61 protein-coding genes, 1 tRNA gene, 4 pseudogenes and 1 riboswitch (2 of these 67 cut by a window edge) are annotated in these 56,194 nt (G+C 44.8%); of the genes and pseudogenes, 53 read left to right on the plus strand and 13 right to left on the minus strand.

The genetic code is table 11. From position 1 onward, the window contains the following. The 13 genes from ONZ52_RS22205 to ONZ52_RS22265 all read left to right on the plus strand — a co-directional run. A protein-coding gene (locus tag ONZ52_RS22205; RefSeq protein ID WP_265220804.1) for a sugar ABC transporter permease crosses the window boundary here: on the plus strand, positions 1-726 show its 3' portion. It extends 405 nt beyond the left edge of the window; the window shows 726 of its 1,131 coding nt (coding positions 406-1,131); the start codon falls outside the window, past its left edge; its stop codon occupies positions 724-726. Between the two features lie 343 nt (positions 727-1,069). Further along, positions 1,070-2,425, plus strand: a complete 1,356-nt coding sequence (xylB, locus tag ONZ52_RS22210) for a xylulokinase (RefSeq protein ID WP_346433254.1) — start codon at positions 1,070-1,072, stop codon at positions 2,423-2,425. A 252-nt stretch (positions 2,426-2,677) separates the two neighbouring features. Further along, entirely contained in the window at positions 2,678-3,877 is a 1,200-nt protein-coding gene (locus tag ONZ52_RS22215; protein WP_265220805.1) for a XylR family transcriptional regulator, read from the plus strand. Between the two features lie 180 nt (positions 3,878-4,057). Beyond that, positions 4,058-4,393: a LacI family DNA-binding transcriptional regulator gene (locus ONZ52_RS22220; protein ID WP_265220806.1), complete on the plus strand. Its 336-nt coding sequence runs from the start codon at positions 4,058-4,060 to the stop codon at positions 4,391-4,393. Between the two features lie 165 nt (positions 4,394-4,558). Continuing rightward, a complete protein-coding gene (locus tag ONZ52_RS22225) occupies positions 4,559-5,140 on the plus strand; it encodes a substrate-binding domain-containing protein (protein ID WP_265220807.1) in 582 nt (193 codons plus the stop codon). Positions 5,141-5,413: 273 nt separating this feature from the next. Beyond that, positions 5,414-6,355, plus strand: a complete 942-nt coding sequence (locus tag ONZ52_RS22230; RefSeq protein ID WP_111606098.1) for a D-ribose ABC transporter substrate-binding protein — start codon at positions 5,414-5,416, stop codon at positions 6,353-6,355. A gap of 56 nt (positions 6,356-6,411) precedes the next feature. Next, positions 6,412-7,026 (plus strand): DUF2291 family protein, encoded by a 615-nt coding sequence (locus ONZ52_RS22235; RefSeq protein ID WP_265220808.1) that lies wholly within the window; start codon positions 6,412-6,414, stop codon positions 7,024-7,026. Continuing rightward, complete coding sequence (locus tag ONZ52_RS22240) at positions 7,023-7,430, plus strand: ATP-binding cassette domain-containing protein (RefSeq protein ID WP_265220809.1); 408 nt, start codon at positions 7,023-7,025, stop codon at positions 7,428-7,430. Before ONZ52_RS22235 ends, ONZ52_RS22240 begins: the two co-directional genes overlap by 4 nt. Then, on the plus strand, positions 7,417-7,563 hold the full coding sequence (locus ONZ52_RS22245; RefSeq protein WP_265220810.1) for a hypothetical protein: 147 nt from the start codon (positions 7,417-7,419) through the stop codon (positions 7,561-7,563). Before ONZ52_RS22240 ends, ONZ52_RS22245 begins: the two co-directional genes overlap by 14 nt. Continuing rightward, the gene (locus ONZ52_RS22250; protein ID WP_265220811.1) at positions 7,556-7,939 is read left to right on the plus strand and encodes a sugar ABC transporter ATP-binding protein; all 384 of its coding nucleotides are present in this window, start codon (positions 7,556-7,558) and stop codon (positions 7,937-7,939) included. The genes ONZ52_RS22245 and ONZ52_RS22250 overlap by 8 nt, the downstream gene beginning before the upstream one ends. Beyond that, a complete protein-coding gene (locus ONZ52_RS22255; protein WP_265220812.1) occupies positions 7,920-8,549 on the plus strand; it encodes an ATP-binding cassette domain-containing protein in 630 nt (209 codons plus the stop codon). The genes ONZ52_RS22250 and ONZ52_RS22255 overlap by 20 nt, the downstream gene beginning before the upstream one ends. Before the next feature lies 1 nt (position 8,550). Beyond that, complete coding sequence (locus ONZ52_RS22260; protein WP_111606095.1) at positions 8,551-9,615, plus strand: ABC transporter permease; 1,065 nt, start codon at positions 8,551-8,553, stop codon at positions 9,613-9,615. 45 nt (positions 9,616-9,660) lie between these two features. Continuing rightward, positions 9,661-10,101 (plus strand): RbsD/FucU family protein, encoded by a 441-nt coding sequence (locus ONZ52_RS22265; protein WP_123096770.1) that lies wholly within the window; start codon positions 9,661-9,663, stop codon positions 10,099-10,101. 91 nt (positions 10,102-10,192) lie between these two features. On the opposite strand, the gene xylA is transcribed toward ONZ52_RS22265, so the two are convergent. Beyond that, entirely contained in the window at positions 10,193-11,512 is a 1,320-nt protein-coding gene (gene xylA, locus ONZ52_RS22270) for a xylose isomerase (protein WP_111606093.1), read from the minus strand. A gap of 199 nt (positions 11,513-11,711) precedes the next feature. On the opposite strand from xylA, the gene ONZ52_RS22275 reads away from it, so the two are divergent. From ONZ52_RS22275 to pssA, 23 genes are all read left to right on the plus strand, one after another. Continuing rightward, positions 11,712-11,969: a DUF4160 domain-containing protein gene (locus tag ONZ52_RS22275; protein WP_265220813.1), complete on the plus strand. Its 258-nt coding sequence runs from the start codon at positions 11,712-11,714 to the stop codon at positions 11,967-11,969. 3 nt (positions 11,970-11,972) lie between these two features. Next, positions 11,973-12,143: a DUF2442 domain-containing protein gene (locus tag ONZ52_RS25520; protein WP_428981199.1), complete on the plus strand. Its 171-nt coding sequence runs from the start codon at positions 11,973-11,975 to the stop codon at positions 12,141-12,143. Further along, complete coding sequence (locus ONZ52_RS22280) at positions 12,083-12,226, plus strand: DUF2442 domain-containing protein (RefSeq protein WP_265220814.1); 144 nt, start codon at positions 12,083-12,085, stop codon at positions 12,224-12,226. The genes ONZ52_RS25520 and ONZ52_RS22280 overlap by 61 nt, the downstream gene beginning before the upstream one ends. Positions 12,227-12,658: 432 nt before the next feature. After that, a complete protein-coding gene (locus tag ONZ52_RS22285; protein ID WP_265220815.1) occupies positions 12,659-14,320 on the plus strand; it encodes a 3'-5' exonuclease in 1,662 nt (553 codons plus the stop codon). Between the two features lie 169 nt (positions 14,321-14,489). Continuing rightward, positions 14,490-14,978 (plus strand): GNAT family N-acetyltransferase, encoded by a 489-nt coding sequence (locus ONZ52_RS22290; RefSeq protein WP_265220816.1) that lies wholly within the window; start codon positions 14,490-14,492, stop codon positions 14,976-14,978. 264 nt (positions 14,979-15,242) lie between these two features. Further along, positions 15,243-15,845 (plus strand): superoxide dismutase, encoded by a 603-nt coding sequence (locus ONZ52_RS22295; RefSeq protein WP_265220817.1) that lies wholly within the window; start codon positions 15,243-15,245, stop codon positions 15,843-15,845. 2 nt (positions 15,846-15,847) lie between these two features. Then, positions 15,848-16,738 (plus strand): ZIP family metal transporter, encoded by an 891-nt coding sequence (locus tag ONZ52_RS22300; RefSeq protein WP_265220818.1) that lies wholly within the window; start codon positions 15,848-15,850, stop codon positions 16,736-16,738. 189 nt (positions 16,739-16,927) lie between these two features. Then, a riboswitch (guanidine-I (ykkC/yxkD leader) is annotated at positions 16,928-17,035 on the plus strand. 62 nt (positions 17,036-17,097) lie between these two features. Then, on the plus strand, positions 17,098-18,150 hold the full coding sequence (locus ONZ52_RS22305; protein WP_265220819.1) for a putative urea ABC transporter substrate-binding protein: 1,053 nt from the start codon (positions 17,098-17,100) through the stop codon (positions 18,148-18,150). 63 nt (positions 18,151-18,213) lie between these two features. Further along, positions 18,214-19,032, plus strand: coding sequence for an ABC transporter permease (locus ONZ52_RS22310; RefSeq protein ID WP_265220820.1), 819 nt, complete (start codon positions 18,214-18,216; stop codon positions 19,030-19,032). After that, positions 19,029-19,385: an ATP-binding cassette domain-containing protein gene (locus ONZ52_RS22315; RefSeq protein ID WP_265220821.1), complete on the plus strand. Its 357-nt coding sequence runs from the start codon at positions 19,029-19,031 to the stop codon at positions 19,383-19,385. Before ONZ52_RS22310 ends, ONZ52_RS22315 begins: the two co-directional genes overlap by 4 nt. Then, positions 19,327-19,566 carry an ATP-binding cassette domain-containing protein gene (locus tag ONZ52_RS22320; RefSeq protein WP_265220822.1) on the plus strand — a complete coding sequence of 80 codons (240 nt, stop codon included), beginning with the start codon at positions 19,327-19,329 and terminating at the stop codon, positions 19,564-19,566. The genes ONZ52_RS22315 and ONZ52_RS22320 overlap by 59 nt, the downstream gene beginning before the upstream one ends. 20 nt (positions 19,567-19,586) lie before the next feature. Continuing rightward, complete coding sequence (locus tag ONZ52_RS22325; RefSeq protein ID WP_265220823.1) at positions 19,587-19,856, plus strand: P-loop NTPase family protein; 270 nt, start codon at positions 19,587-19,589, stop codon at positions 19,854-19,856. Continuing rightward, positions 19,853-20,569: an urea amidolyase associated protein UAAP1 gene (locus tag ONZ52_RS22330; RefSeq protein ID WP_265220824.1), complete on the plus strand. Its 717-nt coding sequence runs from the start codon at positions 19,853-19,855 to the stop codon at positions 20,567-20,569. The genes ONZ52_RS22325 and ONZ52_RS22330 overlap by 4 nt, the downstream gene beginning before the upstream one ends. 2 nt (positions 20,570-20,571) lie before the next feature. Beyond that, on the plus strand, positions 20,572-21,213 hold the full coding sequence (locus tag ONZ52_RS22335; RefSeq protein ID WP_265220825.1) for an urea amidolyase associated protein UAAP2: 642 nt from the start codon (positions 20,572-20,574) through the stop codon (positions 21,211-21,213). A gap of 107 nt (positions 21,214-21,320) precedes the next feature. Beyond that, complete coding sequence (locus tag ONZ52_RS24925) at positions 21,321-21,719, plus strand: biotin carboxylase N-terminal domain-containing protein (protein ID WP_321160396.1); 399 nt, start codon at positions 21,321-21,323, stop codon at positions 21,717-21,719. 50 nt (positions 21,720-21,769) lie between these two features. Continuing rightward, positions 21,770-22,129: an ATP-binding protein gene (locus ONZ52_RS24930; RefSeq protein WP_321160412.1), complete on the plus strand. Its 360-nt coding sequence runs from the start codon at positions 21,770-21,772 to the stop codon at positions 22,127-22,129. Continuing rightward, the gene (locus ONZ52_RS22340; protein WP_321160397.1) at positions 22,107-24,584 is read left to right on the plus strand and encodes a 5-oxoprolinase/urea amidolyase family protein; all 2,478 of its coding nucleotides are present in this window, start codon (positions 22,107-22,109) and stop codon (positions 24,582-24,584) included. The genes ONZ52_RS24930 and ONZ52_RS22340 overlap by 23 nt, the downstream gene beginning before the upstream one ends. Next, a complete protein-coding gene (locus ONZ52_RS24935) occupies positions 24,532-24,996 on the plus strand; it encodes an acyl-CoA carboxylase biotin carboxyl carrier protein subunit (protein ID WP_321160398.1) in 465 nt (154 codons plus the stop codon). Before ONZ52_RS22340 ends, ONZ52_RS24935 begins: the two co-directional genes overlap by 53 nt. Then, positions 24,993-25,346, plus strand: a complete 354-nt coding sequence (locus tag ONZ52_RS22345; protein WP_265220826.1) for a hypothetical protein — start codon at positions 24,993-24,995, stop codon at positions 25,344-25,346. The genes ONZ52_RS24935 and ONZ52_RS22345 overlap by 4 nt, the downstream gene beginning before the upstream one ends. After that, on the plus strand, positions 25,229-26,077 hold the full coding sequence (locus ONZ52_RS22350; protein WP_265220827.1) for an amidase family protein: 849 nt from the start codon (positions 25,229-25,231) through the stop codon (positions 26,075-26,077). Before ONZ52_RS22345 ends, ONZ52_RS22350 begins: the two co-directional genes overlap by 118 nt. Next, positions 26,070-26,834 carry an allophanate hydrolase-related protein gene (locus ONZ52_RS22355; RefSeq protein ID WP_265220828.1) on the plus strand — a complete coding sequence of 255 codons (765 nt, stop codon included), beginning with the start codon at positions 26,070-26,072 and terminating at the stop codon, positions 26,832-26,834. The genes ONZ52_RS22350 and ONZ52_RS22355 overlap by 8 nt, the downstream gene beginning before the upstream one ends. Before the next feature lie 124 nt (positions 26,835-26,958). Continuing rightward, on the plus strand, positions 26,959-27,927 hold the full coding sequence (locus ONZ52_RS22360) for a transposase (RefSeq protein ID WP_265220829.1): 969 nt from the start codon (positions 26,959-26,961) through the stop codon (positions 27,925-27,927). A gap of 413 nt (positions 27,928-28,340) precedes the next feature. Continuing rightward, positions 28,341-29,678 (plus strand): CDP-diacylglycerol--serine O-phosphatidyltransferase, encoded by a 1,338-nt coding sequence (gene pssA / locus ONZ52_RS22365; RefSeq protein ID WP_265220830.1) that lies wholly within the window; start codon positions 28,341-28,343, stop codon positions 29,676-29,678. A gap of 107 nt (positions 29,679-29,785) precedes the next feature. On the opposite strand, the pseudogene ONZ52_RS22370 reads toward pssA, so the two are convergent. Beyond that, positions 29,786-31,001 (minus strand): annotated as a pseudogene (locus ONZ52_RS22370) (aromatic ring-hydroxylating oxygenase subunit alpha). Between the two features lie 342 nt (positions 31,002-31,343). On the opposite strand from ONZ52_RS22370, the gene ONZ52_RS22375 reads away from it, so the two are divergent. Together ONZ52_RS22375 and gbdR are read left to right on the plus strand one after the other, a co-directional pair. Beyond that, on the plus strand, positions 31,344-32,468 hold the full coding sequence (locus ONZ52_RS22375; protein ID WP_321160399.1) for an FAD-binding oxidoreductase: 1,125 nt from the start codon (positions 31,344-31,346) through the stop codon (positions 32,466-32,468). 268 nt (positions 32,469-32,736) lie between these two features. Next, positions 32,737-33,843, plus strand: a complete 1,107-nt coding sequence (gene gbdR / locus ONZ52_RS22380; RefSeq protein WP_265220831.1) for a choline metabolism transcriptional regulator GbdR — start codon at positions 32,737-32,739, stop codon at positions 33,841-33,843. A 66-nt stretch (positions 33,844-33,909) separates the two neighbouring features. On the opposite strand, the gene ONZ52_RS22385 is transcribed toward gbdR, so the two are convergent. Genes ONZ52_RS22385 through ONZ52_RS22395 form a run of 3 tightly spaced genes read right to left on the minus strand, consistent with a single transcriptional unit; the run spans position 33,910 to position 36,364 of the window. Next, a complete protein-coding gene (locus tag ONZ52_RS22385) occupies positions 33,910-35,340 on the minus strand; it encodes an ArnT family glycosyltransferase (RefSeq protein WP_265220832.1) in 1,431 nt (476 codons plus the stop codon). Then, on the minus strand, positions 35,340-35,747 hold the full coding sequence (locus tag ONZ52_RS22390; protein WP_265220833.1) for a hypothetical protein: 408 nt from the start codon (positions 35,745-35,747) through the stop codon (positions 35,340-35,342). Before ONZ52_RS22390 ends, ONZ52_RS22385 begins: the two co-directional genes overlap by 1 nt. Then, positions 35,696-36,364, minus strand: a complete 669-nt coding sequence (locus tag ONZ52_RS22395) for a glycosyltransferase family 2 protein (RefSeq protein ID WP_265220834.1) — start codon at positions 36,362-36,364, stop codon at positions 35,696-35,698. The genes ONZ52_RS22390 and ONZ52_RS22395 overlap by 52 nt, the downstream gene beginning before the upstream one ends. Before the next feature lie 155 nt (positions 36,365-36,519). On the opposite strand from ONZ52_RS22395, the gene ONZ52_RS22400 reads away from it, so the two are divergent. The 3 genes from ONZ52_RS22400 (at position 36,520) to ONZ52_RS22410 (ending at position 39,602) form a co-directional block, all read left to right on the plus strand. After that, positions 36,520-37,200, plus strand: coding sequence for a response regulator transcription factor (locus ONZ52_RS22400; protein ID WP_265220835.1), 681 nt, complete (start codon positions 36,520-36,522; stop codon positions 37,198-37,200). Beyond that, positions 37,197-38,462 carry a sensor histidine kinase gene (locus tag ONZ52_RS22405; protein ID WP_265220836.1) on the plus strand — a complete coding sequence of 422 codons (1,266 nt, stop codon included), beginning with the start codon at positions 37,197-37,199 and terminating at the stop codon, positions 38,460-38,462. The genes ONZ52_RS22400 and ONZ52_RS22405 overlap by 4 nt, the downstream gene beginning before the upstream one ends. Positions 38,463-38,591: 129 nt before the next feature. Further along, complete coding sequence (locus ONZ52_RS22410; RefSeq protein ID WP_265220837.1) at positions 38,592-39,602, plus strand: pirin family protein; 1,011 nt, start codon at positions 38,592-38,594, stop codon at positions 39,600-39,602. 20 nt (positions 39,603-39,622) lie between these two features. Here ONZ52_RS22410 and ONZ52_RS22415 read toward each other — a convergent pair whose 3' ends face one another. Beyond that, positions 39,623-40,051, minus strand: a complete 429-nt coding sequence (locus tag ONZ52_RS22415; RefSeq protein WP_265220838.1) for a GtrA family protein — start codon at positions 40,049-40,051, stop codon at positions 39,623-39,625. A gap of 86 nt (positions 40,052-40,137) precedes the next feature. On the opposite strand from ONZ52_RS22415, the gene ONZ52_RS22420 reads away from it, so the two are divergent. The 4 genes and pseudogenes from ONZ52_RS22420 to ONZ52_RS22435 all read left to right on the plus strand — a co-directional run bounded on the left by ONZ52_RS22420 (position 40,138) and on the right by ONZ52_RS22435 (position 42,226). Continuing rightward, entirely contained in the window at positions 40,138-40,653 is a 516-nt protein-coding gene (locus ONZ52_RS22420) for an NADPH-dependent FMN reductase (RefSeq protein WP_265220839.1), read from the plus strand. A gap of 10 nt (positions 40,654-40,663) precedes the next feature. Further along, a complete protein-coding gene (locus tag ONZ52_RS22425; protein WP_265220840.1) occupies positions 40,664-40,861 on the plus strand; it encodes a 4-oxalocrotonate tautomerase family protein in 198 nt (65 codons plus the stop codon). A 115-nt stretch (positions 40,862-40,976) separates the two neighbouring features. Continuing rightward, positions 40,977-41,864, plus strand: coding sequence for an EamA family transporter (locus tag ONZ52_RS22430; protein WP_265220841.1), 888 nt, complete (start codon positions 40,977-40,979; stop codon positions 41,862-41,864). 7 nt (positions 41,865-41,871) lie between these two features. Next, positions 41,872-42,226: pseudogene (locus ONZ52_RS22435) on the plus strand (VOC family protein). Positions 42,227-42,274: 48 nt separating this feature from the next. Here the strand turns inward: ONZ52_RS22435 and ONZ52_RS22440 are convergent. The 3 genes from ONZ52_RS22440 to ONZ52_RS22450 are packed head-to-tail and all read right to left on the minus strand — an operon-like array spanning position 42,275 to position 46,205. After that, positions 42,275-43,312, minus strand: coding sequence for an asparaginase (locus tag ONZ52_RS22440; RefSeq protein ID WP_265220842.1), 1,038 nt, complete (start codon positions 43,310-43,312; stop codon positions 42,275-42,277). Then, complete coding sequence (locus ONZ52_RS22445; protein ID WP_265220843.1) at positions 43,309-44,712, minus strand: aspartate ammonia-lyase; 1,404 nt, start codon at positions 44,710-44,712, stop codon at positions 43,309-43,311. The genes ONZ52_RS22440 and ONZ52_RS22445 overlap by 4 nt, the downstream gene beginning before the upstream one ends. A gap of 53 nt (positions 44,713-44,765) precedes the next feature. After that, entirely contained in the window at positions 44,766-46,205 is a 1,440-nt protein-coding gene (locus tag ONZ52_RS22450) for an alanine/glycine:cation symporter family protein (protein WP_265220844.1), read from the minus strand. 215 nt (positions 46,206-46,420) lie between these two features. Between ONZ52_RS22450 and ONZ52_RS22455 the strand changes: the two genes are divergently transcribed. Beyond that, positions 46,421-47,236, plus strand: coding sequence for an XRE family transcriptional regulator (locus ONZ52_RS22455; protein ID WP_265220845.1), 816 nt, complete (start codon positions 46,421-46,423; stop codon positions 47,234-47,236). Here ONZ52_RS22455 and ONZ52_RS25100 read toward each other — a convergent pair. Both ONZ52_RS25100 and ONZ52_RS22465 read right to left on the minus strand, forming a co-directional pair. Further along, complete coding sequence (locus ONZ52_RS25100) at positions 47,233-47,337, minus strand: hypothetical protein (protein WP_265221149.1); 105 nt, start codon at positions 47,335-47,337, stop codon at positions 47,233-47,235. The genes ONZ52_RS22455 and ONZ52_RS25100 overlap by 4 nt on opposite strands. Before the next feature lie 194 nt (positions 47,338-47,531). After that, positions 47,532-47,616: transfer RNA gene (locus ONZ52_RS22465), tRNA-Leu, on the minus strand. A 158-nt stretch (positions 47,617-47,774) separates the two neighbouring features. On the opposite strand from ONZ52_RS22465, the gene queA reads away from it, so the two are divergent. The 7 genes and pseudogenes from queA (at position 47,775) to ONZ52_RS22500 (ending at position 54,395) form a co-directional block, all read left to right on the plus strand. Continuing rightward, positions 47,775-48,836 carry a tRNA preQ1(34) S-adenosylmethionine ribosyltransferase-isomerase QueA gene (gene queA, locus ONZ52_RS22470; protein ID WP_265220846.1) on the plus strand — a complete coding sequence of 354 codons (1,062 nt, stop codon included), beginning with the start codon at positions 47,775-47,777 and terminating at the stop codon, positions 48,834-48,836. A 32-nt stretch (positions 48,837-48,868) separates the two neighbouring features. After that, positions 48,869-49,989: pseudogene (gene tgt / locus ONZ52_RS22475) on the plus strand (tRNA guanosine(34) transglycosylase Tgt). Between the two features lie 72 nt (positions 49,990-50,061). Continuing rightward, on the plus strand, positions 50,062-50,388 hold the full coding sequence (yajC, locus tag ONZ52_RS22480) for a preprotein translocase subunit YajC (protein ID WP_012070335.1): 327 nt from the start codon (positions 50,062-50,064) through the stop codon (positions 50,386-50,388). A 114-nt stretch (positions 50,389-50,502) separates the two neighbouring features. Continuing rightward, positions 50,503-52,353, plus strand: a pseudogene (secD, locus tag ONZ52_RS22485) (protein translocase subunit SecD). A gap of 9 nt (positions 52,354-52,362) precedes the next feature. Next, positions 52,363-53,277 (plus strand): protein translocase subunit SecF, encoded by a 915-nt coding sequence (secF, locus tag ONZ52_RS22490; RefSeq protein ID WP_265216698.1) that lies wholly within the window; start codon positions 52,363-52,365, stop codon positions 53,275-53,277. Between the two features lie 129 nt (positions 53,278-53,406). Further along, entirely contained in the window at positions 53,407-54,042 is a 636-nt protein-coding gene (locus ONZ52_RS22495; protein ID WP_265216699.1) for a serine hydrolase domain-containing protein, read from the plus strand. Next, complete coding sequence (locus tag ONZ52_RS22500; protein ID WP_265216700.1) at positions 54,039-54,395, plus strand: serine hydrolase domain-containing protein; 357 nt, start codon at positions 54,039-54,041, stop codon at positions 54,393-54,395. The genes ONZ52_RS22495 and ONZ52_RS22500 overlap by 4 nt, the downstream gene beginning before the upstream one ends. Before the next feature lie 54 nt (positions 54,396-54,449). Here the strand turns inward: ONZ52_RS22500 and asd are convergent, their stop codons facing one another. Together asd and ONZ52_RS22510 are read right to left on the minus strand one after the other, a co-directional pair. Beyond that, positions 54,450-55,310, minus strand: a complete 861-nt coding sequence (gene asd, locus ONZ52_RS22505; protein ID WP_265220847.1) for an archaetidylserine decarboxylase — start codon at positions 55,308-55,310, stop codon at positions 54,450-54,452. Between the two features lie 23 nt (positions 55,311-55,333). Beyond that, positions 55,334-56,194, minus strand: the 3' portion of a protein-coding gene (locus tag ONZ52_RS22510) for an HDOD domain-containing protein (protein ID WP_265220848.1). Its footprint extends 624 nt past the window's final position; 861 of the gene's 1,485 nt are visible here — the last part of the coding sequence; its start codon lies off the right edge, out of view; its stop codon occupies positions 55,334-55,336.

The raw sequence follows: 56,194 nt of genomic DNA on the forward strand, positions 1-56,194 counted from the left end.
TTGGTGGGTTTGACCGATGGTGCCACCGTTGCACCAACGTCGAGTTCACTGGCCGTTATTGGTCAAAGTTATGTTCCTTCTGGTTGGGGCATCAGTGTGGTGGGCTTATTGTGTTTAGGTCTAATCGCAAAAGTCTATGCTCGACGCAAGGCAAGAAAGCAACATGGCGTTGAAAACAAGGCGGCGAAGTTTGAATACGCAAAAGCCTTAGTTGCTGTGGTGGTGTTGTTGGTCTTGTTGTATGCCTTGGAAAGTTATCGAGGTATTCCAACGCCGATTTTGATCATGGGCGGATTGATCCTTATTGCCACTTATGTTGCCAAACGCACTGCCTTTGGTCGTCGAGTCTATGCTATTGGTGGCAACATTGAAGCCACTCGTATGTCTGGGGTGAACGTTGAGCGCACCAAAATGCTGGTGTTTGGCTTTAACGGCATGATGGTGGCAGTGGCCGCTTTGATTCTGACTTCTCGGCTTGGTGCGGGTTCTCCAGCGGCCGGAAACATGGCGGAACTGGATGCCATTGCGGCCTGTGTGATTGGCGGAACCAGTTTGGCTGGCGGTGTTGGTGCGGTATTTGGTGCCATCATGGGGGCGTTGATTATGGCAAGTTTAGACAACGGCATGAGCATGCTGGATGTACCAACTTTTTGGCAATTAATCGTCAAAGGCATGATTTTATTGCTGGCTGTCTGGCTGGATGTGAAAACCAAAAAAGCACAGTAAAGGTTAGCGCGCGAAGGTTGGATAGGTTTTGTAGGTCGTGGCTTTAGCCCGACGAGACGTGATTTGTTGCGGTCATGTTTTTTGTCGGCATATTTTCTAAAGGGTAAATCACGACCTACCAGATCGGCGTAAACCAAAAAAAGCGCAGTAAAACTTCGTGCGCGAAGGTTGGATAGGTTTTGTAGGCCTGATGAGGGAGGTACGACCGTGATCAGGCGTGAGACGTTACGTATACCGTTAACCGTCAGATCACGCCTTCGTTCCTCGGCTCATCTGACCTACAAGATCCACAGAAGTCGTTTAGCAATAATCATGACGATTAACAAAATGAAGGATATGTTTTATGTATATCGGAATTGATCTCGGCACTTCTGGTGTCAAAGTAATTTTAATGGCAGAAGACGGTAATGTCGTGGCAAGCTGCTCTTCGCCTTTGTCAGTGTCTCGGCCGTTTGATCTTTGGTCCGAGCAGAACCCAGAAGACTGGTGGCAAGCGACGGATTTGGCCATGTTACAGTTGGCTGCAGAGAATGATTTGCAGGGTGTTAACGCCATTGGTTTATCGGGTCAGATGCATGGCGCAACCTTATTGAATAAAAAGGGTGACGTACTACGGCCTGCAATCTTATGGAATGACGGCCGTTCCCACGAAGAATGTTTGCTATTGCAAAGGCGCTGCCCAGAAGTGCAAGCAATTACGGGTAATTTGGTGATGCCCGGTTTTACCGCGCCTAAGTTGCTGTGGGTAAAACAGCATGAACCAGAAATTTTTGGGCAAATTGCGAAAGTGTTGTTACCAAAAGATTACCTACGTTTTCGGATGACGGGCGAGTTTGCTACTGACGTTTCTGATGCGTCTGGCACACTGTGGTTAAACATGGAACAACGCGTTTGGAGTGACACCATGTTGAGCGCCACAGGATTGACGGCTGAGCAAATGCCTTGTGTGTTCGAAGGAACCCAAATCACTGGTGTGATTTATGACGATTTAGCAAAACGCTGGTCTATGCCCATTGTGCCTGTCGTAGCGGGGGGTGATAATGCCGCTGGTGCCGTGGGAATGGGCATTATTTCACCTCAGCAAAGCATGTTGTCATTGGGTACATCTGGGGTGATTTTTGCAGTAAGTGATGGCTTTACCGCCAATCCTGCGGCGGCTTTGCACAGCTTTGGTCATGCTATTCCAAACACTTGGCACACCATGTCAGTGATGTTGAGCGCGGCAAGTTGTCTTCATTGGGTGACGAAATTAGCTCAGTTTAGCAGCGTGGAAGCAGCGCTTTTAGCCGCGGAAAATCGCATAGATCACGATACTAACCTCACCTTTTTGCCGTATTTAAGTGGCGAAAGAACGCCGCATAATGATCCTAATGCAAAAGGTGTTTTTTGGGGAATGACCCATGAAACCACCGCAGCGGATCTTGTTCAGGCGGTGCTTGAGGGCGTGACCTTCGCTTTGTTGGATGGGTTAGATGCTGTACGTTCTGCGCAAACCATCAACGACAGTATTGATGTGATTGGCGGCGGCGCTAAAAGCGCGTATTGGCTACAAATGTTAGCCGATGTCTTTAATGTGCCAATGGATTCCCGAGAAGGTGGTGAGGTTGGTCCCGCTTTGGGAGCCGCACGATTGGCGGCAATAGGTTATCAAGGCCAAGAAGCGTTAAAGACCATTTGTACCAAACCCGAGCCTCATTAAACAGTATTTGCCTAATCAAGCAAACGCCACTCGATATACTGAAAAGCGCGAGCGCTTTCAGGCGTTATATCAAAGAGTAAAAGGATTTTGATGCGCGAGAGCGGTGCCTTATGACACCGCTCTTTTTATGACAAACTTTCTCTCATTACGATTTCTGTTATTCCCTTTCTGATTTTTATCATTCTCTAGAACTAATGGACTCTCAGAGAGTATTATCGAGCCAGCTAGAATAAAAATTAGAGACGCTTTTGTATGTTTGAAAAACGCTACCGACTCAATCTCGTGTTCAATGCCAACAAGGTCTACGATCGACAAGTGATCGAAGGAATTGGTGAATATTTGCAAGCCGCGCAATGTGACTGGGACGTTTACTTTGAAGATGATTTTCGCTCTCGCCTTGATGCGCTAAAGCATTGGAAAGGGGACGGCATTATTGCCGACTTTGATAACCCAGAAGTGGAAGAGATTCTTAAAAACACAGATATTCCCACCGTGGCAGTGGGAGGGTCTTATCACCATAAAAAAGACTACCCTAGATTGCCTTATGTGGCGACGGACAATGCGGCCTTAGTGCGCTGTGCGTACCAGCATTTAAAGCGTAAAGGCTTGCCGCAGTTTGCTTTTTACGGTGTCCCCAGTACAGATTACAGTCGTTGGGCCAGTGAGCGGGAGCATGCGTTTGTTGAGCAAGTCCGTTCTGACGGCTTTGAACCCCATGTGCATCAAGGTTTTTGTACGTCGGCGGAAATTTGGGAAACGGCACAGCATGCGCTTGAAGCTTGGCTGAATAATCTGCCTAACCCCATTGGCATTATTGCCGTTACCGATTCCCGCGCGCGCCATTTGTTGCAGGTCTGTGATCATTTGAATATCTTGGTGCCGGAGCAAGTTGCCATTGTTGGGATTGATAATGAGAGCATGGCAAGGTATTTAAATCGCACCGCCTTGTCTTCCGTTGAACAGGGTAGTAAGCAAATGGGCTATGAAGCGGCAAAAATGCTGCATAGAATGTTGTTAGGTTATCCTGTTGAAAATTCGTTGGTGGTGGTCGATCCCATCGGTATTGCGGAAAGACAGTCATCGGATTATCGCGCGTTGCACGACCCATATGTCATCCAAGCCATGCACTTTATTCGTCATAATGCTTGTCGCGGGGTAAAAGTCGCACAAGTTGTGGACTACATTGGTATATCAAGAACTAATCTAGAAACCCGCTTTATCGACGAAATTGGCTGCTCAATGCACGAACAACTTCACATGACCAAGTTTTATCGCGCTTGTGAATTGATCACCTCAACTGATTTACCGTTTGATGAAATTGCCCGAACTTGTGGCTATCCTTCCGTGCAATACATGTACACGGTATCACGTAAAAACCTAGGCATGACGCCGGGGAATATCGCGTGTCGTCGCGGCTTGGTAAAGACAATAAGCTGTGATTTGAATATTTAAAAAAACTCTTGCTGCATTTTGGCAGTGCCGTTAAGTATACTTCCCTAAAAGCTATTGGGTTCTGGATGATTGTTTGACGAATAAAATGGGCTGGTAAGCGCTTGATCTATTTGTCTTTATTTGGAAAACTTGGCGAGCTTTACATCTAATTAAGATCGTTCATGAAAGGGGAGTATAAGTTTGTCTGCGACCATCAAAGACGTTGCGTTACGGGCTGGTGTATCGACCACGACAGTCTCTCATGTTTTGAATAAAACGCGCTTTGTGGCGAAAGCGACACAAGAACGGGTTCTCCAAGCCGCTGAAGAACTCAACTATGCGCCCAGTGCCGTGGCACGCAGCTTAAAGGTAAAAAATACCAAAAGCCTTGGCATGTTAGTCACCACCACCTTGAATCCCTTTTTCGCCGAATTGGTCAACGAAGTAGAGAAGTGTTGTTACCGAGAAGGTTACAACCTTGTGCTTTGTAATACCGATGGCGAGCTAGAAAAACCAATTCTTATCTACGCATGCTAACGCAAAAACGTGTTGATGGTATTTTGGTCATGTGTTCCGCCTATGACGATTCGCTGTTTAGCTCTTTGATTGGCCAGCGTAATTTGCCTATGGTGGTAATGGATTGGGTACTCCTCTGATGACTATGTTGATCGCATTCAAGACAACTCAGTAAAAGGCGCGCATTTGGCTATTCAGCACCTTATTGAGCAAGGTCATAAACGCATTGCCTACATTGGTGGCCCGTTAGAAAAGTTGCCCGCGAAGCAGCGTTTAGACGGTTTCATTGAAGCCATGGAGCAAGCAAATCTGGTCGTTCAAGACGACTGGGTGATTGAATCTGACTTCGAATTTGAAGGCGGTAAATTAGGGATGCGCCAATTGTTATCTTGTGCGAGTTTGCCAAGTGCGGTGTTTATCGGTAACGATGCCATGGCAATGGGGGCCATGAGCGAAGCGCAATTGTCTGGTATTAAGATCCCGCAGCAATTGTCTGTCATTGGTTATGATAACTGCCTGTATTCTGCCTATTTTAGCCCGCCGTTAACCACCATTAATCAACCTAAAGAGCGATTAGCCGAGTTGGCAATCAGTACCATGATTGAGCGGATTGAGAATCCGCGCCAAGAAGGCAAGATGATCATGTTGGAGTCCCAACCTAGTGGTTCGTTCGTCGGTCGCTGCTGTATCGACAATATAGCGCCAATGTCTTGTTATTTTCTGTGTATTTTCCTTTCAGATTGTTGGGGACTCTCTGCTCGATTCTAGATGAAAAACGCGTTTTAAGATTGAGAATAGGGCTTGTTGGAAGTCTTTTTATAGAGAAAAGTCCTTATAATTCAGTCGCTTGATTGTTTGTCGTTAAATTACACCAGATATTCATGTTTTAGTGTCTTAACTGTTTGATAAATAGGGTTTTTTTCTTATCGGTCAAGAATTCATTGACAAGCTCCATATGCTTAAGATAAAAATAGCAAACGATTACGCAATCGTTTGCTATTCGATATATTTTAATAAAAATAAGCATACCGGAGACATACAATGAAAAAGAAAACCTTCTTGAAATCTTGCCTTGCTGCGACATTACTGACCTTGGCTAGCACCAGCGTTTTAGCTAGCAATGGTTTGATCGCCATTATTACCCCATCCCACGACAATCCATTTTTTAAAGCCGGTGCCGAAGGCGCTGATGCGAAAGCCAAAGAATTGGGTTATGACACCTTGGTGGCGTCTCATGACGGTGATGTAAACAAACAAAACCAATTGATTGAAACAGCCATTGCTCGTCAAGCCAAAGCGGTGATTTTGGATAATGCGGACGCAGACGCCAGTATTGGATCGCTAGAGCGTTTGAAAAAAGCCGGCATTCCAGCTTTCCTATACGACCGTGAAATCAATAAAACCGGTATCGCTGTCACGCAAATCGTATCGAATAACTTCCAAGGCGCTCAGCTTGCTGGTGAGAAGTTTGTCGAATTAATGGGCGAAGGCGGTGAATACGTTGAGCTAGTAGGGCCAGAGTCCGATACTAACGCGCAAGTACGTAGTGAAGGTTTCCACGATATCGTTGATAACTTCCCTGAGTTCAAAATGGCGGCTCGTCAGTCTGCCAACTGGAGCCAAACTGAAGCGTTTAGTCGTATGGAATCGATTTTACAAGCGAACCCAAACATTAAAGGTGTGTTCACTGGGAATGATTCTATGGCCTTGGGTGCCGAAGCAGCACTTCAAGCTGCGGGCCGTAAGGATGTTTTCATCGTGGGTTTTGATGGTCTAGATTACGCACGTGATTCGATTCTAAAAGGCTCCAACATCAAAGCAACCGTTATGCAACCAGCCTACGCTCAAGCACAGCGCGTTGCGGAACAAGCCGATCTTTACATTCGTACAGGCTCAACAGGATTGCCAGAAAAACAACTCATGGATTGTGTATTGATTGATGGTTCTAATGCGAAAAACCTAAGTAACTTCGCGCTCAAATAATAACAACCTGACTCGGAGTCCTCGCCTATGAGGGCTCCGGCTCTTTGGGTATCATTATGTCTTATAAAAAACTCTTTCAATGTATCGGGCTTATTGCCTGCCTTAATCTGCTGACAGCCTGTACTGTTACGGACTTAGATGCTGAAGGCAATCCTATTATCCCTAAAGATCCAAATGCCGTGGTTAGCTTTGCAGACTTTACTTTGTCGGAAGTAGCCGATCAGCTTTGGCAGCCAAAAGTCTTGCCTGAAGCAACACAAGCATTCACCCCGTGGGAAAGCATTAAGTCCCAGTTGGATGCGCAGCAAATTAACACCAAGCAAAGCTTTTTTGTGCGTTTAGATGGCACCATCGAAAGCGTGGATTTAGGCAAAATGAAAGGCGTGGTTAAGCTTAAAGTAGGCGATACCAATATCGATCTGCAAGTTGGTCGCATCATCAAAGGTAATGCGATTCGTGATGCCTCTCAATATGTGTTGTTTGATGATTTTAAAAACCAAATTCGTTTCGCTCAAATCTCCCGAGAGTTGAACAATCGCGCTATGGCGGCTATTGGTGAACCAGATGCTAGCTGGGTCGGTGAAACAGCTTCTGTTATTGCTGCGATTACCATAGATCAAAACGTCATCAGTGATGCTGTGCCAATACAGATTACTCGTGGAGGCAAATGATGAGCCAAGCTAACGCAGACATCGTCATTCGCGCTGAAAAAATCTCCATGATTTACCCAGGCACTATCGCGTTAAACGAAGTGGATTACCGAGTTTATCGTGGCAAGGTGAACGTCATCATAGGCGAAAATGGCGCGGGTAAATCCACCTTGATGAAAATTCTGGCGGGTGTTCAGCAGCCAAGCAAGGGTACTATTTATCTCAACGATGAAGCCGTGTCTTTTCAGCACACACGGGACGCTGCTGCCAAAGGCATTGGCATGGTGCATCAAGAGTTGAATCTGTTTGGCAACCTCACGGTGGCGGAAAATATTTTCTTGGGACGGGAAAAACAGCGAGGCCTGCTGCCGCTAGACACAGCGGAGCAACATCGAGTGACTGCTGAGACTCATGGCGCGTCTTGATCAAGACATTGCGCCATCTGAATTACTGTCTAACTTGAAAGTTGGTCAGCAGCAGTTGATTGAAATCGCCAAAGCCTTGGCCGATGAAGCCGATGTGCTGATTTTGGATGGAGCCCACTTCGGCGTTGAGTAAAACCGAAGTCGAGCTGCTTTTCAAAGTGATTCGAGATTTAACCGCTCAAGGTGTTTCTATCATCTATATCTCCCATCGCTTAGAAGAGCTGATGGCGATTGGTGATTACATTACGATTTTACGCGATGGGTATTTCCAATCTGAAGCGCAGGTCAAAGACATCGATGTGCCGTGGATCGTCAGAGAAATGCTGGGTAGCGATCCGGTGTCTACTTTCTTAAAACCAGGTCGTGAATTTGGCGAACCGGTGCTCAATGTCAAAAACATTAAGCTGATCAACGAAATGGGTCATACCTTGGTTGATGACGTGTCGATGAATGTGAAATCCGGTGAAATTGTGGGCGTGTATGGAGCTCATGGGAGCGGGTCGAACTGAGCTAATGGAATGTCTGCTTGGTTTGCAAGAATACTCAGGTGACGTGAAGATTGCGGGGCATAAAGTGCCTGCGAAAATGGACACCAGCGAACGCATTAAATTGGGCATTTGTTTGGTACCAGAAGATCGAAAAAAGAACGGTATTTTTCCCATTTCGTCAGTGAGCAATAACATGACGATTTCGAGCTTGTGGCGTCGACTTAAGCATCGTTTTTCCATCGATGAAAAAGCCGAAGCCGAGGCGGTGACGTCCGCTATTGGCGATTTATCCATCAAGGTATCGTCTCCTGATATTGAAATACGCGCATTGAGCGGTGGTAACCAACAAAAAGTGGTGATTGGTCGAACCTTGTTAACCAGTCCGAAAGTGTTGTTATTGGATGAGCCAACGCGTGGCATTGATATCGGTGCCAAGGGCGACGTGTTTAACATGATGGTGACACTTTCAGAGCAGGGAATCGGCGTGTTGTTCTCAACCTCTGACCTGAAAGAAATCATGGCGGTTTCTGATCGCATTCTGGTGATGTCCGGAGGCAAACTAACCGCCAATATACTTCGATCTGAAGCCACAGAATCTGCACTTGTGTCAGCAAGCGCGCAAGGACTTTAATATGAAAATTTCTCAAAATATGGCGTCTCAACCATCGTCGGTTTTCTCTGGCGAAAGTCTGTTATTACTGGCGTTAAAAATGCGCACCTTTATTGCGTTGTTTTTAATCCTCGCTTTCTTCACCTTTATGGTACCGGGTTTCTTGGCGGCGAGTAGCGTGATCATCATGGTGAAGCACATTGCCATCAACGCCTTTTTGGCACTTGGTATCACCTTCGTTATTATCACCGCAGGTATCGACCTTTCTATTGGTGCGATTCTGGGATTTTGTGGCATGGTTGCGGGTTGGCTGATTACTAAGGGAATCGTCTTGCCGATGTTTGGCATCGCCATTTTTCCTAGCGTTTGGCTGATTGTTCCTATCGTTTTGGTTATCGGTGGTTTGATAGGCGCTGTTAACGGTATTTTGATCACCCGTTATAACGTCGCGCCTTTTATTTGTACCTTGGGCACCATGTATGTTGTGCGTGGCGCGTCCATGTTGTTGTCTGGTGGTGAAACCTTTACGGGTTTATCCGGTAATGAACAGCTGGGCAATACGGGGTTTGAGTTAATTGGTTCTGCGAAACTCTTGGGTTTACCTTACGCCATTTGGATGATGTTTATCCTTGCCGGCGTGATTGCCTACATCGCCAAAAGAACGCAATTTGGTCGTCACGTGTTTGCCATTGGGGATAACGAACATTCTGCCGAATTGTCTGGTGTGAAAGTGCGCAGTGTCAAAGTTTGGGTTTACACCATTTCTGGTTTTTGTGCGGCGATTGCGGGCATTGTGGTGTCTTCACAGTTGGTGGCTAGTCATCCAGCAACGGGTGTCTCTTTTGAAATGAACGCCATTGCCGCCGTGGTATTAGGTGGAACCTCATTGGCTGGTGGTCGCGGCACCATTATGGGTACGCTGATTGGCGCTTTCGTGATTGGTATTTTAGCCGATGGTTTGGTGATGATGGGCGTGAGCGAATTTTGGCAAATGGTGATTAAAGGTGTGGTGATTATTCTTGCTGTCATCATCGACCAAAAACAAAGCCGCTTACAGCATAAAGCCGCCATCGTGCAGCAAAAATAGATTATCAATATTTGCTTTCAGCCTATCTGTGATTAGGGAAAAAACATGCTAAAAAATATAGATCCTTTGCTAAGTGGTGAATTACTGAACGTGTTACGTACTATGGGTCACGGTGATGACATCGTTTTGGTTGATCGTAATTTTCCAGCGGCTTCGATGGCGGCTGGAAAACCAGTTATTCGTTTAGATGGTGTGAACGTCATTCAAGCCGCTAAGGCAATTTTATCGGTACTGCCGTTGGATACCTTTGTTGAGCAGCCTGTGACTCGTATGCAAGTGGTGGGCGAAGACGAATCTGTGATGCCAGAAGTGCAGCAAGAATTCGCCGCTGTTTTAAAAGCGGCTGACAGTGACAATGCGGAAATGGGGTCGTTAGAGCGTTTTGCTTTTTATGACGCAGCAAAAAAAGCCTACGCTTTTGTTGTGACTGGCGAAGGGCGAGGTTACGGCTGCTTTCTATTGAAAAAAGGCGTGATCTTTTCTTAATTTTTCGTAAAACCAAGTCATAAAAAACACAGGCCAGCTTTCGTTGGCCTGTGTTTTTTTGTCTTTATTGGTTCAGCTCTTACGAATGAACCTATTTAAAAATATAGCCATTCACCATGTTTTCTAGCATCTCTTGACGACCAGACACTGGCTTAGGATCGATGTTGTTTTTCTCGGCGTATTCCGCAAGATCTTGCAATGTGTGTTTGCCCGCTAGAATATCGGCACCCAAGGTGTCATTCCATTTCGCATAGCGTTGATCTACAAAGTTCGCCAATTTCTCATCTTCGATCATTTTCACCGCCCGTTCTAATGACAGGGCCAAGGTGTCCATGGCGCCAATGTGACCGTGGAATAAATCTTCCAGATCCATCGATTGACGACGTAACTTGGTGTCGAACATGTAGCCGCCCGTTTTGAAACCGCCCGATTTTAGAATTTCATAAGTAACCAGCGTGTATTCTTCCACACTAGTTGGGAATTGGTCTGTATCCCAGCCTAATTGCGCGTCGCCTTGGTTGGCGTCGACAGAGCCAAGAATACCCAATGAGCAAGCCGTGGCAATTTCATGGTGGAAACTGTGACCTGCCAAGGTCGCGTGGTTGGCCTCGATGTTGACCTTGATCTCTTTTTCAAGACCAAACTCTTTTAAGAAGCCATACACCGTCGCCGTATCGTAATCGTACTGATGCTTGGTTGGCTCCGCGGGTTTTGGTTCGATCAACAAGGTGCCTTCAAAACCGATTTTGTATTTGTGCTCAACCACCATTTGCATGAAGCGGCCAAGCTGAGCGCGTTCGCGTTTTAGATCGGTATTCAATAGGGTTTCATAACCTTCACGGCCGCCCCACAGAACGTAGTTTTCGCCTTTAAGGGCTTTGGTGGCGTTCATCGCATGAAATACCTGAGTCGCTGCGTAAGCAAAGATTTCAGGGTTCGGATTGGACGCTGCGCCAGACATGTATCTTGGATTGGAAAAAGCATTCGCCGTGCCCCACAATAGCTTGATGCCAGTGGCTTCTTGCTTGGCCTGAAGAACCTCAACCATTTGCGCGAAGTTATTAATGTACTCTTTGATCGTGCGGCCTTCTGGGCTGACGTCCACATCGTGAAAGCTGTAATAGGGCACACCCAGTTTAGTGAAAAACTCAAAGGCAGCATCGGTTTTTAGCTTTGCTGCTGCCATTTCTGAATCCGCTTTAAACCAAGGACGATCAAAGGTATTTGCGCCAAATACATCGCTGCCTTGCCAACAGAACGTGTGCCAATAACATACCGCCACGCGTAAATGCTCCGCCATGGTTTTCCCCATCAACACCTTGTTCGCATCGTAATGTTTGAACGCAAATGGGTTGTTTGAACTCGCGCCTTCGTACTTGATAAATGGCACGGTTTTGAAAAATTCGCTCATTTTAAAAACTCCTGACTATTGTTATTTTTTGTCCCTACGAATCATTGATTTTTTAGACTGGAGCATCAATTACGAAATTTTCTGAGCGCGTTATTGAATTTGTTGGGCATTTTGTGTGGAGTTGTATGGGTTAATGGCTTTGCTCCGATCGGGGAAGTTGTAATAAGATTAGGGAACAATTATTACGGAGGGCAAAGGAATGCCAGTTATTAGTCGTTTTTACGGTATATTGATTGCTATGTATTTTAATGATCATAATCCACCACACTTCCATGCGAAGTATTCAGGGTATGAAGCGTTATTCGCATTTGATGGGAGGATACTTGAAGGGAGTCTACCGAAACGTGCATCTGCTTTTGTTCAAGAATGGATTGCAATGCATCAAGCAGAACTAGAAGAGAATTGGTCTCGCGCGAAAGCGGGTGAACCTCTAAATGACATTGCCCCATTGGAGTAAACAATGCTGCATATTACGTCCGCTAAATATTTATCAGGCTATAAGTTGTGGATTGCCTTTGATGATGGAACCTCAGGAGAAGTGGATTTGGCCAATGAGTTCTCAAAGGCTCGATGTTCGAACCTCTTAAAGATTTGGCCGAGTTTCAGAATGTCTCTGTCGATCCAGAGCTAGAGACTATTGTTTGGCCTAACGGCGCAGATTTAGCACCAGAGTTTTTAAAGGTATTGCAGAAAAAGCAGAGTAGTGCGTTTTAATATAAATTTGAGTTTAAACAGTCACATTTTAAATTTTTTGTTCAGTCTTAATCCTATTCTTAAAAATAGGAAGCAGAGGAAAAAGAGATTAATTTGAGTGACTGAAATAGTTGTGAAGTTATTTTTTCAGTCATCGGGTCAATTGGTTTCGTTAGTAGGTGTAATCTTGGCTTATATTGAATCTAAAAATCTGCTAGCTCTGTTGCTAAGGTTGAGGGTGTGAGGTATGAAATTATCAGTCAGTGTGAATTAATTAAAGTATCAAGAGTTCACCTCGAAACTGTATGAACTCTTTAAGTAACTTTTATTAAAATTGATGACTTTTAGTTGTTTAAACCGAATAGTTGGTTTTAATTTATAGGAAGTTTCCATCGAGATTGAAGCGTGTGCGATTTTTAAAAGAGAAGAATCCAAAAAAATTGAAGGACGATTATGGATGGAAATGAAGTTATCATTATTTTTATGGCAATTATATGGATCCCTCTATGTTTATGGTTGTTAATTAAAATGCCTAACGCAAGAAAGTGTGGTTCATGCGGCCAACCTTTAAATATTCAACGTCAAAAAACGTATCATTTTTTTATAGATAAAAAAAATATTGAGATATGTAGAAATTGTTCCAAAAAAATAACTCCATTCATTCCTGGAGAAATTAATTTTAAGAAAAATAGTCCAGTTAGTATCAGTGTTGAAAACAATTCAATTAGTGAAATTATTGAAGAAATAAATCCAAAAAATAGAAGTGGCATAAAGCAAAAAGTTGGCCTTGTCAGTGCTCTTGATAAAAGTATTTCAACTAGTGAAGTGTTTGAAGAGATAAATCCAAAAACTAGAAATAGCATGCCGCAACAAGTTTGCCAAATTAGTGCTCTTGGTGAAAATATTTCAATTAGTGAAGTGCTTGAAGAAATAAAGGCTAAAAATTGTCTTTGGCTGGATACCGAAACTACAGGCCTTTCTAGTAATGATGAAATTATTGAAATATCAATATGCACGCATGATAAACAAGTTGTTTTTGACTCAATACTAAGCTCAAAAGTTACCTGTAATGCACAAGCTAGGGCTGTACACGGTATAACTGATGAACAAATTTCTAATGGAATGCCGATAGAGTCAGCGAAAGCGATCTTACTTAAATTGTTGGAAGGGAAAACGATAATATCGTTTAATGTAGACTTTGATTGTCAAATGCTATTTCAAACCATTGGGCTGAAAACTAACAAAAGATTCTGTGTAATGAAGTGGAGTCAATCTGTTCTTGATTACGAAAGATGGCCTCGACTTGAAAAAGTTTGCGAACGGCTTAACATTAAACAGCTAGAAACACATCGTTCTTTTTCTGATACTATTACTACCATTGATGTATTCAATAAGCTGCTTGATCTTACAAGTAATCATAAATCTCTTCTACGTGACTTTGCATCGATTGATCTAAACACTATAGATCGACTGGACGATGGTGATACTCTATTTTTATCGCCTAATTCAAATATCTTTGCTTTTGATCGTCTCATAGACCGATATGGGAACGATATTATTGGCATCCGTTCAAAGGCTCTAAAGAGGATGCTTAAAAAAGAAGGAACAAGGGTTTTTGTAAAAAATACTCGTAAAGGAAAGACGTTAAAAGTTCAATATATTGGTGAACCTGATATGCGGCTGCCAATATCCATGGGAGAGTTGAGCAATAGATTGGGTATGTTGAAATTAAAGAAAACCAATCCAAATAAATACTTAAAATTAAATGCAACGATTGCTCTATCAAGTATAAATAAAGCTACAAATAATGTTGTAGATGGCATGTGCTATTTTCCTTCAATTGCTATTAACGCAAAGATATATGAAGACTTAGAGTGTTTGCCAATTTTTCATAACAGCGACAGAGATAGCATTGCTTTTATAATCACCCACCCAAAAAGCACACTGAAAAGGTTATTTGCTCTGGGATTACAAGGATACTCATCAATTCTAACAGTGGTTGAGCATGATAAAAAAATCACCATTACTGCTTATCATCTTCTGGATGCACAAAACATAACTATTTTAAATAGTTGGAGCCTTGATGGAGAGAAGGCATGGTCAGGTGATTACTAATCAACAACAAATTAAAGAATACCAAGCCACCCACCTTTAGAAGCCAGTCATAGCAAGGGATTGGGTTTTACTTGGTGATTAAATGCTGCAAATAATGCTTCTGTTTTTGTGAAAATGATGAATACTGAACAGGCAAGTTTGTTTTCGTCTAGTATGAATCGGAGTGGTTATGTCTTTTTTAGTGTCTATGTCAAAAGCCTTTTTTGCTTCTTATATTGAAGAGTTGATTGTGCAGTATGCGCGAGAAAATGTAGAGTCTGGTCGTTGGCAGAAAACAGGATCATTGTCCCGAGCCAGACGAGATATAGAAAGATTGTTACCGCGTGGAATCGACACGGACAACAATCATTTTTTTGAAATGAGAGTACCAGAAGAGAGCGAAACAGTCGGTATGATATGGCTGTCGTTAGAGAACAGTAGTACTACGAGTACGGTGTTTATTTACGATTTAGAAATCAAGGCAGAACATCGCCGCAAGGGCTATGCCAAGCTTGCTCTCAAGGAAATCGAAGACTTCGCCGCAACGCACAATATCGTCAATATTGGCTTGCATGTGTTTTCTCATAATGACGCGGCCCAAAAGTTGTACGCTAAAATGGGTTATGAAACGGTCAGTGTGAATATGGTCAAGAGAATAGATCAAGCGACAATGCCATAGCGCTGGTTTTGTATCTGCGTTCAACTCTGATTGCTTCAAGCGCTGCGTTGCTCAGCGCTGATCCTTGTATCCTCAACGTTATTTTTCCCTATAAATCATTGTCTGTTTAGACTTGAATTTCCTTGGCCTTTATTTCTGAGGCGGTGGCATAAAAATCCGTAAAGAGTCGAGCTCTCGCCGCGAGCGTAAAAAAATAGGATTTGCATTTTCTATTAATAGAAATAATAATGATTCTTCTTATCGTTATCTATTTTGGAGAATAAGATGCCTTTTACCTTACCCGAATTGCCTTACGCTTATACCGCTTTAGAGCCGCACATTGATGCGTTGACGATGGAGATTCATCACAGTCGTCACCATCAGACTTATGTGAATGGATTAAATGCTGCTCTAGAAGGAACAGCTTATGCGGATTGGTCTCTTGAGCGTTTGTTGCGCGAGATTGCGTCATTGCCAGAAAACGTTCAGGGGGCGGTGCGCAATCATGGTGGTGGTCATGCGAATCACAGTTTGTTTTGGTTGGTGATGTCACCAGAAGGGGGTGGGGAGCCACAAGGACCATTAGCAGACGCGATTCAGCAAAGCTTTGGTAGTTTTGAAGAATTTAAACAACTGTTTATTAAGGCGGCATTGAGCCGATTTGGCAGTGGTTGGGCTTGGTTGGTGAAAGATCAGCAAGGTAAATTGCAGGTGACCAGCAGCGCCAATCAAGACAGCCCATTGATTGATGGATTGACACCGATTTTAGGCTTGGATGTTTGGGAACACGCTTATTATTTGCAGTATCAAAATAAACGTCCTGACTACGTTGCGGCATTTTTTAATGTCATCAACTGGTCGCAAGTCGCTGTGTGGTTTCAGGAGTAAGCATGAAGTTGACTCTGTTGTCGTTACCTAAGATCCGCGTGAGAAAGTGGATCGGAAGCATCATTTTAGTACTAGGTGCTTACACCGCCATCGATCAGTTTGTGGTGTTGTTACAACAACATTCTCAGGTGCGTTATGCTTTTTATGCGGGTGTTGTGGCGGCAGCGGCGACGGCTATGGGCGCATTGCCTGCTTTGTTTCTGCATCGCTTATCGCAAAAATTGCATGACGTTATGCTGGGGTTTGGTGCTGGGGTAATGTTGGCGGCTTGTATGTTCTCTCTGATTATCCCTGCTTTGGCGTTGTTGGAAGGCAGTGGTGCTTCGCCATGGTATAGCTCCAGCTCTGTTGGGGTGGCAATTCTGCTTGGTGGCGCATTTATGTTGGTGTTGGAACGGCTTGTACCACACCAACATTTTATTAAAGAGGAAGACAGGTTACGTGGTCAGACTTTGCGGCGCAGCTGGTTATTTGTTTTTGCCATTGCTCTGCATAATATCCCGGAAGGTTTGGCGATAGGTGCGTCTTTTGCCAGTGGTAATGTGTCGGCGGCTACAGCGTTGACAACAGGTATCTCGATTCAGGATATTCCTGAAGGATTAGTGGTTGCCATGGCGTTGTTAGCCGTGGGCTACAGCCGTTTATTGGCGGTGGGTATTGCTGTGCTGTCAGGTTTGACGGAGCCTGTTATGGCCGTTATTGGTTCGGTGGTGTTGGGGGAATCTAGCGTATTGTTGCCTTTAGGGTTGGCTTTAGCGGCTGGTGCTATGTTGTTTGTGATCAGTCATGAAATGATTCCTGAATCTCATCGTCAAGGTCATGAGTTGGCGGCAACAAAAGGCTTAATGTTGGGTTTTGTGCTTATGATGCTGTTAGATACGGCGTTGGCTTGATTGCATAAAAGTGGTGCACTAATGACGAAATGGGCTTTTTTGGCCCATTTTTTGTTGTTTGTTAGTGACTGGTGGTGTCAAAAAAATGCCTTGGGCCTTTAAAATAAAGCGTTCTGTATAACTGGCACACAATCTGCTACATCAAAAATGTTCGTACCCTTGGAAAGTCGAACATTACAATTTAGATTATCAATAGAGAGCTAGGGTTCCGATTTCGATCTTATCGAAATGACTGGTCCGAGAGCTTTCGACCTTGACAGTTTCAAGGTTACACGGCGGGACAAAAGCCCGGGAGACCACATGGCGATATGGCCAAGGGTACTCCGTGTGTAATTAAACAAACTGAAAAGGTAGCTTCCATGAAAAATTCCGCAAAAAAAGTAACCGTTCTACTGTTTACGCTTCTCCTGTCTGCAAACACCTTTGCTGCTGATAAATTTAAAGTGTGTTGGTCTATTTATGTCGGTTGGATGCCTTGGGCCTATGCGGCGCAAGAAGGTATTGTGAAAAAATGGGGCGACAAATATGGTATCGACATCGATGTGGTGCAAATCAATGATTATGTCGAATCCATCAACCAATATACCGCAGGCCAATTTGATGCCTGTGCGATGACGAACATGGACGCGCTGACCATTCCGGCGGCGGGTGGCATCGATAGTACGGCATTAATTGTTGGGGATTTTTCTAACGGTAATGATGCGGTTATCTTAAAAGATAAAAACCAGTTGGCGGATATTAAAGGGCAGAATGTCAATTTGGTCGAATTGAGTGTGTCTCATTATTTGCTAGCTCGTGCCTTGGACTCTGTGGGTCTTAGTGAGTCCGATGTGAAGGTAATTAACACATCTGATGCTGACATGGTGTCTATTTATGGAACCCGTGATGTGACGTCCGTGGTGACTTGGAATCCTTTGCTAAGCGAAATCACGTCCATGCCTAATTCAAACAATGTGTTTGACTCTTCACAAATCCCTGGTGAAATCATCGATATGCTGGTCGTTAATACCGATACGCTTAAAACGAATCCTAATTTAGGTAAAGCCTTGGTGGGTGCGTGGTATGAAGTCATGGCGTTAATGAGTGGTACGGATCAAGCAGCGATTGATGCGCGTACTGCCATGGCGGAAGCCTCTGAAACGGATTTAGAAGGCTACGATGCACAACTTGCCAGCACGAAAATGTTTTACACCCCACAATCCGCGTTGGCTTTAACAAACAGCAAAGAATTGATGGCAACCATGCAACATGTTGCGGAATTCTCTTTTGACCATGGTTTATTAGGTGATGGCGCGCCAGATGCCGGTGCCATTGGTATTGAAACATCAGCAGGTGTGTTTGGTAACGCCGACAATATCAAACTTCGCTTTGACCCCACTTACATGCAAATGGCTGCTGACGGCCAACTCTAATCATCCAAAGTAAACGCTCTGCTTAATTAACGATGTTTAAGTGGAGCGTCATGGGATAAAAGCATGAAAAAACTCATAAATTATAAGCCGAATCGAACGAACGTCATCTTACTGGGATTATTGCCATTCGCCTTGCTCATCCTCGTGTATATGGTGAACTCAGATGCCCGGCTGGCTATTAATCCAGACGACAAACTGTTACCAGCGTTTAGCCAAATGGGAGAGTCCATGTATCGCATGGCATTTGAACCCAGTAAGCGTTCTGGTGAGTTGTTGTTTTGGCAAGACACGGCAAGCAGCTTGACGCGTTTGGCTTTGGGGGTCGTGATTGCCGCCATTGTTGGCTTGTTTGTTGGGGTATTAACGGGTGCCTTGCCTATTTTTGCAGCGGGCTTTTCGCCTTTGCTTACGGTTGTGTCACTGGTGCCACCACTGGCCTTGTTACCGATTTTATTTATTGTCGTTGGCCTTGGTGAAGTGTCAAAAATCACCTTGATTGCAATAGGGATAACGCCCTTTATTGCCCGAGATATCCAGCGACGTACTCAGGAGATTCCAGCTGAGCAACTGGTGAAAGCACAAACCTTGGGGGCCAGTACCAGCCAGATTCTAATCCGTGTGGTATTGCCGCAAATTATGCCGAAGCTGATTGATGCCATTCGTTTGTCTTTAGGGGCGGGGTGGTTGTTTTTAATCGCGGCGGAAGCCATAGCGTCAACAGATGGGCTGGGTTATCGAATATTTTTGGTGCGTCGTTATTTGTCTATGGATGTGATTTTGCCTTATGTGGCGTGGATTACACTGCTGGCATTTCTGGTGGATTACCTGCTCAGTAAATTAAACCGTCGACTCTTTCCTTGGAGTGTGGAGGCGCAATCATGAGCGAGAAAAAAGTAGCAAGAACCATGATTCAAGCGAACAACATCGGCAAGCGTTATGGTCAAGATATTATTCTTGAGCGTGTCAATGTCAGGGTGCAAGAAGGAGAGTTTGTCACTTTAGTTGGCGCGTCTGGCTGTGGCAAAAGTACTTTTTTGAAAATGATCTTAGGTATTGAATCGGCCACTGAAGGCGAGTTGCTTTTGGATGGTAAGCCGATACCCAATGAGCCAGGTTCAGATCGCGGCATTGTATTTCAGCAATATTCGGTTTTCCCGCACATGACGGTGTTGGAAAATGTCAATCGCGGCAAAAGGTTTTCAAAAGTCGTCTATTACTGGTTACTTGTTTGGTAAAGAGAAAAAAATCGCCAAGCAAGAAGCCAGTGAAATGCTAGCGCAAGTGGGTCTTGGTCATGCTTTAAATCGCTATCCCCATGAGTTGTCTGGCGGTATGAAGCAGCGTCTTGCTATTGCCCAAGCGGTGATATGTAAACCGCGTATTTTGCTTCTAGATGAGTCCCCTTTGGTGCGTTAGACCCTGGCATTCGAGCGGATATGCATACCTTGGTATTGGATCTTTGGCGCAAGCATAAGCTGACTATTTTTATGGTCACTCATGATCTGAAAGAAGGCTTTTACCTCGGAACGCGTTTATGGGTGTTTGACAAACTACGCCATGACCCTCATGCACCAAATGCTTATGGTGCTTCTATTACCTATGACTTACCAGTCGGCCATATGGCTGAGCCACTTTTTGACGAAATTGATCAACGTATTCGGCCGCTCTCCAATGTTGACCAGAATACGGAGGACACTGCATTATGAAGAAATACAAAACCCTTATCCCCGCTGCCAGTCATTGGTCGCTTCGTGTGCGTCGAGGAATGCAAATGACTCTGACGGATATGGAAGGTGAGGCCAATGTGGGCATGGTGTTTTACAACCCAGAAAACGTACTGGAGCGTTACAACGCACCTGACACCTTAAAAGGTCAACATACTTTTAAACTCACTAAAGGTGATTGTTTATATTCCGATATGGGGCGTATTTTTGCTTCCATCATTGAAGACACTGTTGGCTGGCACGAGACGGTCAGTGGTAACTGTCATGCTTCACACATCGAATCGAAGTGGGGTAAACGTGACTATCAAAATGATCGTAATGATTGGATGCAAAATGGCCACGATGCCATGTTGGTAGAAATGGCTAAATACGGTTTAAGCAAAGCCGACATTGTGGCGAATTTGAACTTATTTAGCCGAGTGGGTACCGACGCCGAGGGCAATATGTCCTTGGTAGAGGGCAATAGCCCAGCGGGTTCCAGTGTCACCTTACGTTTTGAAATGGACACCTTGGTAATACTGCATACTTGTCCGCATCCATTGAGCAAAGCAACAGACTACCCAAGAAAGCCGATTTTTGTCTTGTTGGAAAAAGCCGCGCCTGTGGCAGAAGATGACTTTTGCAAAATATCTCGCCCTGAAAATCAACGGGGTTTTGCCAATAACGAACTTTATTACTTTGGTGCGGGGGCCTAATCATGATCAAAGAAAGCCTATTAAAAGCAGAAAGCGCCAATGCGATTTACCACGTGGATGCCGGTGATTATTTTATCGGCGTCGTGAAAGCAGGTTCTACGTTTCGAATTGTTGACTTAGAAGGCAACCAAGCCGCGGATACTTTGTTTTACAACGCTAATGATCCGGCTGAACGCTACAGCGCCACCGATACGATTCGTGAACAAGGTAATGTGTATTTAACCGCTGGGTCGGCAATCCGCTCCAATCAAAACAATGTCATGTTGGAAATCGTCGCTGATACCTGTGGTCGCCATGACACCTTGGGCGGCGCTTGTGCTACCGAGAGCAATACTGTGCGTTATGACTTAGAAAAACGCTGCATGCACGCCTGTCGAGACAGCTGGATGTTGGCGATTGCCGAAAACCCAGAATTTGGTTTATCGAAGCGCGACATCAGCCACAACATCAACTTCTTTATGAATGTGCCTGTTACGGAAGCGGGTGGTTTGACCTTTGAAGACGGTATTTCTGCACCAGGTAAATACGTGGAAATGATCGCTAAAATGGATGTCATTGTGTTGATTTCCAATTGCCCACAGTTAAATAACCCTTGTAACGGCTATAACCCAACGCCAGTGGATATGTTGGTTTGGAATGCTTAAGGGATCTGTTCAGACGGTAATTGTCGTTATTTCAATAGTCTATATCAACTCAGTGGACGGCCACTGATGTTTATCTCGCTCCTAGACGGCCCCGCCAAGGTTGAACCATGTTTAACAAGGTTTTAATTGCTAACCGTGGCGCTATCGCGACACGTATTATTCGTACTCTCAACAACATGGGTATAGGCTCGGTGGCGGTATACGCTGAATCTGATGCGAAGAGCTTACATGTCAAACGCGCAGATGAAGCGTTTTCTTTAGGCGAAGGTGGTGCCAGTGATACCTATTTGGATATGGAGAAAATCCTGCGCATCGCCAAACAGTCTGGTGTTCAAGCGATTCATCCAGGGTATGGTTTTTTGAGCGAGAATGCGTCCTTTGTGCGACGTTGTGAAGAAGAAGGTGTCGCGTTTATTGGCCCCACCGCTGAACAAATGATTGAATTTGGCCTAAAGCATCGAGCACGTGAATTAGCCGAAAAAGCCAAGGTGCCATTATCGCCGTAGGTTCTGAACTGCTCACTGATTTAGAAAGTGCTTGCCAAACAGCCAGTCAGATTGGCTATCCAGTGATGCTGAAAAGTACGGCGGGTGGTGGTGGCATTGGTATGCATTTATGCCACGATGAGAAAGGCCTGAGAGACAGCTTCGATTCCGTACGTCGTTTAGGTGCTAATAACTTTGCCGACGATGGTGTTTTTTTAGAGAAGTTCATTGCTCGCGCTCGTCACATCGAAGTACAGATTTTTGCCGATGGTAAAGGCGGTGCATTGGCTCTGGGCGAGCGAGATTGTTCCAGCCAACGTCGTAACCAAAAAGTCGTCGAAGAGTGTCCCGCGCCAAATTTAACCGACGACGTGCGTAAACAGCTTCATCAAAACCGCAGAACTATTATTGTCATCTGTTCAGTACCGTAATGCTGGAACGGTCGAATTTATCTATGATATGGACACTGATAAATTCTATTTCCTTGAAGTAAATACGCGTTTGCAGGTTGAACACGGCGTGACGGAAATGGTTTACGGCGTAGACTTGGTGGAATGGATGATACGCCTTGCCGCTGGCGAAGACCTTGCGCCAGAAGAGAAACGTGTTTCGCTTAAAGCACATGGACATGCGGTACAAGTACGTTTGTATGCGGAAGATCCTTATAAAGATTTTCAGCCTTGTGCTGGCTTATTGAGTCAGGTTCAGTGGCCGCTTGCTAACACTAATTCTGATGCTGTCGCGGGTGTTCGCATCGACTCTTGGATCGAAACCGGCATTGAAGTGTCGCCTTACTTTGATCCTATGCTCGCCAAAGTCATCGTTCATCAAGAAGATCGCGATGCCGCCTTTGCTAAACTCAAAACGACGCTGGAAAACTGCGTTTTATATGGCACAGAAACCAATCTAGATTATCTCAAGCAATTGGTTGTTGATTCTCTGTTGTTACGTGGTGAAGTGAGCACTCGTTATCTTAATGCATTTGTCTATCAACCTAAACGCATTGATGTGTTAAGTGGAGGAACTCAAACCACGTTGCAAGATTTTCCTGGCCGTCAACATCATTGGAATGTTGGCGTACCGCCTTCAGGCCCATTCGATAATTATCATTTCCGTTTAGCGAATCGCTTGCTTAATAATCTGGATTCGGCCGCGGCCATGGAAATTACTCTACAAGGCCCAAGCTTAAAATTCAGCTTTGAAACCTGTCTTGTGGTTTGTGGGGCAGTGATTGACGCGAAAATTGATGGACAAGCCATCGAGCAAAATACTGTGGTCACCATACAAGCGGGTGAAACGTTAACCTTGGGGCGAATCAAAGAGCAGGGTGCGCGGGCGTATTTAGCCGTGGCGGGTGGTTTTGATTGCCCAGATTATTTAGGCTCAAAGTCGACCTTCACCTTAGGGCAATTTGGTGGTCACAACGGTCGTGCTATTCAAACGGGTGACGTGTTGCATGTGCTTGAATCTCAGGGATCACTAGCTTCTAGTGCTTTGCCTGCTGAGTTGATGCCAGTACTTGGCAATCAGCATGAATTGCGGGTAATTTACGGCCCTCATGGCTCGCCCGATTTCTTCACCCCTGAAGACATCGAGATGTTCTTCGGTACAGACTGGGAAATTCACTACAACTCCAGCCGCACGGGCGTTCGTTTGATTGGCCCGAAACCCAAATGGGCACGTAACAACGGCGGTGAGGCAGGGCTTCATCCATCGAATATTCACGATAATGCTTATGCGTTCGGTAGCGTCGATTTTACGGGCGACATGCCAGTGATTCTCGGGCCAGATGGTCCATCTCTTGGTGGTTTTGTCTGCCCTGCGACTGTTATTACGGCGGATTTGTGGAAGCTTGGTCAGTTACGTGCAGGCGATAAAATCCGTTTTATTCCTGTGACCTTGGAAGACGCCGTGGTGTTAGAAGCCTCGCAAAATGAAGGCTTAGCTAATCTATCGGCGTTTGAACAAGCTGTTTCACCTTGTGAGTTTTCTTGTGAAGTGCAGACGCCGATTCTGAAAACCTTATCGGCGGACCGTTTCGGTGATGAAATTGTCTACCGTGCGGCGGGCGATCATTTCTTGCTGGTGGAATATGGCGAGCAAATGCTCGATATTCGTCTGCGCTTTCGTGCTCATGCCTTGATGCAATGGTTAGAGCAGAACCCGTTAAACGGCATGCGAGAGCTTACGCCTGGAATTCGCTCCTTGCAGATTCATTACGACAGCCAACAGCTGAGTTACACCGATTTATTAGCCCATTTAGAAGCGGCGGAGCAAGCATTAAGCACACAGCTTGATGAACTCACCGTGCCGTCAAGAACTGTCTATTTGCCACTGTCTTGGGATGATAAAGCCTGCCAAGAAGCCATCGATAAATACGCCCAATCCGTGCGCTCTAACGCGCCTTGGTGCCCAAGTAACCTAGAGTTCATTCGTCGTATTAACGGCTTAGACAGCATTAACGATGTGAAAGATATCTTGTTCAGCGCGAGCTATTTAGTCATGGGCTTGGGGGATGTGTATCTCGGTGCGCCAGTGGCCACGCCGGTGGATCCTCGTCATCGTCTCGTGACCACTAAATATAATCCAGCGCGTACATGGACGGCAGAAAACTCGGTTGGTATCGGTGGTTCTTATTTGTGTGTGTATGGCATGGAAGGGCCGGGCGGTTATCAATTTGTCGGCCGTACGCTACAAATGTGGAATCGCTACCGTTTGACCAGCGCCTTTAGTAAACCTTGGTTATTGCGATTTTTCGACCAGATTCGCTTTTACGAAGTGAGTCACGAAGAACTTGATCAGATCCGTAAAGATTTTCCGCACGATACTTTTCATGGAAATAAGAGCCTCAATACGAATCGAAGAAAGCACCTTTTCCCTTTCTGACTATCAGGCGTTTATCGATGACAACAGCGACAGCATTGATGACTTTAAAAAAATTCGTAATCAGGCGTTTGAAGACGAGCTAGCGCGCTGGCACGCCAATGGACAATTCCATTTTGATACGGACGAAGGTGAAGCCGTCGCCACAGACATCACTTGGAGTGAAGACGCTACCGTCGTTGATAGCCCAGTCTCCGGCAGCGTATGGCAAACCCAAGTGAAAGTAGGTGATCAAGTGAAAGCGGGGCAACTTCTGGTGGTTTTAGAATCCATGAAAATGGAGATTCCTATTTATGCGACATCGTCTGGCGTGGTGTCCGATTTGCTATTAAAAGACGGTAGTCGCGTCAACGCCGGCCAGGCCATCGTTGTGCTAGAAGAATTAGTGACGGAATTAGTGGAGGGAAAAGCATGAGCATCAGTATGACGACTAACAATACAAGTGAGAACACATTAGACATGGGGTTCAGCGCCTTGCGTGAGTCTTATAAAACAGGTATAGCAACACCAACCAGCGTGATGGCCGACATTCGTCAGCGCGCGGCTGATTATAAAGATCACAATATTTGGATTCATCTATTAACCGAATCGGAACAAGCGGTTTGGCTGGATGCTTTAAAAGACAAAGACATGGACACACACCCTTTATGGGGATTCCCTTTGCCATTAAAGACAATATTGATCTGGCGGGTATTCCCACTACTGCGGGTTGTGAAATCTTTGCTTACACGCCAAAAAAATCATCTCAAGTGGTACAGCAGTTGATCGATGCTGGGGCGATTCCAGTAGGTAAAACTAATCTAGACCAATTTGCCACAGGCTTGAATGGTACACGTTCACCTTATGGAGCTTGCCATAACGCTTTTAATTACGATTATATCAGTGGTGGCTCCAGCTCGGGATCCGCTGTTGCTGTTGCTCTTGGGTTAGCGAGTTTCAGTTTGGGAACAGATACGGCTGGTTCCGGTCGTATTCCAGCTTGCTTCAATAACTTGGTTGGCGTGAAGCCGAGCATCGGTTTGTTATCGGCTACAGGTATGTTGCCGGCTTGTCGTAGTTTGGATTGTATGACGATTTTTGCCTACAACACGGACGATGCCAATATTGCTTTGGGGGCGGCAGAAGGTTTTGATGAGAGAGACGGCTATAGCCGTCAGAACCCATTTGATAACCAAGCACGTCATTATGGTTTACGTACTGGCCCTTTGAAAGTAGGCGTGATTCCAGCTCATCAATTGAAATTCTTCGGTGACAAGAGCTACGAAAAAGCCTACTTGCAAACCTTGGCGTTATTGAAAGAACAGGGCTTTGCTTTCCAAGAAATTGACTACGCGCCGTTCGATGAAATCGCCCAACTTTTGTACGAAGGTCCTTGGGTGTCCGAGCGTTATATTGCTACTCAGCCATTAATCGATGAGAACCCAGACGTGATTTTCCCTGTGGTACGCGAGATCATCTCACCAGGGCGGCAAACCGCCAGCAACATCATTGTTTAAAGCACAATATCGCATTAATGATTTGAAGCAAATTTGCCTAGCGCAAATGGCACAGGTCGATTGTTTGCTGACACCTACAGCAGGTCGTCACTTTACCGTGGCAGAAATGCTAGTGGAGCCGATTAAACGAAATAGTGAGTTGGGTTATTACACCAACTTTATGAACTTGATTGACTTGGCTTCCATCGCCGTACCTACAGTGATGACAGAGAACGACATGCCATTTGGTATCACGCTCGTTGGGCCAACTTTTAGTGATCGTATGTTGATGTCCATTGCTAACCGCATTCAGCAAGCGCTTCCACTTAAAAAAGGGGCTTTAGAAGTAATGGCGACGCCAAGCAACACGACACCAGTGGGTAATAATCAAACCATCGATGTGATGGTTTGCGGTGCCCACTTAGAAGGCCAACCGCTCAACTGGCAATTAACCGAACGCGGCGCTAAGCTGAAAAGCAAAACCACCACAGCGCCGGTTTATCGTATGTATGCTTTGGCAGGCGGCCCACCGCTGCGTCCTGGATTGCTATTGGACGAATCGAATGGGGCGGCGATCGATGTCGAAGTTTGGTCTGTACCGACGACAAACTTCGGCAGCTTCGTCGCTGGTATTCCAGCTCCCCTTGGTATCGGTAAAGTCAGATTGGCAGACGGCAGTCAGGTGGCAGGTTTTATTTGTGAACCTTATGGCATGGAAAACGCGAAAGACATTACGCACTTAAATAGTTGGCGAGCGTATTTAGCTACATTGGAATAGTCTTTTTTTTCAAAGCCACCCACCTTTGCAAGTCAGTTAAATCAAGGGGTTGAGTTTTGACTTGCTGAATCATAAATATACTGTATATAATTACAGTATATTTTCTCAGGAAGAGGGAGCCATTATGCCGCAGCCAAGAAGTCAGCAAATCAACGTTAGTGATACGCCATACTACCATTGTGTTTCTCGTTGTGTGCGACGGGCCTTTTTGTGTGGTGAAGATCCGTTTTCAGGTGACAGTTTCGAGCACCGTCGTGGCTGGGTTGAAAACAGGTTGCTGTTTTTAGCCGGCCTCTTTTCTATCGATATATGCGCTTATGCTGTGATGAGCAATCACCTTCATGTGGTACTGCATGTCAATGTTGAAAAAGCGGCGAAATGGTCGACACTAGAGGTGTTAGAGCGTTGGCATAAGCTTCATAAAGGCACTGTATTTACGCAACAATATGTAAAAGGTGAGGTGTTGCCTGAGTTTGCGTTAAGCCTAGTCGAGGCTTCAGCAGAGACATTTCGCAATCGGCTGATGGACATCAGTTGGTTTATGAAAGAGCTTAATGAGCCAATTGCACGACAAGCTAACGCCGAAGACAACTGTACAGGAAGATTCTGGGAGGGCCGTTTTAAATCTCAAGCGTTACTGGATGAAGCGGCATTGATTGCCTGTATGGCTTACGTGGACCTCAACCCAATACGAGCCAAGGTAAGCGATGCGCCAGAAGAGGCCGACTTTACCAGTCTTAAAAAACGTGTGGACTCAGCTAAGATGCAAAGGCAGCCAAAGCGATTGTTGCCTTTTATTGGTAATCCGAGAGAAAACATGCCTAATGGCTTGCCATTTTTCTTATCTGATTACCTAGAATTGGTCGATACGACGGGACGTATTATTCGAGATGATAAACGAGGTGTAATAGATGGGTCATTACTGCCCATTCTTCAACGGCTTAATATATCATCAGAGAATTGGCTGAGCATTACGACACAGTTTGGTGAAAAAACAGGTCATGTCGTCGGTAAGGAGCATTCAATCGCCTATTATTGTGAAGCGCATCAGCGACAGCGTAAACCTCGAGGCAGCGCTAAGCTCCTTGCTTAAATAAAATCTTAAACTGCCAATCATGTATTAGGGTTGTTTTCAAAACCGCCTTGTCTTGCCTTGTCTGAAATCCTATTAAATGCACTTTTTCTAGAGTTGAAGATTGTCATCCCACGTTTCGCTTACTTATATCGTCAATTGTCGCTATTTTATCTGTGTGCTCTGGTAGTAATCTTTGATTATTAGAGTGTGTGTCTTAGTTAATAGTTAAAATGTGTGTCCTAATTGTTGGTAGACAAGCTTTGATTATTAGAGTGTGTGTCCTGGTTGTTGTTTGAGTATTAGAATGTGTGTCCTAGTTGTTGATGTATTTGGAGTGGAGGAGGTTGGGGTTAGATTCTTTTTTAGGATATTTACGGTGAATTTGTTACAGTTTGCCGTTAGTTAAAAAAATAAGGTAGCACTTCTTTATTATGCCCATTAGAAATTTATTCGCTTCACTGCCTATGTTTGCGGTTGAGCCTGACCAGTTCCATGTTCTGCAATCTGCCCTTAGTTTTCGAGAGTATTTATTAAAAGCGATTCATAATGCGACCTCTAGGATTTATTTGGTGGCTCTTTATCTTGAAAATGATGAAGCGGGCAGGGAGGTATTGACAGCGGCTTATGAAGCCAAGCAGCGTAATCCTAAGTTAGACATTGTTATTTGTGTGGATTGGCATCGTGCGCAGCGTGGTTTGATTGGCGCGGAAAAAGCTGCAGGTAACGCGGCTATGTATCAAGAGTTTGCAGCGAAATATGAATACGATATTCCTGTGTATGGTGTGCCAGTTCGTAATCGTGAAGTGTTTGGCGTATTGCATCTAAAAGGTTTTGTTGTCGATGATACGGTGATTTACAGTGGCGCGAGTTTGAATAATGTGTATCTGCATTATCAAGAGCGTTATCGATTTGATCGTTATCATGTTATTCAGAATGCGGCATTGGCAGACAGTATGGTGGGATTCATTCGCAATGAGATGATCCGTCATCCCGCGGTGAATAATCTTGCAGACGCCGGATTGCCGTCGACGAAAGAGTTAAAGTCAGTGATTCGACAGTTTCGAGTTTCACTGGGCAAATCTGCTTATGCTGGCGAAAAGCAATTTGTCGGTGATCAGCATGTAGCGGTAACGCCTATGGTGGGTGTCGGTAAACGTTTTAATGCTTTGAACCAAAAAATTACAACATTGCTGGCGGAGGCGAAACAAGAGATTGTTCTTTGTACACCGTATTTTAATTTACCGAAAGTCGTGTTGAGGGAAGTGAAGCGCGCTATTAAGCGCGGTGTGAAAGTGCATGTTGTGGTGGGAGACAAAACTGCCAACGATTTTTATATCGCGCCAGATCAGCCTTTTAAAGCCATTGGTGGTTTGCCGTATTTGTACGAGATGAATTTACGTAAGTTTGCCCGTGCAAATGAAAGCCATATTGCGTCGGGTGGTTTGTCGATTCATTTATGGAAACACGAGTCTCATAGTTATCACCTAAAAGGGCTTTGGGTAGATCGTCGTATCATGTTGTTAACAGGCAATAACGTTAACCCAAGGGCTTGGGCGTTGGATTTAGAAAATGGTTTATTGGTGGACGATCCGCAGCAGCATTTGCTGGCAAAGTTTACGGCTGAGTTTGATAATATTCATCAGCATACCCAACGGATTACGTCCTATAGTGAGTTGGAAACCATCCATGATTACCCTGACAAGATTCAAAGGCTGTTGAAGAAAGTCATTCGGACTCGGGCGGATAGACTGCTAAAACGGATTTTGTAATAACAATTTTATAACCCACCAAAACTAAAAAAGCGAATCAAACGATTCGCTTTTTTAGTTTTGGTGGGTGTTTTTTGTGTGGTAAAGCTGAGCAGTATCATGCTGTTTTATTTATCATTAAGGTTTTTTTGAACCGTATTGGAGTACCAGTTCAAAAAGTTGATCACACCGAATTCGTAGGTTTCGGAATACGGTCCAGGTTGGTAACCAATGGAGTTGATGCCTAGCTGGTTGCGTTCACCTAATACTTTGTCCTGTTCATTGGTGGCATCCCACACTTTTCGTAGCGTGTCTGTGTTGTAGTCTACGCCTTCTACGGCGTCTTTGTGGACGAACCATTTCGTGGTGACTATGCTCTCTTGGGCGGAAATAGGTAGCACACGGAAGACGATGAAATGGTCAGATTGCATGTGGTTCCATGAGTTGGGTAAGTGCAATATGCGCATGGAGCTCCAGTTCGCGGTTTTTGATTCGCCCCAAGGTTTTCGTGCAAGCAGCGGCTCCATCTATGGTCATCACCTTAGTGCCTTTTTTAAGTGGCATGCGCACAATTCGGTTGCGCTGTATTTCACCAAAGCTTTGATGTTTGTGAGGAATGCCTTCTGCATCCCATTGCGCGGCTTGGGCGTTGTAGTGGTCGAGGAAGTCTTGTGGTGCCCGCGGGTCCTCGGTGTCGTCCCATTCTAATAAGGTATTCAGCAGTTCAGGGTGACTACCGGCACAGTGGTAGCATTCACGGTTGTTTTCTAATACCAGTTTCCAGTTGGCGCGTTCGTACATGGTCGATTCGACGGCCAGTTTGGTATTTTCTACATCGTAGGGTTCCATGTATTCGTCAAGTGTTGTTAGGAAGTCATCAAATCCATCATCTGGGGCAGTTTTGCCTAGGCAGACAAAGATAAAGCCTCCGCCAGTTCTGCAAAACGCCGATTTTAGGCCGTGTTGTTTCATGTCGAAGTTTTTATTCATTTCTGTGCCAGCAAACAATAGGTTGCCTTTTAGATCGTAAGTCCACTGGTGATAAGGGCAAACCAAGTTGGCGACTTTGCCACGGTGCTCTGTGCAAATAACAGAACCGCGGTGACGACAGGTGTTATGAAATGCATTCACCTTGCCTTCGGCGTCACGTACGATCAGAACGGGGTTTTGTCCAATTTCGACGGTAAAATAGTCGCCTTTTTTCGGAATTTCGCTGGTCATGCCAACAAATAGCCATTCTTTTTGAAAGACCTCTTCCATATCAATTCGAAACATATGTGGATCATTGTAGAGCTGTGCGTCCAATGAGTAGTTGCTAGAACGTTTTTCCAGCAATGTTGACATGGCAGTTTTTGCTTCATCTAGAGAAGCGTGGCGTACATTCAGCAGGTCGTGTTGTTGATTCATCTTTCTGGGCCTTACATGACAAAAAGAGTGATGGACTGTTTAACAGTGTCGTTTGTTGTGAGGCTATATTGGCGTAATCGAGAGCGAAAGAAATGACTATTCACGACACGATAAGATACCTAAATCGACTGGCAATCTCTTGTCTCTTCTGACGTTGGCTGCCATGAGCAACTTATTGTCGCAGAGAGTTAACTTGCATGGCTCAACAGGATCCAAAATGGCTCGAAAAGGTGCGGTTCAATTATTTTAGATACGCTACATTTATTAAGAGACTTCCATATGACTAACTCTACAAAGACGGTGAACGCTGATTATTTGGCACCAGTACATACTCAGACTTGGGTAAATGGACGACATAATGTTCGTTGTGTGAAGGTAATTCATGAAACTTGGGACGTAAAAACCTTTTGTTTTATGGCACAGCAGCCCGTTATGTTCTTTTTTAAGCCTGGACAATTTGTCACGTTAGAGTTGGAAATCGAAGGTAAGCAGGTGATGCGCTCTTATACCATTTCGAGCGCACCATCTGTGCCTTATAGCTTTTCGATTACGGTAAAGCGGGTACCTGGTGGTGAAGTATCGAATTGGTTGCATGACAATATGACAGTGGGTTCTGAGCTAGCGGTTCATGGTCCGGTGGGGCAGTTTAACTGTATCGATTTTCCAGCAGAGAAAGTATTACTGCTTTCTGGTGGTGTTGGAATTACCCCTGTTATGTCGATGGCGCGTTGGTGGTTTGATACGAATGCGGATGTAGACATCACTTTTATTCATAGCGCGCGTTCACCTCGGGATGTGATTTATTCTCGTGAGTTGGACCACATGGCGGCTCGCTTGGATAATTTTGGTTTGTACTTAATTGTTGAGCGTATGGAAAATGGTTTGCCGTGGCAAGGCTACCGAGGGTATTTGGACGCGGCGAAGCTGGATATGATTTCACCCGATTTTATGGAACGTGAGATTTTTTGCTGTGGTCCTGCGCCCTATATGAAGGCAGTGAAAAACCTGCTTCAAGCAAGAGGCTTTGATATGAGCCGTTACCACGAAGAATCCTTTGGTGCAACGCCAGCAGAGGTAGTGGAAGACGCTATTGAGCAAGCCGAAGTCGCGCAGGCAGAAGCCGAAGCGATGAATCAAGCGGATTTATTGCGTGTTGAGTTTTCTGGTAGTGGTAAAAGTATTCAAGTGATTGCGGGGGAGACCTTGCATAATGCTGCGGCAAGGCTTGATCTTATGATACCCAAAGCTTGCGGGATGGGGATCTGTGGTACCTGTAAGGTATTTGTCAAAGAGGGCGAGACTCAAATGGATCACAATGGTGGTATTACCGATGATGATGTTGAGGCCGGTTATGTGTTGTCTTGCTGTACTGTACCTAAATCGAATGTGGTTATTGAATATTGATTTTTATTAAATAAGCGTTCAACAAAAGCGCAATGCTGGTCTATTTTAGTGCGTGATGCTATGTTCTACTGGTTGGTCTTTGTAGAACAGGGGAGAGGTGATTTTGCTTCATTAAATTGCTATTGCTCTTTAAGCCTTGTGATACTTTGACTTTGTATCTCCTTAAAAATAATAAAAGCGCTTCTTGTCGTTATTTAGGAATGCTATCTAGAAAGTGGTCTGGATTTTGCCTAAGAGAGAAAGGAAGCACACATATGAGGACATTGATATGGCAAATAACTCGACCCTAGCTTTTAGTGCAAGGGGCACAACAAGAGTAGGATTTTTACTGCTTGACCATTTTACTATGATTGCGCTTGCTTCGTCGATTGAGCCTTTACGAATGGCGAATCAGTTGTCAGCGGAAGAACTGTATAGTTGGAGTTTGATCTCTGAAAATGGGCAATCCGTAACGGCCAGTGACGGTTTGAGTTTGACGCCAGATCTGTCCATGGAGGATAACGCTGAGTTCGATTTGATTATTGTGGCGGGTGGTATTGATATTACTCGTACTTTTACTGCGAAACAGGTTTCTTGGCTGGTAAAGCAATCTCGTAAAGGTGTTCAATTAGGCGGGATTTGTACTGGTGCTTATGTTCTAGCCTATGCCGGCTTGCTCAATGGTTATCAATGTAGTGTGCATTGGGAATGTTTGACCGCCCTGCAAGAAACGTTTCCTAAAGTGAACTGCAATAATAAGTTGTTCTCCATCGATAAAGATCGCCTGACGTCTTCTGGTGGCAGTGCGCCGATGGACATGTTTTTGAACATGATGACTAAGCAGCATGGTCCTAAATTATCGAATGCCATCTCTGATATGTTTATTTGCGATCGTATTCGCAGTGAATCTGACCAGCAACGTATGCCAATGCGTCAGTTTAATAGTGTGGGTATGTGTACGCCTAAGTTGGTGGATGTGATTGAGTTGATGGAAAACAACTTAGAAGAACCCATTGAGCTAGATGAATTAGCCACTTTTGTGGATGTGTCCCGCCGTCAAATTGAGCGAATGTTTCATCGTCATTTGGATTGTTCTCCTTCCCGCTATTATCTGCGTTTACGGCTTGAAAGAGCGCGCAAACTATTGAAACAATCGAACATGTCGATTGTGGAAATTTCCATGGCGTGTGGCTTTATCTCGACACCGCATTTTAGCCGCTGCTATCGCAAACACATTGGCGTGTCACCTCGTGATGAGCGAAAAATTGCTTGGAAAGGAGAAGTGGCGGAGTCGCTACTTGAAGAAAAAGGGGCGGCTATTATGTACATTGCCCATGCGCAAGATGCGTTAAATCATTCACACAGTGAGCCCAGTTATGGGTCGGTTGCGGTGTAGTTTGTTGGTTTAGTATGTCAATAAGGAGCCATGCAAAAGGCTCCTTATTTTGAGGAAAACGGATGTCTATGGATTGTGTTCACAATACATAAGACTTTCTTTTCCTATCACGCTTCTCTCTTCACATAGCCAGTTTGCATAGACAGTATGCTCTTTGTTGCCTTGTACGATGAAAAATGGCTTGCGCTGTGATAGTAGCCAAGAATCTAAGTCTGTCGAGCGTTGTTTGGCCTTACCGGCTGAATAGTATTGCGCCGAGAAAGGGCGTTTATGCAGGTAGAATAAATCGCTTTGTGTGGCTTCAGATTGTTGTTTCCAGTTTGCCATTATTTTGTCTTCGGAACGTTTTTCTACCCAATCAAAATGCAGCGCACTGATGAGAATAACCAGTAAAATAGGGGTTATAAATCCTACTTTGTAAAGCCAGTTTGCGAGCGGCTTCTGGTGGTGCAAATGCACAACTAATAGCGCAGTTGCTGGCAGGGCTGGCATCACGTAGCTGGCTAAGATGTTGCCCGAGAAACTGAATAGAATCATTGGTGATAGCATCCATAACAGTAAGAAGCTACCAAAGCCATCAGGGCTTTCTTCCACGTCTTTGGCGTCTTTTATCGAGCGAATCCACTGCCAAATAACCAATGGGCTCCATGGCAGCATGGAAATAAAAGCGTATACCCAAATCGTACCGCGTGTTCTTTCGTGTGCGCTGCCATAAAGGTCGCCTTGCCAGCCGCTGACGATGAAACGTTTAACATGCTCGCCAATGATGAAATAGTCTAAAAAGCCCGGTGTTTTGTATTCTGCAATAAGGTACCAAGGCACGGAAATGAGCAAAAAGAGCAGTGTGCCAACGCCCCAAGGCAAGGTGCGCCATAGTTTTTTCCAACGTGCATTGGGAAACAGCCACACGCTTAGGCTGATGCCAATTAATACCAGCGCCAATGGGCCTTTTGATAGCATGCCTAAGGCCAGACCGATAAAGAATAAATAACCCCAGACCTTGCCTCTGTTGTTCCATGCTTGCCAGAAGCTGACCATGCTAAGGGCGATCGAAAAAGTCAGAGCGGTATCTGTCATGACCGCGCCACTTAAGACAATGAATGAGATGGTTGAGGCTAAGATACTCGCACAAAAAATACCCATGACGGTGGATTGAAAATGGTCTTTGCCAAGTTTGTAAATTAAGCCAATAACTCCCATTCCAACAAGTAGGTGTGGTACGCGTGCCGCAAATTCATTAATGCCAAATAGACTGAAACCTAGGCTGCTGAGCCAAGTGAAAAGAGGCGGTTTTCCCCAAAAGGGCACATTGTAGTCAAACATGGGGGTGATCCAATTGCCTGTTTCAAACATGATGCGCGCCATTTCACCATAGCGTGCTTCAGTGGTGTCCATTAATGGATACAAAGCAAGCGACAGCAAGCGCAGCGTCAATGTGCTGATTAGCAAGGTAAGCAGCAGTTTGGCAGAGGGGAGAGAGAGCATTGGCTTTTGCATTATTCAGCGTCCACAGAGTGAAGAGTTGGTTTGGTTAGGGTGTTTTCCATAAGTACATACAAGGGGCGTTGTTTGGATTCAATGAACAATCGGCCAACGTATTCACCCAGTACCCCAATAGATAAAAGCTGAATGCCGCCTAAAAATAATACGACAAGAATGGTGGATGGATAACCTGCTACAGGATCGCCCCAGACGAGGGTTTTGCTAAGAATAATCAGTGCCATGATAAATGCGATAGCCGATGTTGTCAGACCGGCCATAGTGGCCCAGCGTAAGGGTTTGGTGCTAAACGATGTGATGCCTTCCAGCGCTAAATGGATAAGTTTTGAGTAATTCCACTTTGTGTTGCCTGCTAAACGAGGATCGCGGTCAAAGGTAAGTATTTTTCGGGTAAACCAGGCCAAGCCAGCAACCCTTTCATAAAGCGCGTTCTTTCTGGCAAAGTGTTGATGACTTGCACGACTTTTTGATCCATCAAGCGAAAGTCGCCGACATTTTCTGTTATTGGGTGATCACTTATTTTTGACATAAAACGATAAAAACAATGAGCCGTGGTACGTTTAACCCAGCTTTCACCATGACGCTCGCGGCGTTGCATTTCGACCACTTGGGCACCATCTTGCCACGCTTTTACCATTTCCGGAATGTATTCTGGTGGGTCTTGTAAATCAGCATCCAATAAAATGACGCCGCGACCTTCAGCCATTTTCATGCCAGCGCTCATAGCAGCTTCTTTGCCAAAATTTCGGCTGAGGCGTAAGTTGCGCACTTGATGCAAAGGATGTTTCAATTGGCTTACTAATGCCCAGCTGGCGTCTGTGCTTCCATCATCAACATAGACGATCTCACAAGGCTGCTTAAGCAAAGAAAGGGCATCACAGACGCGTTGGTGGCACACTGCCAAAACATCCGCTTCGTTTAGGAAGGGAATAATCACGGACACGAAAGGTTGGGCTTTGACTTTGGGTTCTTTTGCGGCCTGTTTAACGTTTGCATATTGTCTGTATTGGATGGCTTTCATGGCGGTTCTCCTGCTCAGGAAAAGGTTCTTGAGTCTCATCCTACTTACTGTCTTGTCGCAAAAAGGTGATTCACTTTTTTTCATGCTGTTGTGTGACAATAGGCCTTTATTAGGCCACTCTTCTTATATTGGCATTTTGGATGGTTGAGATAACGATGAAATTACTATTAGTGGAAGACCATAAAGACATTGCGGGCGTTATTTTTGATTATTTTGAAATCAAAAACTACGTGTTGGATTATGCGAGTAATGGCCTGCAAGGGTATGAGTTGGCAAAAACCGAACATTATGATGCGATTATTTTAGACGTTATGTTGCCCAAAATGGATGGCTTAACTGTCTGCAAATCGTTGCGCGAAGCGGGGATTGATACTCCGATCCTCATGCTGACGGCGCGTGATACCAAGGACGATATTTTATCCGGTTTTGAGCATTTAGCCGACGATTATTTGATTAAGCCTTTTGATTTGGAGATTCTTGATTCTCGATTGCAGGCTCTGGTTCGAAGGCGTAAAGGCAGTGTGGCAAATAAGATGCTGACCTTTGGCCATTTATCATTGGATATGAGTACAAGGATATTACAGCGAGAAGGCAGTCGTTATTCTTTAAATCCCTCTCAATACACGATTTTGAAATGTTTGTTACAAAAAGCCCCTGACGTGGTATCGAAAGAAGAGGTGTGTGATGCGTTATGGGGAGATGAAGAGCCAGACAGCAAGGTGTTACGAAGTCATATTTATCAATTGCGGAGCCTAATAGACCGTCCGTTTGAGCATGCGTATCTAAGAACCGTTTCCAAAGTGGGCTATCGTCTGGTTGCCGAAGGTGACGAATGAAACCGATTAAAACCGCTAAGCAGTTAACTTTTACATATTTCTCTATAGTAGCGTTCGCTATTATTGCTTTTCACTTTTCTATGTTTACTTCAATGATTGAAAACATAGAAATGATTTACGCCGAAAATCGTATGCTTAAAGATAGGAACACAGCCGTATCTCTATTGAATGGTACAGAGCAGACGCATGTGTCTGTTCCACCTTTCTCTGAAGTTTATGTGGGGAAAGAAAATCTACCTGCATGGGTGATATTAAATCCAAAAATGACAAACGATAAACCCTATGAATTAGATGACGGATCCGATACGCCGCTGGAAATTTTTTCAATGCACTCTCAGTTGACTATAAACGGTGAGTTAAAAGATCTTTACGTACTTCATTATGATGAGATTTATGAAATTTCCGAAGAACAAATGTTTGAAACGCAAAGTACGCAGTTGATTTTATCTTTGTTGTTGCTGGTGGTGAGCTTGTGGGTGGTGATGAGAATCTCGGATCGTTTAACGAAACCGCTTGCTCAGCTGTCTAAAAGCCTTGGTGAAAAAACAGCAGCGAATTTGTCTGCCATAGAGTTGCCGGAAGGGGCTGCGACGAGAGAGATTCGTCATCTGGTGGATCGGTTAAACAGTTACCAAGACCAAATCAAAGATCTGATCGAGCGTGAGAGAGCATTTAATCGCTATGCAAGCCATGAATTACGTACGCCTCTAATGGTGATTAAAGGCGCTACCACTTTGTTGGGCAAGTCCGACTCTAAAGTGTTTTTAGAGAGACAACGCGTTCGCATGATGCAAGCATGTCAAGAGATGGAAGATTATATCACTACGCTGTTGTCTCTTACTCGAGATGAAGATTTAGACGCTATTGCGTCGCGTGTCGTGCAATCCAGTGAATACGAGAGTATTAAGCAAACGCATTTGGCTTACCTAGCGGACAAATCGGTAGCAGTTGATATTATTGAAACAGGTCAGGTGGTGACCAAGTTGCCAATTCCTACTTTGCATATTTTAGTGGGAAATTTGTTAAAAAATGCCATGGCTTGTACTGATGAAGGCCATGTGAATATTGTTGTGGCTGAGAATGAAATTGCCGTTGTGGATACGGGCTGTGGCTTAAGTGGTAAGCCAGGTGGCGAAAGTTACGGTTTAGGTTTAATGATAGTGCGGGATATATGTGCTAAGTATCATTGTTCGTTTTCACTGGCGGACAATGTTGGACAAGTAGGGTGTACGGCGAAAGTGGTCTTTCCAACGCCATCATAATTCGAGCGGCTTTGCTGTATTTTTATCTAAAATATCGATCTTTTGAAACCAATAACAGCATAAAACAATCGACTTAGTAGATGATACTATAGGTGCATTCGTTACACTATTTCTTGATGGAGAAACAATATGAGCTCATCCATTTTAAAACGTATACCACTGCAAATGTTTTGGCCAACGTTTGATCCCTTTTTATTTTGTGCATTTCATAATGATACCTACCCCAAAGCCAACGCTTTTATGGGGCCTGATGCGCCGTTGAACAATCGTCCAATAGGGCAAGATTTTGGCGGTATTGATGGCTGGCGTATGTATCACGGTAAAACGATTCCTGGTTTTCCGGCCCATCCGCATCGTGGCTTTGAGACAGTGACTATTGTCAATAAAGGTTTTGTTGATCATGCTGACTCTATGGGTGCCGCGGGTCGCTATGGAGAGGGCGACACGCAATGGATGACAGCGGGAGAAGGCGTGCAACATTCTGAAATGTTTCCTTTGTTGAACCAAGACGATGTGAATCCTTTGGAGCTGTTTCAAATCTGGCTGAATTTGCCCAGTAAAAATAAAATGGTGCCACCACATTTCACCATGCTTTGGAATGAAGATACGCCTGTGGTTAATGTGCCAGACAGTAATGGCCTAGAGACACAGGTTAAGGTGGTAGCAGGGACTTTCCAGCAGGTCGAGCCTTCGCCTTGCCCACCAAACTCTTGGGCGGCGGACAGTAAAAACGATGTTGCTATCTGGTTGATTGATTTACCAGAAAATGGAGAGTGGGTATTGCCAGCGGCAGGAGCGAATTTGAGTCGAGCTTTATACTTTTTTGAAGGTGAAAAGGTCTCGTTAGATGATGCGAATGCGTCTATTAATGAAGCGTTTGTTTTAAAAAGTGATGCGGCTGTGGTGTTGCGTAATAAGGGTAAAAAAGCCAGATTTTTATTGTTGCAAGGTCGTCCAATTGGCGAGCATGTGGAGCAGCATGGGCCGTTTGTGATGAATACACGTGCAGAACTTCAGCAGGCGTTTCAAGATTATCAGCGTACGCAATTTGGTGGTTGGCCTTGGCCGCGCCATGATCAAGTACACGATAAATCGAAAGGGCGTTTTGCTGAGTATAGCGCGGAACAAGCCAAGGCTTGATTGTTAAAAAGTACAGTTGATTAAAGCTTAGAGGGATAAAATACCCAAAAGCGAGAGAAAACATAATTGAGCATCATGCCTATGGCTACGCCAGGTATCATGGCTAAATAAGGCCATAAAAGAATCAGTGTCGTGTTGGGTGTTGCTGGTGGGTGAGACATTAGTATCAGATAGCAGCCCCAATTGGGCACAAAGGCAACCACTGAGCCGCCTAAAAATTGCAGCCATTGTAATACGGCGGCTTTTTTGTTGTCTTGCTCTGCTTTTTTGAAGGTGATGACGCGGTTCCACCACCAATTTGAGCTGGCAGCGACCCAAAATGCCATGGCACGCGCTAGCAGAGGAGCAATCCACATCGACAGCAGCAGCATGCTGCTCAAGTCGACCAGAAAACCTACACCACCAACAATGGCAAAGCGAAAAAATGTGTGTTTAAAAATTGAGTTCATGATGGCATTCTAAATGGGGAAACATCAAAAAAAGGTGAAATCACCTTAATCTGGATTATTGCTTAACAAACGAAAAAGGATCGAACATGAAAATACTTGCATTTGGTGCCAGCTCAAGTCGTCAATCCATTAACAAGGCTTTGGCTGGTTACACGGCTAACTTGGTGGATGGCGCTGACGTGACCTTGCTGGATCTTAATGATTTTGAGATGCCATTGTTTAGTGAAGACATTGAAAAAGCATCAGGGGTGCCAGCACAAGCGCACGCTTTTGTGAATGCTATCGCACAGGCCGATGCGATTGTGGCTTCATTTGCCGAGCATAATGGTTCGTATTCCGCAGCGTATAAAAATATTTTTGATTGGGCGTCTCGTGTCGAAAAAGCCGTTTATCAAAACAAACCGGTTATTGTGCTTTCTACCTCGCCAGGTCCGGGTGGGGCAAGCAGTGTGCTTGCGCAAACGGTGAATAGTATGCCGTATTTCAAAGGTAATGTGGTTGGAAGTTTGAGCGTGCCGAACTTCTATGATGTGATGAAAGATGGCGATATTGTAGATGAATCGGTGAAGCAGTCTTTGGCAGCGCTGGTCGCAAAACTATAAGGAGCTACTGATGCCTTATATCAATATCCGGATTACCGATGAAGGGGTAACCAAAGAACAAAAACAGGCGCTTATTAAAGGCGCGACAGATTTGTTGGTTAATGTGTTAGGTAAAAATCCAGCCACTACCGTCGTCGTGATCGATGAAGTCAATACGGATAACTGGGGTGTTGCTGGGGAGCAGGTAACCGAATTAAGAAAGAAATAAAAACCACTTGTTAGATTCCTGTTTGGAATCCAACAAATAAGTTTTATTCCTTTTACAAATACCGCTCTTGACCGCATGCTAGCGCTTTCTTGTATTCTTTAGGAAGCGTTAAAGCATGTGGATCTTCATTACTCTGTTCGCTGCAGGGTGTCAGTCAGTTCGAACAGCGTATCAAAATACCTTGGCTCGTCAAACTGGTTTCTTGCATGCCACTATGGCGCGCTCTTTGTACGGTATGCCCTTAGTCACTCTGTATCTGGTGTTTTGCTGGTGGCTATTCGGTTGGGTGTCGGTCGAAAATAAGTCTGTTTTTATTGTGGCAGCGACTCTCTGTGCCGTTGCGCAGATTATGGCGACCTATTTTATGCTGCGTGTTTTTCAGTCTGGTAGTTTTGCGCTAGGAACCTTGTTAGCTAAAACAGAAGCCGTGTTAGCGGCGTTAATTGGCTTGCCTTTACTGCATTATACTTTGACGTTCGGGTCTTGGTTGGGTATTGCGTTTGGTGTATTGGGTGCCATTGTGATGAGTGTCCAATGGAAAAATATCAAACAGGCCCATAAAGATTTGTCTTTGTTATTAGGCTTGGCGAGCGGATTGTGTTTCGCCATTACCTCAGTGACGGCGTCTATGGCGAGTCATGCCTTATCTGGTTCGATTATTACTCGCGCTGGTGTCACATTATGGTACGTTTTAGCCTTGCAGTCGGTTATTTTATGCAGTATTCAGATGTATAAAAGCAAAGATATCTTGGCACCATTCAGGCATGAGTTTGTGCTAAGTTGCAAGGTGGGTGTATTAAGCTCGTTAGGCTCCATTGGTTGGTTTACAGGATTCGCTTTAGTCAATCCTGCCTTGGTAAAAACGCTGGGACAAATTGAGATTCTAGGTACTCTGTATTATTCAAAAATGCGTTTTGCAGAAAAAATGACGAAGCAGCAATGGGTTGGTGGCGCTATGATATTGATTAGCGTTATCTTGGTGGTGACATCGACCATTAAGTGAGGGCAGTATGGAATCCAATAAAATTAATTATGTTGAATTACCCGCGCGGGATTTAGCGTTAAATAAAGCGTTTTTTAGCAAAGTATTTGGTTGGGGCTTCAAAGATTATGGCCGGAGTATTCGGCTTTTGAAAACGCCGGTTTAGATGGCGGCTTTTTTCAAGCGAACTTTGTTCGAGACCGCAAAATGGCGCGGCGTTGATTATCTTGTACAGTAATGAACTGGACGTGGTGTTTGAAAAAGTGCAGGCGGCGGGAGGCACAATTGAGCAGGTGATTTTTGATTTCCTCGGTGGCCGTCGTTTTCACTTTTTAGACCCGTGTGGTAATGAATGGGCAGTATGGAGTGAGCCTAATGAGTAAAAATATGGCCTTTGCACTGCGTCGTGTAAAGGCCATTTATAAGCATGCTTAGTATGATTGAGGCGTAAACTCACCGCAATAATTAGTATTCCACTTCTCTAAAACACCGTAATAGCTTTCGCCTGTGGCAATCAGCCAATGAAGCTTGCAGAAGGCTGCTTCTAAAGTCATGTCTTTGCCACTTAATACGTTCATTGACGATAGTATAGATCCCGCGGCATAAGCACCTTGAGAAACGCCACCGTGCAAGCATTGCGTTAAATTTACGATGTTTTTCTTGCGCAACATGGCTTCCGTTAAGAAGGATAAAAAGGCTGGATTCTGATCCGGTACATTACCAGCGCCATAGGTCAATAGTACGATGGCTCTGCAGTTATCGTCGTCTAAAAGGCTTTGATAGATAGTGGTTGGCTGGCTAGGATGCAGTGTGATAACACCAACGGCGCCTTCCCTAAAGCTGACAAGCTTATTTTCAAACCTTGTGTCGGACGTATCTCGGTTGCTGTCAATCATGCGAGCTGGGTACAACTGCATGTCGATGGCGAGTTCCCCTAATAAATCATCGTTTGGCGTATGAAAAGCTTCAAACCGGCCGCTACTGATTTTTTGAATACGGTTGCCACGCATCAGTTTGCCATCAAAAACAAGACTGACATCGGCTATTCTATGGGAGATCGCCAATGATAACGCGGCTTGCAAGTTAGAGGTGGCGTCACTGCGATTCATGCCAAGCGGGATTTGCGAGCCTGTAAGGATGATATTTTTCGCGCAAGCACCGAGCATGAACGACAAGGCAGAAGCCGTATACGCCATGGTGTCCGTACCATGAAGAATGACAAAGCCATCATAATCTCGCCAATGGGTTGCTAGAATGGACATTAGTTTTGTCCAATGTTTTGGCGTGATATTGGCACTGTCAATCAATGGCGATATTTCCAGTACTTCAAAAGAGGGAAGGGTATTTAGACTCATTCCCAATGCTATTTCTATACGTTCTTGTAAGCCAGAAGCAGGGGCTAAGCCCTGCTCTGTCTGAACCATGCCTATAGTGCCGCCCGTGTATAAAACCAGTACTTGCGCGCTCATATTACCACCTTACTAGGAGACAGCATGGATTGTGGGCTGAGCAAAATATTCACCTGCTCTTCCGTGAGTAGATTTTCCTCAATAACCAGAGCCTTGACAGTATTGCCAGTATGCAGTGCGGTGTTAGCAATGCGAGAGGCATTGGCGTAACCAATATAGGGCACCAGTGCGGTGATGATGCCGATGCTGTTTTCTACGTGGCCTGCGCAGACTGCTTCATTAGCCGTGATGCCGCGTATGCAGCGAGTTTCCAGCATCTGGCAGGCTTCTTTGAGCATTTTTAGGGAGTTTAGTACGTTATAAATGATCATCGGCTCCATGGCGTTTAACTGTAACTGACCAGCTTCAGCGGCTAAGGTGACTGCAAGATCAGAGGCGATAACTTGATAAGCCGTTTGGTTCATCGCTTCAGGAATCACAGGGTTTACCTTACCAGGCATAATGGAGGAGCCAGGCTGCATAGGAGGCAAGTTAATTTCCCCTAAGCCTGTACGTGGCCCACTTGAAAGCAGGCGTAAGTCGTTGCTCATTTTGCTTAATTTAATCGCAAGGCGTTTCAATATGCCGGAGAAAAAGACAAACGCTCCCATGTCCGATGTGGCTTCCACTAGGTTGCTGGCGGGTACCAGTGGCTTAGTTGAAATGGTGGCTAATTTTTCGACTACCAATTTGGCGTAACCTTCTGGCGTATTGATACCCGTACCGATTGCGGTGCCACCAAGGTTCACTTCACAAAGTAGTGCACATGCTTCACTGATGCGGTCAATATCTTCGCCCAGAGTAACGGCAAAGGCGTCAAATTCTTGTCCCAATGTCATGGGAACGGCGTCTTGAAGTTGTGTACGACCCATTTTTACAATGTGTGCGAATTCACGTCCTTTGGCTTCTAAGGCTTCTTTGAGTGAAGCAAGGCTAGGAACAAAGTTGTCGGCAGCAAATTGAATGCCTAGACACGCAGCGGTAGGGTAGGCGTCGTTGGTGGATTGCGAGCGGTTGACGTCGTCGTTTGGGTGTAGGTATTTGTATTCGCCTTTTTCGCGCCCTAATTTCATCAGCGCAATATTGGCAATGACTTCGTTGGCGTTCATGTTGGTCGAGGTGCCAGCACCGCCTTGGATCACGTCGACAATAAATTGGTCGTGATATTGGCCTTGGATCAAATCTTGGCAGGCATAGACAATGGCGTCGGCTTTTTCTGGCGTGAGCAGTTTCATTTCTTGGTTGGTTCTAGCCGCGGCCGCTTTTACCATCGCCAACGCTTTGATTAATTCAGGAAAGTGTGAAATCGGAACGCCAGTAATGGAAAAGTTCTGAGCGGCACGCAATGTTTGTATACCGTACAATGCGTCAGCGGGAACGTCCATATTGCCAAGTAAATCGTATTCAGAGCGAGTATTCATGATTTGCTTCCTGACGCCCCACTGTTGGTCAGTGGGGCGTTATCTAAGTTGAGTTATTGGTGGTTTTTGTCGTTGATTGACGGGGCGCTAGGCCAAGATGCTTGATCTAGATCCAAATCGGCGAATCGGTTGGCTTCGAACGTTGGCATTTTATTGCCCTGTTTGCGTTGATCGTCAAAGTCTTTCATGATGCGTTTGGCGACTTTAAAGAGTAGAGCAAGCGCAAACAAGTTAACCAATGCTAGTAAGCCCATGCTTAAATCCGCAAAAGCGAATACTGTGCCGAGATCAAGGATAGCGCCGGTACAGCAAAGGCAGATGATGATGACGCGGAAGGCATTCATGTAGAAGCCATGATTGTCGGATTTTGTTAAGTAACTAACGCTGTTTTCGCCCAAATAATAGTTGTACAAGATGGTGCTGAAACCAAAGAGTAGTAAAGCAATACTGACGAACATACGGCCATAGTCGCCCATGTGTGTCGCTAATGAGGCTTGTGTTAGGGCAACGCCTTGGACGGTATCGGTACTACTTGGGTCATACGCACTGCCAAGTAAAATGATCAGCGCCGTACAAGTACATAAAATAATAGTGTCAATGAAAACGGAAAAGGCTTGAACTATCCCTTGGTTTGCTGGATGTGGAATGTGTGCTACCGCCGCCACGTTTGGTGCGCTACCAAGACCTGCTTCGTTGGAAAATAGGCCACGTTTTACACCCATCATAATGGCGGCACCTATGCCTCCACCAATCGCCGGTTCTAGACCAAATGCACTTTTAACGATCATGATCAGCATATCTGGGATGGCGCTTAAATTCATCGCAAGCACGATAAGGGCGATGAGCAAATAGCCACCAGCCATAATAGGCACTAAAATTTCAGCGACCTGTGCAATACGTTTAACACCGCCAAAAATGATTAGGCCAACAATGAGCGCCATACCGATGCCGCTGTAATAAGGTTGTATACCAAAGGCGTCTTCTAGGGAGGTCGCAACGGAATAGGATTGTAAGGTGGTAAAAGCAATACCAAATGTGGCCAGTAGAAGGATGGAATACGTTACCGATAGCCATCTCCAGTGTTTGCCTAGACCGCGTTCGATATAAAATGCAGGGCCACCACGATAAGTGCCATCGGCTTCCGCTGTTTTGTAGGTTTGTGCCAGCATGCATTCGATGAAGCTGGTGGCCATGCCCATCAGGCCAACGACCCACATCCAGAAGATCGCACCTGGACCACCAATTGTTATGGCCACTGCAACGCCGGCAATATTACCGCCACCAACACGACCCGCGACGGATAAGATTAAGGCTTGAAAAGAACTTAAATGTTTGCCGTCCGCCTCATGATGTTTGGCGGTAAGGATGCTGAACATATTGCCAAAATAACGAAATTGTACAAAACGGGTTGCAATAGTGAACCAGATACCAATGCCAATTAATACGGCAATAAGAACCTTGCTCCAAAGTAAGTCGGTGAGAAGGGATAACATGAATGATGACTCCTAGTTTTTTAGATTTATTAAGGGGGAATTCAGACGCTCATTGGAGCGAAAAATTTCTAGGAAAGGGAGTTCGTAAATAGGCGCTATCTGATGCTAGTTGATACTGATGGAGCATCAACTAGCATCATTTTTTAAGTGTTTTTAACAAGAGGATTTATTACACTGCTGGTGTTTGATGTTGGCTTATTTAGGTGAGGTAAATAGTGGCTCAGGATTTTGCGGTTAACTTGCAGTTGTTGTGCAGCTATTATAAATCTGTGGCTGATGTGTGCCGCCGATTAAACATCAATCGTGCGCAATTTAATCGCTATCTTAATGGCACGACAGTCCCTAATCATAGTACACAGCGTCGTATAGGGGAGTTTTTTGGTGCTGGTTCCAGTGAGATGGCTTTACCTCATAGGCAATTTATTATCTTGGTGCAAGCGCGTCCGATTCGTCAAAGCGAAGATGTCAAAACACTTGCCCCCGAGCAGCAACATTTTAATCAGCTTAATCAGTCCGGCCAACAGGGGTTGGCTAAATATTGTGGTTATTATTTTGAGTATTATCTTTCTATGGCGTGTCCGGGAAAGATTTTGCGTACCTTAGTATATATTGAGTCACAAGGTGATAAAACCTACTACCATAGAACTGAGCGGCTAAATCCAAGGAACCTAAAGAAGTCTTTTCATGGTGTGTATAGTGGGGTAGTGCAGTTGTTGTCAGATCGATTGTTTTTGATCGATTATGAAAGGCAAACCCATGTGGAAATGACCCAGACGATTCTTTATCCGTCTTTTCAGAATCGAGTGGAACGATTAACGGGTTTGCGTTTAGGTGTGTCTGGGAGTGGTGAAAGAGCGCCATGCTGTGCACGTGTCGTGTACGAGTATTTAGGTTTGAATGTTAATAAGAAGCGCGCTATGGCGCAATGCGGTCTGTACGATATGGACAGTGATCAGATAGACAAAGATATTTGCCAGTCAATCAAAAATGATATGAAAGAAGGTGACTGGCATTTTAGGGCGCGATTTTAAGCGTCTTTAGTTTGGTCTGTTTCAGGTGTTTCTGTTGCCGTGGCCAGATCTGGGTTTGCAATGGCTTCCGCTTCCATTTTGGCGCGCTCTGCTTTAGAAATGTACTTTGGTTTTGCTTTTTTGGGTTCGCTTTCAAATTCGCTTGTTTAATACGTTTGGTAAGTATGTCTTTGATTTTTTTGCGGCGGTTCATGTTTTGTTCCTATAAATGATGCGGTTGTCTGATTTAATAACCCAAGAATGACATTCAAGGAACGAAAAAAAAGCCCTGATCAGTGATCAGGGCTTTTTATGTTGGTACCAGTAGGCGGACTCGAACCGCCACACCCGAAGGCAACGGATTTTGAATCCGTCGTGTCTACCAATTCCACCATACTGGCCTTGAAAAAGGTGAGGCGTATTCTAGGTGATTTTTAGGATAAGTCAACTTCTGAAAACAGTATTTTTTATCTTTTTAATATCTGTTGGGTTGGAAGTACCCTTTTGAGTGGTTTTTCGCTAGAATAACGGGTCGTTTTTCCTAGGTAGCTTTCTTTTTATGCGCGTTTCTGATTATCACTTTGATTTACCTGACTCCTTAATCGCTCACTATCCGACGCCAGATAGAACGGCCAGCCGGTTATTACACCTTGATGGTTCTAGTGGGGGAGTGGTTCATCGTCAGTTCCTGGATGTCTTGGATTTGGTTCAGCCTGGCGATTTGATGGTGTTCAATAATACTCGCGTGATTCCTGCGCGCGTCTTTGGGCAGAAGGAGTCTGGCGGAAAAGTAGAGGTGCTCGTTGAGCGAGTTATTAATACAAACGAGGCGCTAGCGCATGTTCGTGCGAGTAAGTCACCAAAAGAAAACAGTAAGTTGCTATTAGGGCAAGACAAAGGCGAGCATATTGAAGCGACTATGGTTGGTCGTTCGGGAGCTTTGTTTCATCTTGTTTTTAATGAGCCTGTTTTAGATGTGCTAACGCGTGCTGGGCATATGCCGCTACCGCCTTATATTGAACGTCCTGATGAAAATAGTGATCAAGAGCGTTATCAGACGGTTTATAATCAAAAGCCTGGGGCGGTTGCAGCGCCAACGGCTGGGTTGCACTTTGATGAAGCTTTGCTAGAAAAAATCAAAGCCAAAGGGGTTGAAATAGCATTTGTTACCTTGCATGTTGGTGCCGGAACTTTTCAGCCTATGAAGGTCGAAAATGTAAAAGACCATATTATGCACGCTGAATATGTGGAAGTTGAGCCTAGTGTGGTTGAGCAAGTTAAAGCCACTAAAGCGCGTGGTGGTCGAGTGATTGCGGTTGGTACGACCAGTGTGCGTAGTCTAGAGTCGGCAAGCCAAGGTGGTGAAATCGCCCCAATGCAAGACGATACCAGTATTTTTATTTATCCAGGTTACGAATTTAAAACCGTAGATGCGTTGGTGACGAATTTTCACTTGCCAGAATCTACGCTGATCATGCTGATTAGTGCGTTCGCAGGTTATGATCATGTGATGGCTGCTTACAAAGTGGCAGTAGAGCAAAAGTATCGATTTTTTAGTTATGGCGATGCCATGTTTATTACACGAAATGCGCAGGCTAAAGGCCCGCAAGGTGAGGAATAAGACGAATGTCTGATAAACGTCCAGAATGTTTTATGGATTTTGAACTTCACACGACGTCAGGAAAAGCACGTCGTGCAACCTTGACGTTTCCTCGTGGGAAGGTTGAAACGCCGGCTTTTATGCCTGTTGGTACTTACGGTACGGTAAAAGGCATGTTGACCAAAGATATCGAGGAAATTGGTGCAGATATTATTTTGGGTAATACTTTCCATCTTTGGTTGCGTCCAGGAACAGAGGTAGTGAAGGCTCATGGAGATTTGCATGATTTCACACAATGGAAAAAACCGATTTTAACGGATTCAGGTGGTTTTCAAGTATTTTCACTCGGTGAAATGCGCAAAATTACCGAAGAGGGCGTAAGTTTTCGCTCTCCCATTAATGGCTCGAAAGTGTTTCTAAGTCCCGAGATTTCGATGCAGGTTCAGCGTGATCTTGGCTCTGATATTGTGATGATCTTTGATGAGTGTACGCCGTATCCTGCGACGCCAGAAGTGGCTGCCAAATCCATGCGCATGAGTTTACGTTGGGAACCAGCGTTCGAAGGACGAACATGGCGACAGCCCATCTGCGTTGTTCGGTATTATCCAAGGTAGTATGTATGAAAACCTTCGAGATGAGTCACTAGAAGGGTTAGTGAATATCGGTTTTGACGGCTATGCCATTGGCGGTTTGTCGGTTGGTGAGATCCAAAGATGAAATGATGAAGGTGTTAGATCATATCACACCGAAAATGCCAGAAGATAAGCCACGCTATTTGATGGGAGTGGGAAAACCTGAGGATTTGGTGGAAGGTGTTCGCCGCGGTGTTGATATGTTTGACTGTGTGATGCCAACACGTAATGCCCGTAATGGTCATCTGTTTACTTCAGATGGTGTGGTGCGCATTCGGAACTCACAATATCGTCATGATGTGGGACCTCTTGATAAAGAATGTGATTGTTACACTTGTAAAAACTTTTCTCGGTCTTATTTACATCATTTAGATAAGTGTCAAGAAATGGTAGGGGCGCAATTAAATACGATTCATAACCTACGATATTATCAAACACTCATGGCGGGATTGCGTCTAGCGCTCGATGAAGGTAGATTTGACGCCTTTGTTGATGAGTTTTATGCAAAGCGAGGCCTAGATACGCCAGCTTTGAGTGAATAATAAACAAAATTATGTCAATTTCTTTACGTAAGAAATGACAACAGTTTCATAAACCATTGGAGAGTTAACACCATGATCGCATTGATCTCACCAGCTTACGCTGAAGGCGGCGCACCAGCAGATGCAGGTATTTTTAACCTAGTGCTTCTTGCGGGCTTCGTTGTCATTTTTTACTTCCTTATGTGGCGCCCACAAGCGAAACGTGCAAAAGAGCATAAAAACTTGATTGCATCGCTAGCGAAAGGTACTGAGGTAGTAACTGGCGGTGGTGTATTGGGTAAAGTGTCTAAAGTTGATGATAACTATGTAGTGCTTGAAGTCTCTGAAGGCATTGAAATGAAATTTCAAAAGTCTTCTGTTGCTGCGGTATTGCCAAAAGGAACGTTGAAGTCTATTTAACTTTCCTAGAAAGGCGCCTAATGTAGGCGCTTTTCTTTTTCCGATTTATTAAATTTTGAGATGTTTGCACTCTGTTGCGAATAATCATCTCATTTTAGGTGTAAAGGATTTTTCATGCTTAACAAGTACCCCTTGTGGAAGTATTTGCTAATTCTTCTTGTTTTGGCTTTGGGGCTACTCTATGCCTTCCCAAACCTTTATCCGGATGATCCAGCGCTACAACTATCTACCCAAAAAGCAACTGCGGTTGTTGATGAGCAAACTTTGCTAAGAGCAAAGAATGCGCTTGCCAATGCGAATATAGAATTAAAAGAAGCAGAGCTTACCTCTGCTGGCGGTACCTTGCGCTTTAATAGCGGTGAGGACCAACTTGCTGCTAAGCCAGTTGTGGCGGCAGCATTGGGTGATGACTTTGTAACAGCGCTCAACCTTGTTCCTACGACGCCGGAATGGTTGTCTTCGCTAGGAGCTGGGCCTGCTAAGTTGGGTCTTGATTTGCGTGGTGGCGTGCATTTTCTTTTGGAGGTGGATACGCCTGCGGCACTTAAGCAGAGACTTGAAGTGAGTGCCAGTGAGATGAAGGCGGTGTTACGCAAAGATCGTGTGCGTTACCGCAGTGTTGATATAGAAGATGGTGTGTTGTCGGTGCGTTTCTTGCAGTCTGGCGATATGGCATCGGCGGAAGTATTGTTAAAAAAGAATTTCCTGAATACCGTTATGCCACTCGTCAAGAGACTGATGAGTTTTATCTGGACGTAAGTTTTACCGAAGCCGCTAAGAAAGAGATTGAAGCGTATGCTTTGCAGCAAAACTTAACCACACTGCGAAATCGTGTTAACGAACTTGGTGTAGCGGAGCCGCTTGTTCAGCGCCAAGGTAGTAGTCGTATCGTGGTTGAGTTGCCTGGGGTGCAAGACACTGCTGCAGCAAAACGTATCATCGGTGCAACGGCTAACTTAGAATTTCATCTAGAAGCTGGCTTGGAAGATAATGGCGCAGACATAGAGACTTTAACTTTTCGTGATGGCAGTGGGCGAACGGCGCGTTTAGAGCGTGACATCATTATCACGGGTGACAGTGTTTCTGATGCGAGCCTCTTCTTTTGATGAAAATGGCCGACCACAAGTGAATATTAGCTTGGATGGCAAAGGCGGCAAACAAATGAGTAAAGTGACTCGTTCTGCCGTTGGCCGAAACATGGCGGTTGTATTTATCGAGCATAAATCTCGTAGTCGTTTTGTTGAGACGGACGGCAAGATGGAGGAGGTGCGAAGAAGTTATAGCGAGAAGGGTATTATTTCTTTAGCCACGATTCAAACCACTTTAGGTAATTCATTCCGTATTACCGGATTAGATAGCCCTCGTGAGTCTTCCGAGCTTGCCTTGTTGTTGCGTGCTGGAGCCTTGGCTGCGCCCATCTATTTTGTTGAAGAGCGTACTATTGGACCGAGTTTAGGTGCTGAGAACATTAAGCTGGGGATTAACTCAGCGCAGATCGGTTTGCTGGTTGTTATGTTGTTCATGCTGGTTTACTACAAAGTATTTGGTATCTTTGCCAATGTGTCTTTGGCGTTGAATATTATTCTTCTGATGGCTTGTATGTCTATCTTGGGGGCAACCCTCACTCTGCCAGGCATTGCTGGTATTGTGTTGACGATGGGGATGGCCGTGGATGCAAACGTGTTGATTTTTTCAAGGATTAGAGAGGAATTGGCGAGTGGTATGCCAAGTCAGCAAGCCATTCACTCTGGTTTTAATCGTGCATTTACGACGATTCTTGATGCAAACATCACAACCTTGCTTGTGGCTGTTATTTTGTTTGCGGTAGGAACAGGCCCTGTTAAAGGTTTTGCAGTGACTTTGTCGTTGGGTATTCTAACTTCAATGTTCACGGCAATTGTGGTTACTCGTGCACAAGTTAACCTTGTGTATGGCGGTCGTAAAAACAAGAAACTGTATATTTAGGAGAGCGCCATGAAAGTGACAAATATTCCATTTATGGCAATGCGTAAAATCGTAGCTGCTTTTTCGATTGCGTTGATCCTTATTTCTCTTGGCTCTTTGGCGACTAAAGGTCTGCAGTTTGGCTTGGATTTTACCGGTGGGACCTTGATTGAAGTGGTATATCAAGAGGCGCCGGTATTAGACGACGTTCGTGATTTGCTTGCTCAAAATGGTTACAGTGATGTAGTTGTGCAGAACTTTGGTTCTCCTACTGATGTTGTTGTGCGGATGGCAAATGCTTATACGGCGACCTTGGGTGATGAGGTGTTGTCGACGTTGCAAAACAATGGCTCGAATCAGGTGACATTGCAGCGCTCGGAGTTTGTTGGTGCGCAAGTTGGTGAAGAGTTGCGTGAGCAGGGCGGTTTGGGCATGTTGCTTGCCTTGGCGATCGTGATGATCTATGTGGCTGTGCGTTTCCAATTTAAGTTCTCTGTTGCTTCTGTCGCAGCATTGATTCACGACGTTATCATCACTTTGGGTTTTTTCTCTTTGTTTGAGGTGGAGTTTGATCTGACCGTATTGGCCGCTTTGTTGGCGGTAGTTGGATATTCGCTCAATGATACCATTGTTGTATGTGATAGGATTCGTGAAAATTTTCGTATTATGCGTGATACCACCCCATATGATTTGGTGAATGATTCGATTAATCAGACTTTAGATCGTACTTTAATTACTTCTATGACCACGTTGTTTGTTTTGGTTGTGCTGTTTTTCTTGGGCGGTGAGCCGATTCATAATTTCTCTATGGCGCTGTTGGTCGGTATTATTATCGGTACGTATTCTTCTATTTTTGTTGCGGCAAATTTATTGTTGGCAATGGATGTGAAGAGAGAAGATCTGATTCCAGCTCCGAAAGAAGAGTTAGAGGACGATTTGCCTTGAGCTTTTTGCTTCTCTAAATAGCCAAAAAAGCCTGCTTTATGCAGGCTTTTTTGTGGGCTTTTGCTATGGCTATATTTGTCGGTATTATGGTTATTATTTATTCGTATAACATAAGGTGAATAGTTCAATATGCGTTTTCTGATGTTTGGTTCATTGCTCTTGTTGATTAGTCTTCAGGCTAAGGCTTTGGATTTCGGGGCGATGGATAAAACCGCTCAGAGCTTTTCGAACATTAAGACCGTTCATATTGCGCATAAGGGGCAAGTGGTTTGGGCAAAGGCCTACAATAAGGCTAATATTAATGCGGTGACGAATATTAAATCGGCGTCAAAATCGCTGATGTCGGCTATTGTTGGTATGGCGATTGATCGTGGCGTGATAGAGGGTGTGGATCAGCCTATTGCGTCTTTGCTGGCGGACCAATTTCCCAAGAATCCAGACCCTCGTTTAAATGATATTACCATTGGGCATTTACTTTCCATGCAAGCGGGGTTGGAGCGGACCTCTGGCCGTAACTATGGTCGTTGGGTGGTTAGTGATGATTGGGTTAAAACGGCTTTGTCATGGCCTTTTATTGATGAGGTTGGGGGTGATATGCAGTATTCAACGGGTAACACGCATCTGTTGTCCGCGATAATTATGCAGCAAACTGGTCAGCATACTTATCTTATAGCTAATCAGTGGCTGCAGGGTTCAGGTGTTCGAGTGCAAAGTTGGGAGACCAGTCCAACGGGTATTCCAATGGGGGGAATCAGGTGGGTATGACGCCTTCTTCTTTGTTGGCGTTTGGGGAGCTGTATCGGCGCGGAGGTTTGACAGATAAGGGTCAGCGTTTACTTTCTAAAGAGTGGATTGCACAGAGCTGGACACCTAGAACGCAGTCTCGCTTTCATGAGGGTGAATATGGCTATGGTTGGTTTATTCAAACTTTTGCTGGTGTGCAAGGGTATTACGGTTGGGGTTATGGTGGGCAAATGATCTATGTGTTGCCTGACTTAGCGCTAACCATTGCGATTACTTCAGAAGAAACGCTGCCCTCTGGTCGAACGGGTTATCGGGATAGTTTGCATCAGATGGTGAGCAGAGATATCGTGCCAGTGGTCAGTGCAGCTCAATGATGAGGATAGAAAAGCCTGCTAAGAGCAGGCTTTCTAGGCTTGTTTGGATTCGCACTATTTCGTGACGACATTGCCAAAATGCATACCCATTTTTGTGGGGGTGTCAGCTTGCAATGACTCTTCCCAATTAACTGCATTTTTCCCAAATAGTACAATGGCGGTGGAGCCGAGTTTGAATCGGCCCATTTCTTCGCCTTTTTTGATTTCAATATTATTAAGTTCTTTATAGTCCCAAGTGACAATGTTTTTGTTAAAGGGTGTCACTTGCCCAGCCCAGACGGTTTCGATGCTGGCAACAATCATGGCGCCAACTAATATTACTGCCATTGGACCTGCCTCTGTATCAAATAAGCACACGGTGCGTTCATTGCGAGCAAAGACGTTAGGGATTTGTTCCGCTGTTACCTTGTTGACCGAAAATAGCTTCCCAGGTATGTGAATCATTTTTGTTAATTTGCCAGAAAGTGGCATATGTACGCGATGGTAATCTTTAGGGGATAAATAAACGGTGGCGAAAGAGCCGCCTAAAAACAGATTGGATAGTGATGCATCGCCTCCTAGTAGGCTAGTTAAGCTGTAATAGTGACATTTAGCCTGAAACAGCGTGCCATGTTCAATGTTGCCAAGTTGGCTAACGGCCCCATCGGCGGGGCAGGCGATACTATTTTCTTCGTTACAAATAGGGCGTAGTTCGGGGCGGATTGCGCGGGTAAAAAAGTCATTGAAGTTGCGGTATGACAGTGCGTCACTGTTGATGGCTTCGCTCATGTCTACTTGGTATTTTTTTACAAACTGACTGATAAAGGTGTTTTTAACCCAAGTGTTTTCACATTCGGCTATTTTGCCGATAGCACGTGATAGGGTTTTCTGTGGTGTGATGTGTTGTGCAAATGCAAACAGTTGATCTTTAGTCACGTTATTTATCCTGATAGATGAATTTATAGGGTGGTGTGGCTGATTAAAGAAACGATTTTCTTAAGCGTTTTGTAATCATTCTCACTGAATTTTGTTCGTGTTTCTAGCCAAAATATGACCATTTCGTTTGCTGATGTCTGTGTTGAGGCAAGCATAAGGTGGCTGTTTTTATCAATGATTTGGTCTGATTTGTGGGGTAATTCACTGACTATTTTGTCAAGTTTTGCTCCGGCCAAATGGGTGGCTGATGTTTTTTGAGACAATTTTTTAAAAATGCTTGAAGGGGTATTCCATTTAATGGCTTTAATGACTTCTATGTTGTAGCCAGACTGATACAGCGGAGACACTTTATTGTCCGAGTGTCTAAACAGAATGCTGTGTTGGGCGTTGGGGATTGCTTTTAAAATAGTCTTTAACGCTAGGCTGGCTTTTTGCTTTGTCCCCTGATTGTTTGACTTAACTACTGCTCTTCTGAGTTCAGCAAGTGGTGATAGAAGAGCGTTGGGGTTCGTAGGTGGTACGGCTCTTTGGTTGTAAAGATTGGGATCAAGGAGTTGTTGGGCGAGGGATATTTTTCCGCCTTTGTTAAAGAGCTTTGCTGCCTCAGTGCTTGCTAAATGAGCTATTTGGATGATCTCGCCGATGCGGCGGTGCATGATGGTGGCAACAACTCGGTAGAAGAAAGGTAAGTTTTTCGAGTCCCATTTCATACGGTTGGCTTCATGGGCTACTTTATTAGCACAGTATGAAAAAATAAGAGGGTTGTTAGTCAAAATAGTGAGTCTTTTATCTTCGGTAAAGCCCGGCAATTCATCTGGGTGGTGTGCTAAGTGGGCAAGTGTTTGTAGTTCTTTTGCGTTCGGTATGTGTTTGGTTAAAAATGA

Origin of the sequence: Marinomonas rhodophyticola, assembly GCF_026113935.1 — a bacterium.
Taxonomy (GTDB): domain Bacteria; phylum Pseudomonadota; class Gammaproteobacteria; order Pseudomonadales; family Marinomonadaceae; genus Marinomonas; species Marinomonas rhodophyticola.

Coding starts and splice junctions, on each gene's coding strand:
- ONZ52_RS22215 (WP_265220805.1), top strand. CDS start 2,678: ATGTTTGAAAAACGCTACCGACTCAATCTCGTGTTCAATGCCAACAAG.
- ONZ52_RS22450 (WP_265220844.1), bottom strand. CDS start 46,205: ATGTTATCCCTTCTCACCGACTTACTTTGGAGCAAGGTTCTTATTGCC.
- ONZ52_RS22320 (WP_265220822.1), top strand. CDS start 19,327: ATGTCAATCGCGGCAAAAGGTTTTCAAAAGTCGTCTATTACTGGTTAC.
- queA (WP_265220846.1), top strand. CDS start 47,775: ATGCGCGTTTCTGATTATCACTTTGATTTACCTGACTCCTTAATCGCT.
- ONZ52_RS22315 (WP_265220821.1), top strand. CDS start 19,029: ATGAGCGAGAAAAAAGTAGCAAGAACCATGATTCAAGCGAACAACATC.
- ONZ52_RS24925 (WP_321160396.1), top strand. CDS start 21,321: ATGTTTAACAAGGTTTTAATTGCTAACCGTGGCGCTATCGCGACACGT.
- ONZ52_RS22410 (WP_265220837.1), top strand. CDS start 38,592: ATGAGCTCATCCATTTTAAAACGTATACCACTGCAAATGTTTTGGCCA.
- ONZ52_RS22430 (WP_265220841.1), top strand. CDS start 40,977: ATGTGGATCTTCATTACTCTGTTCGCTGCAGGGTGTCAGTCAGTTCGA.
- yajC (WP_012070335.1), top strand. CDS start 50,062: ATGATCGCATTGATCTCACCAGCTTACGCTGAAGGCGGCGCACCAGCA.
- ONZ52_RS22415 (WP_265220838.1), bottom strand. CDS start 40,051: ATGAACTCAATTTTTAAACACACATTTTTTCGCTTTGCCATTGTTGGT.
- ONZ52_RS22265 (WP_123096770.1), top strand. CDS start 9,661: ATGCTAAAAAATATAGATCCTTTGCTAAGTGGTGAATTACTGAACGTG.
- ONZ52_RS22345 (WP_265220826.1), top strand. CDS start 24,993: ATGAGCATCAGTATGACGACTAACAATACAAGTGAGAACACATTAGAC.
- ONZ52_RS22305 (WP_265220819.1), top strand. CDS start 17,098: ATGAAAAATTCCGCAAAAAAAGTAACCGTTCTACTGTTTACGCTTCTC.
- ONZ52_RS22240 (WP_265220809.1), top strand. CDS start 7,023: ATGATGAGCCAAGCTAACGCAGACATCGTCATTCGCGCTGAAAAAATC.
- ONZ52_RS22310 (WP_265220820.1), top strand. CDS start 18,214: ATGAAAAAACTCATAAATTATAAGCCGAATCGAACGAACGTCATCTTA.
- ONZ52_RS22245 (WP_265220810.1), top strand. CDS start 7,417: ATGGCGCGTCTTGATCAAGACATTGCGCCATCTGAATTACTGTCTAAC.
- ONZ52_RS22375 (WP_321160399.1), top strand. CDS start 31,344: ATGACTAACTCTACAAAGACGGTGAACGCTGATTATTTGGCACCAGTA.
- xylB (WP_346433254.1), top strand. CDS start 1,070: ATGTATATCGGAATTGATCTCGGCACTTCTGGTGTCAAAGTAATTTTA.
- ONZ52_RS22230 (WP_111606098.1), top strand. CDS start 5,414: ATGAAAAAGAAAACCTTCTTGAAATCTTGCCTTGCTGCGACATTACTG.
- ONZ52_RS22285 (WP_265220815.1), top strand. CDS start 12,659: ATGGATGGAAATGAAGTTATCATTATTTTTATGGCAATTATATGGATC.
- ONZ52_RS22350 (WP_265220827.1), top strand. CDS start 25,229: ATGGGGATTCCCTTTGCCATTAAAGACAATATTGATCTGGCGGGTATT.
- ONZ52_RS22235 (WP_265220808.1), top strand. CDS start 6,412: ATGTCTTATAAAAAACTCTTTCAATGTATCGGGCTTATTGCCTGCCTT.
- gbdR (WP_265220831.1), top strand. CDS start 32,737: ATGGCAAATAACTCGACCCTAGCTTTTAGTGCAAGGGGCACAACAAGA.
- ONZ52_RS22280 (WP_265220814.1), top strand. CDS start 12,083: ATGTTCGAACCTCTTAAAGATTTGGCCGAGTTTCAGAATGTCTCTGTC.
- ONZ52_RS22385 (WP_265220832.1), bottom strand. CDS start 35,340: ATGCAAAAGCCAATGCTCTCTCTCCCCTCTGCCAAACTGCTGCTTACC.
- ONZ52_RS22275 (WP_265220813.1), top strand. CDS start 11,712: ATGCCAGTTATTAGTCGTTTTTACGGTATATTGATTGCTATGTATTTT.
- ONZ52_RS22255 (WP_265220812.1), top strand. CDS start 7,920: ATGGGAGCGGGTCGAACTGAGCTAATGGAATGTCTGCTTGGTTTGCAA.
- ONZ52_RS22325 (WP_265220823.1), top strand. CDS start 19,587: ATGCATACCTTGGTATTGGATCTTTGGCGCAAGCATAAGCTGACTATT.
- ONZ52_RS22495 (WP_265216699.1), top strand. CDS start 53,407: ATGCGTTTTCTGATGTTTGGTTCATTGCTCTTGTTGATTAGTCTTCAG.
- ONZ52_RS22445 (WP_265220843.1), bottom strand. CDS start 44,712: ATGAATACTCGCTCTGAATACGATTTACTTGGCAATATGGACGTTCCC.
- ONZ52_RS22260 (WP_111606095.1), top strand. CDS start 8,551: ATGAAAATTTCTCAAAATATGGCGTCTCAACCATCGTCGGTTTTCTCT.
- ONZ52_RS24935 (WP_321160398.1), top strand. CDS start 24,532: ATGGAAATAAGAGCCTCAATACGAATCGAAGAAAGCACCTTTTCCCTT.
- ONZ52_RS22300 (WP_265220818.1), top strand. CDS start 15,848: ATGAAGTTGACTCTGTTGTCGTTACCTAAGATCCGCGTGAGAAAGTGG.
- ONZ52_RS22500 (WP_265216700.1), top strand. CDS start 54,039: ATGACGCCTTCTTCTTTGTTGGCGTTTGGGGAGCTGTATCGGCGCGGA.
- ONZ52_RS22360 (WP_265220829.1), top strand. CDS start 26,959: ATGCCGCAGCCAAGAAGTCAGCAAATCAACGTTAGTGATACGCCATAC.
- secF (WP_265216698.1), top strand. CDS start 52,363: ATGAAAGTGACAAATATTCCATTTATGGCAATGCGTAAAATCGTAGCT.
- ONZ52_RS22405 (WP_265220836.1), top strand. CDS start 37,197: ATGAAACCGATTAAAACCGCTAAGCAGTTAACTTTTACATATTTCTCT.
- ONZ52_RS22400 (WP_265220835.1), top strand. CDS start 36,520: ATGAAATTACTATTAGTGGAAGACCATAAAGACATTGCGGGCGTTATT.
- ONZ52_RS22440 (WP_265220842.1), bottom strand. CDS start 43,312: ATGAGCGCGCAAGTACTGGTTTTATACACGGGCGGCACTATAGGCATG.
- ONZ52_RS22395 (WP_265220834.1), bottom strand. CDS start 36,364: ATGAAAGCCATCCAATACAGACAATATGCAAACGTTAAACAGGCCGCA.
- xylA (WP_111606093.1), bottom strand. CDS start 11,512: ATGAGCGAATTTTTCAAAACCGTGCCATTTATCAAGTACGAAGGCGCG.
- ONZ52_RS22330 (WP_265220824.1), top strand. CDS start 19,853: ATGAAGAAATACAAAACCCTTATCCCCGCTGCCAGTCATTGGTCGCTT.
- ONZ52_RS22335 (WP_265220825.1), top strand. CDS start 20,572: ATGATCAAAGAAAGCCTATTAAAAGCAGAAAGCGCCAATGCGATTTAC.
- ONZ52_RS22420 (WP_265220839.1), top strand. CDS start 40,138: ATGAAAATACTTGCATTTGGTGCCAGCTCAAGTCGTCAATCCATTAAC.
- ONZ52_RS25520 (WP_428981199.1), top strand. CDS start 11,973: ATGCTGCATATTACGTCCGCTAAATATTTATCAGGCTATAAGTTGTGG.
- pssA (WP_265220830.1), top strand. CDS start 28,341: ATGCCCATTAGAAATTTATTCGCTTCACTGCCTATGTTTGCGGTTGAG.
- ONZ52_RS22290 (WP_265220816.1), top strand. CDS start 14,490: ATGTCTTTTTTAGTGTCTATGTCAAAAGCCTTTTTTGCTTCTTATATT.
- ONZ52_RS22425 (WP_265220840.1), top strand. CDS start 40,664: ATGCCTTATATCAATATCCGGATTACCGATGAAGGGGTAACCAAAGAA.
- ONZ52_RS22295 (WP_265220817.1), top strand. CDS start 15,243: ATGCCTTTTACCTTACCCGAATTGCCTTACGCTTATACCGCTTTAGAG.